The organism is Sphingomonas sp. TDK1 (assembly GCF_001650735.1).
GTDB lineage: Bacteria > Pseudomonadota > Alphaproteobacteria > Sphingomonadales > Sphingomonadaceae > Sphingomonas.
Genome location: NZ_LXVY01000013.1, coordinates 1 through 41,147 on the forward strand (window position 1 = coordinate 1; position 41,147 = coordinate 41,147).

Annotated in this window: 43 protein-coding genes and 2 pseudogenes; 17 read left to right on the plus strand and 28 right to left on the minus strand. The window is 65.8% G+C overall.

The window, feature by feature from the left end:
- Together A7X12_RS26200 and A7X12_RS09700 are read right to left on the minus strand one after the other, a co-directional pair.
- Positions 1-152 (minus strand): annotated as a pseudogene (locus A7X12_RS26200) (transposase); the annotation flags it as partial.
- 269 nt (positions 153-421) lie between these two features.
- Positions 422-1,084 (minus strand): recombinase family protein, encoded by a 663-nt coding sequence (locus A7X12_RS09700; RefSeq protein ID WP_171012613.1) that lies wholly within the window; start codon positions 1,082-1,084, stop codon positions 422-424.
- 120 nt (positions 1,085-1,204) lie between these two features.
- On the opposite strand from A7X12_RS09700, the gene A7X12_RS09705 reads away from it, so the two are divergent.
- The 6 genes from A7X12_RS09705 to A7X12_RS09735 all read left to right on the plus strand — a co-directional run bounded on the left by A7X12_RS09705 (position 1,205) and on the right by A7X12_RS09735 (position 7,125).
- Entirely contained in the window at positions 1,205-1,567 is a 363-nt protein-coding gene (locus A7X12_RS09705) for an AbrB/MazE/SpoVT family DNA-binding domain-containing protein (RefSeq protein ID WP_198161982.1), read from the plus strand.
- Complete coding sequence (locus A7X12_RS09710) at positions 1,560-1,958, plus strand: type II toxin-antitoxin system VapC family toxin (protein WP_064311482.1); 399 nt, start codon at positions 1,560-1,562, stop codon at positions 1,956-1,958. The genes A7X12_RS09705 and A7X12_RS09710 overlap by 8 nt, the downstream gene beginning before the upstream one ends.
- Before the next feature lie 295 nt (positions 1,959-2,253).
- Positions 2,254-2,499, plus strand: coding sequence for an AbrB/MazE/SpoVT family DNA-binding domain-containing protein (locus A7X12_RS09715; protein WP_064311443.1), 246 nt, complete (start codon positions 2,254-2,256; stop codon positions 2,497-2,499).
- A complete protein-coding gene (locus A7X12_RS09720) occupies positions 2,496-2,882 on the plus strand; it encodes a type II toxin-antitoxin system VapC family toxin (protein WP_064311444.1) in 387 nt (128 codons plus the stop codon). Before A7X12_RS09715 ends, A7X12_RS09720 begins: the two co-directional genes overlap by 4 nt.
- Positions 2,882-5,863: a TrlF family AAA-like ATPase gene (locus tag A7X12_RS09725; RefSeq protein ID WP_064311445.1), complete on the plus strand. Its 2,982-nt coding sequence runs from the start codon at positions 2,882-2,884 to the stop codon at positions 5,861-5,863. The genes A7X12_RS09720 and A7X12_RS09725 overlap by 1 nt, the downstream gene beginning before the upstream one ends.
- A gap of 824 nt (positions 5,864-6,687) precedes the next feature.
- Positions 6,688-7,125, plus strand: a complete 438-nt coding sequence (locus A7X12_RS09735) for a hypothetical protein (protein WP_064311447.1) — start codon at positions 6,688-6,690, stop codon at positions 7,123-7,125.
- Positions 7,126-7,487: 362 nt separating this feature from the next.
- On the opposite strand, the gene A7X12_RS09740 is transcribed toward A7X12_RS09735, so the two are convergent.
- A complete protein-coding gene (locus A7X12_RS09740) occupies positions 7,488-7,808 on the minus strand; it encodes a hypothetical protein (RefSeq protein ID WP_064311448.1) in 321 nt (106 codons plus the stop codon).
- 72 nt (positions 7,809-7,880) lie between these two features.
- Here A7X12_RS09740 and A7X12_RS09745 point away from each other — a divergent pair, with 72 nt between their 5' ends.
- Positions 7,881-8,063 carry a hypothetical protein gene (locus A7X12_RS09745; protein ID WP_064311449.1) on the plus strand — a complete coding sequence of 61 codons (183 nt, stop codon included), beginning with the start codon at positions 7,881-7,883 and terminating at the stop codon, positions 8,061-8,063.
- An 8-nt stretch (positions 8,064-8,071) separates the two neighbouring features.
- Here the strand turns inward: A7X12_RS09745 and A7X12_RS09750 are convergent, their stop codons facing one another.
- From A7X12_RS09750 to A7X12_RS09845, 21 genes are all read right to left on the minus strand, one after another.
- Entirely contained in the window at positions 8,072-10,897 is a 2,826-nt protein-coding gene (locus A7X12_RS09750; RefSeq protein ID WP_064311450.1) for a conjugal transfer protein TraG N-terminal domain-containing protein, read from the minus strand.
- A 24-nt stretch (positions 10,898-10,921) separates the two neighbouring features.
- Positions 10,922-12,322 carry a conjugal transfer protein TraH gene (locus tag A7X12_RS09755; RefSeq protein ID WP_064311483.1) on the minus strand — a complete coding sequence of 467 codons (1,401 nt, stop codon included), beginning with the start codon at positions 12,320-12,322 and terminating at the stop codon, positions 10,922-10,924.
- A gap of 65 nt (positions 12,323-12,387) precedes the next feature.
- Positions 12,388-13,212, minus strand: a complete 825-nt coding sequence (locus tag A7X12_RS09760) for a conjugal transfer protein TraF (RefSeq protein WP_064311451.1) — start codon at positions 13,210-13,212, stop codon at positions 12,388-12,390.
- 2 nt (positions 13,213-13,214) lie between these two features.
- Positions 13,215-13,457, minus strand: coding sequence for a hypothetical protein (locus tag A7X12_RS25060; RefSeq protein ID WP_084445296.1), 243 nt, complete (start codon positions 13,455-13,457; stop codon positions 13,215-13,217).
- Entirely contained in the window at positions 13,438-13,833 is a 396-nt protein-coding gene (locus tag A7X12_RS09765) for a hypothetical protein (protein ID WP_232318443.1), read from the minus strand. The genes A7X12_RS25060 and A7X12_RS09765 overlap by 20 nt, the downstream gene beginning before the upstream one ends.
- A 21-nt stretch (positions 13,834-13,854) precedes the next feature.
- Positions 13,855-15,741 carry a conjugal transfer protein TraN gene (locus A7X12_RS09770; protein ID WP_064311453.1) on the minus strand — a complete coding sequence of 629 codons (1,887 nt, stop codon included), beginning with the start codon at positions 15,739-15,741 and terminating at the stop codon, positions 13,855-13,857.
- Positions 15,738-16,484, minus strand: coding sequence for a type-F conjugative transfer system pilin assembly protein TrbC (trbC, locus tag A7X12_RS09775; protein WP_064311454.1), 747 nt, complete (start codon positions 16,482-16,484; stop codon positions 15,738-15,740). Before trbC ends, A7X12_RS09770 begins: the two co-directional genes overlap by 4 nt.
- A 10-nt stretch (positions 16,485-16,494) precedes the next feature.
- Complete coding sequence (gene traU / locus A7X12_RS09780) at positions 16,495-17,511, minus strand: conjugal transfer pilus assembly protein TraU (protein ID WP_064311455.1); 1,017 nt, start codon at positions 17,509-17,511, stop codon at positions 16,495-16,497.
- A complete protein-coding gene (locus tag A7X12_RS09785) occupies positions 17,511-17,780 on the minus strand; it encodes a hypothetical protein (protein ID WP_064311456.1) in 270 nt (89 codons plus the stop codon). Before A7X12_RS09785 ends, traU begins: the two co-directional genes overlap by 1 nt.
- Positions 17,780-18,454: a type-F conjugative transfer system protein TraW gene (gene traW / locus A7X12_RS09790; RefSeq protein WP_064311457.1), complete on the minus strand. Its 675-nt coding sequence runs from the start codon at positions 18,452-18,454 to the stop codon at positions 17,780-17,782. Before traW ends, A7X12_RS09785 begins: the two co-directional genes overlap by 1 nt.
- A complete protein-coding gene (locus A7X12_RS09795; protein ID WP_064311458.1) occupies positions 18,451-18,984 on the minus strand; it encodes a S26 family signal peptidase in 534 nt (177 codons plus the stop codon). The genes traW and A7X12_RS09795 overlap by 4 nt, the downstream gene beginning before the upstream one ends.
- Complete coding sequence (locus A7X12_RS09800; RefSeq protein ID WP_064311459.1) at positions 18,965-19,657, minus strand: type-F conjugative transfer system protein TrbI; 693 nt, start codon at positions 19,655-19,657, stop codon at positions 18,965-18,967. The genes A7X12_RS09795 and A7X12_RS09800 overlap by 20 nt, the downstream gene beginning before the upstream one ends.
- Complete coding sequence (locus tag A7X12_RS09805; RefSeq protein ID WP_064311460.1) at positions 19,650-20,009, minus strand: hypothetical protein; 360 nt, start codon at positions 20,007-20,009, stop codon at positions 19,650-19,652. Before A7X12_RS09805 ends, A7X12_RS09800 begins: the two co-directional genes overlap by 8 nt.
- A 5-nt stretch (positions 20,010-20,014) precedes the next feature.
- On the minus strand, positions 20,015-22,606 hold the full coding sequence (traC, locus tag A7X12_RS09810) for a type IV secretion system protein TraC (RefSeq protein WP_064311461.1): 2,592 nt from the start codon (positions 22,604-22,606) through the stop codon (positions 20,015-20,017).
- A 1-nt stretch (position 22,607) separates the two neighbouring features.
- Complete coding sequence (locus A7X12_RS09815; protein WP_064311462.1) at positions 22,608-23,648, minus strand: TraV family lipoprotein; 1,041 nt, start codon at positions 23,646-23,648, stop codon at positions 22,608-22,610.
- Complete coding sequence (locus A7X12_RS09820) at positions 23,645-24,523, minus strand: DsbC family protein (RefSeq protein WP_064311463.1); 879 nt, start codon at positions 24,521-24,523, stop codon at positions 23,645-23,647. Before A7X12_RS09820 ends, A7X12_RS09815 begins: the two co-directional genes overlap by 4 nt.
- Positions 24,510-25,838 carry a TraB/VirB10 family protein gene (locus A7X12_RS09825; protein WP_064311464.1) on the minus strand — a complete coding sequence of 443 codons (1,329 nt, stop codon included), beginning with the start codon at positions 25,836-25,838 and terminating at the stop codon, positions 24,510-24,512. Before A7X12_RS09825 ends, A7X12_RS09820 begins: the two co-directional genes overlap by 14 nt.
- 3 nt (positions 25,839-25,841) lie before the next feature.
- Positions 25,842-26,645, minus strand: coding sequence for a type-F conjugative transfer system secretin TraK (locus tag A7X12_RS09830; RefSeq protein ID WP_064311465.1), 804 nt, complete (start codon positions 26,643-26,645; stop codon positions 25,842-25,844).
- Positions 26,642-27,208, minus strand: a complete 567-nt coding sequence (locus tag A7X12_RS09835; RefSeq protein ID WP_064311466.1) for a type IV conjugative transfer system protein TraE — start codon at positions 27,206-27,208, stop codon at positions 26,642-26,644. Before A7X12_RS09835 ends, A7X12_RS09830 begins: the two co-directional genes overlap by 4 nt.
- 1 nt (position 27,209) lies before the next feature.
- The gene (gene traL, locus A7X12_RS09840; RefSeq protein ID WP_064311467.1) at positions 27,210-27,500 is read right to left on the minus strand and encodes a type IV conjugative transfer system protein TraL; all 291 of its coding nucleotides are present in this window, start codon (positions 27,498-27,500) and stop codon (positions 27,210-27,212) included.
- Positions 27,501-27,561: 61 nt separating this feature from the next.
- Positions 27,562-27,882, minus strand: a complete 321-nt coding sequence (locus A7X12_RS09845; RefSeq protein ID WP_064311468.1) for a TrbC/VirB2 family protein — start codon at positions 27,880-27,882, stop codon at positions 27,562-27,564.
- A gap of 361 nt (positions 27,883-28,243) precedes the next feature.
- On the opposite strand from A7X12_RS09845, the gene A7X12_RS09850 reads away from it, so the two are divergent.
- The 4 genes from A7X12_RS09850 to A7X12_RS09865 all read left to right on the plus strand — a co-directional run bounded on the left by A7X12_RS09850 (position 28,244) and on the right by A7X12_RS09865 (position 32,309).
- Positions 28,244-28,711, plus strand: coding sequence for a hypothetical protein (locus A7X12_RS09850; protein WP_064311469.1), 468 nt, complete (start codon positions 28,244-28,246; stop codon positions 28,709-28,711).
- Positions 28,712-28,833: 122 nt separating this feature from the next.
- Entirely contained in the window at positions 28,834-29,364 is a 531-nt protein-coding gene (locus A7X12_RS09855) for an XRE family transcriptional regulator (RefSeq protein WP_232318442.1), read from the plus strand.
- Positions 29,365-29,788: 424 nt separating this feature from the next.
- Complete coding sequence (gene repC / locus A7X12_RS09860; protein ID WP_084445298.1) at positions 29,789-31,060, plus strand: plasmid replication protein RepC; 1,272 nt, start codon at positions 29,789-29,791, stop codon at positions 31,058-31,060.
- Positions 31,061-31,415: 355 nt separating this feature from the next.
- Positions 31,416-32,309, plus strand: coding sequence for a replication initiator protein A (locus A7X12_RS09865; protein ID WP_064311472.1), 894 nt, complete (start codon positions 31,416-31,418; stop codon positions 32,307-32,309).
- A 1-nt stretch (position 32,310) separates the two neighbouring features.
- Here the strand turns inward: A7X12_RS09865 and A7X12_RS09870 are convergent, their stop codons facing one another.
- On the minus strand, positions 32,311-33,312 hold the full coding sequence (locus A7X12_RS09870; RefSeq protein WP_064311473.1) for a lytic transglycosylase domain-containing protein: 1,002 nt from the start codon (positions 33,310-33,312) through the stop codon (positions 32,311-32,313).
- A 109-nt stretch (positions 33,313-33,421) separates the two neighbouring features.
- Here A7X12_RS09870 and A7X12_RS09875 point away from each other — a divergent pair, with 109 nt between their 5' ends.
- The gene (locus A7X12_RS09875; RefSeq protein ID WP_064311474.1) at positions 33,422-34,717 is read left to right on the plus strand and encodes a hypothetical protein; all 1,296 of its coding nucleotides are present in this window, start codon (positions 33,422-33,424) and stop codon (positions 34,715-34,717) included.
- Between the two features lie 4 nt (positions 34,718-34,721).
- On the opposite strand, the gene A7X12_RS09880 is transcribed toward A7X12_RS09875, so the two are convergent.
- Positions 34,722-35,003: a hypothetical protein gene (locus A7X12_RS09880; protein WP_332308534.1), complete on the minus strand. Its 282-nt coding sequence runs from the start codon at positions 35,001-35,003 to the stop codon at positions 34,722-34,724.
- 218 nt (positions 35,004-35,221) lie between these two features.
- Here A7X12_RS09880 and A7X12_RS09885 point away from each other — a divergent pair, with 218 nt between their 5' ends.
- From A7X12_RS09885 to A7X12_RS09895, 3 genes are all read left to right on the plus strand, one after another.
- Positions 35,222-35,476, plus strand: coding sequence for a hypothetical protein (locus A7X12_RS09885; protein ID WP_157105552.1), 255 nt, complete (start codon positions 35,222-35,224; stop codon positions 35,474-35,476).
- Between the two features lie 64 nt (positions 35,477-35,540).
- Entirely contained in the window at positions 35,541-35,945 is a 405-nt protein-coding gene (locus A7X12_RS09890) for a hypothetical protein (RefSeq protein WP_064311476.1), read from the plus strand.
- 123 nt (positions 35,946-36,068) lie between these two features.
- Complete coding sequence (locus A7X12_RS09895; protein WP_157105553.1) at positions 36,069-36,278, plus strand: hypothetical protein; 210 nt, start codon at positions 36,069-36,071, stop codon at positions 36,276-36,278.
- Positions 36,279-36,297: 19 nt separating this feature from the next.
- Here the strand turns inward: A7X12_RS09895 and A7X12_RS09900 are convergent, their stop codons facing one another.
- Both A7X12_RS09900 and A7X12_RS09905 read right to left on the minus strand, forming a co-directional pair.
- Entirely contained in the window at positions 36,298-36,624 is a 327-nt protein-coding gene (locus tag A7X12_RS09900) for a hypothetical protein (protein ID WP_064311478.1), read from the minus strand.
- The gene (locus A7X12_RS09905; RefSeq protein WP_064311479.1) at positions 36,621-37,304 is read right to left on the minus strand and encodes a ParA family protein; all 684 of its coding nucleotides are present in this window, start codon (positions 37,302-37,304) and stop codon (positions 36,621-36,623) included. Before A7X12_RS09905 ends, A7X12_RS09900 begins: the two co-directional genes overlap by 4 nt.
- Before the next feature lie 448 nt (positions 37,305-37,752).
- Between A7X12_RS09905 and A7X12_RS09910 the strand changes: the two genes are divergently transcribed.
- The gene (locus tag A7X12_RS09910) at positions 37,753-38,619 is read left to right on the plus strand and encodes a DUF7146 domain-containing protein (RefSeq protein WP_064311480.1); all 867 of its coding nucleotides are present in this window, start codon (positions 37,753-37,755) and stop codon (positions 38,617-38,619) included.
- 34 nt (positions 38,620-38,653) lie between these two features.
- A pseudogene (locus A7X12_RS09915) lies at positions 38,654-41,109 on the plus strand (strawberry notch-like NTP hydrolase domain-containing protein).
- Positions 41,110-41,147: the final 38 nt, after the last annotated feature.

Below are 41,147 nucleotides of genomic sequence, written 5' to 3' on the forward strand. Positions count from 1 at the left end.
TAAATGCGGCCGACCAAGGCCATGCGGATGAGGAGTTCGGGATCGATCGATGGCCGTCCCCTTGCGCTGTAGTGACCGGCCAGTGCCTGTCTCAACTCGCCGATGTCGAGACATCGATCGACGCGACGCAGCAGGTGGTCTGCGGGCAACATGGCTTCTATGGTGCGGCGGGACGCCCCTTCCCGCTTACCGCGACAGGCTGGTCCCATCATAGCGACGCTCCTTTCGGCAGCCATGAAACGAAGGAGCAACCCAGCATGTCCGGCATTTTTCAACAGGCCCGGTCGGTTTTGATGCTGCAGACGCGACCACGGTTTTCTAGGGGTTTGCGTGTGTCAGAACCCCGGTTCAGAATGTCAGCTTCCAAGACCGGCAACTTGCCTCGGCTACGTTTGCCTTTGGGTCGAGAGCTGCCGTTGGACTAATTTGCCGGCGCCTCAGTCTGCCGATCAAACATAGACTTCGCCCGGTGCAGGGCCGTCACCCTCTTTACCTGCGCGATGCTGCACCCCGCGAGTTCGGCCGTTCGCGCGATGCTCATGCCCGCCTCGCGTAGACCGACGATGCGCTTATGAAGAGCCGTGTCCGGCTTCCGGCCATTGTACCGCCCTGCCCGCTTGGCGATCTCGATCCCCTCGCGCTGGCGCTCGCGCCGAGTCTCGTAGTCGTCGCGCGCGGTCTGGAGAGCGACGCGCAGCAGCATATCCTGCACCGCTTCGAGCACGATACGCGCCACACCCGCGCTGTCAGCGACGAGTTCGGATAGATCGATTATGCCAGGGATTGCCAGACGAGCGCCCTTGGCACGGATCGTCGCCACGAGCGCCTCTGCGTCGGGCAGGGGCAGACGGCTAATCCGATCAATCTTCTCGGCCAGTACCACTTCGCCCAATTGCAAATCTCCAATCATGCGGATCAGCTCCGGCCGATCGGGCCGCGCTCCCGACGCCTTCTCGCGATACACCGCCGCCACATAATAGCCTGCCGCTTGCGCGCCCGCGACGATCGCCTCCTGGCGTTCGAGGTCCTGCTCCTCGGTGCTGACACGCAAGTACACTCGCGCAGCACGAATAGGGATCGTCATAGTGGCTCCACCGGGTATACCCTTGTGAGCCAGTCATGCAGCAGTCGGCTCAGAACGGCAATTACCTGTCCTACGTAGCCTAGCTAAGCGGACCGGGTCTAAGTAGCTGCTCCATCATCGATGAACGCTATTTCGGTGATCGGCCGTGCATCGATCCCTGCCTCCACGCTGGCGTCCGACTTTGCTCTCCGGTATAAAACCGTTGGACAGGTCGGAGCAGCGGGTTTGGTGCAGATGGAAGCACAGAGGGTCAAGATCGTGGACGGTGGTAAGCTCGTGATCCCGGCGGCAATGCGCCGTGAGCTCGGGATCACCACGGGTGACACCGTTCTCGTCGATGTGGACGATGGCGAGTTGCGGGTACGTTCCGTACCTAAGGCACTTGAGCGTGCTCGCGCGATCCTGCGCAAGTATGTGCCCGAAGGCGTCGGCTTGGCTGACGAGCTGATCGCGGAGCGTCGGCGTGAGGCGGAGCGTGAGTAGCAAAGTCGTACTCGACGCCTCCGCCCTGCTCTGCCTTCTGAACGATGAACCCGGGGCGGATCGGGTAGTCGACGTCCTGACCCGCAGCATCATCGGAACAGCCAACCTCGCAGAGGTCGTCTCCAAGCTACGGGACCGGGGATTGCCGCTCGACGAGGTGCGTGAGGCGCTTGGCGGGCTGCACCTCGATGTCCGGCCGCTCTCTCCCGCCCAGGCACTTATAGTAGGCGACCTCCGGCCATCGACGAAGGCGCTTGGTCTTTCGCTTGGCGATCGAGCGTGCCTTGCCTTGGCGATCGACTTGCAAGCGGAGATGTTCACGACGGACGGCCCGCTGGCGAGCGCTGAGGTCGGCATTACCATCACCAATGTACGGCCGCTCGCGGAGTAGCCGCACATTCGTGCTTTTGGGTGCGGCAGGCTCACCCGGATAGGTGCGGCGGACCAGTGCGCCTGACGTCCACTGTGCAAGGCGCAGATCCACTCATTTCGGGTGCTGCTGTAGGACGGATTGCGTCCACCATTTCAGGGAAACCTACACTGCTCCCTCCCCAAGCTGCTGTCCAGTGTCCGATAAGGCAGTTTATCGGACAGAGGCAATCTGGCGCAGGGCCGGGCCCTTGCCTCGTCGGGCGGAACACGCCAGAGTGGGTCTTGTCCGCCATATCAAGGCAGCGGAGGTTTGCATGACATTACAGGTCACGGTGACAGCCAGTGGACGCATGAGTCTTCCGGCAGACATCCGAAAGCGCTTAGGGCTTGCCCAAGGCGGCGCGGTCTATGTCGACGAGACGGACGACGGTATTGTGCTGCGCACTGCAGCGCAGGCCGTGGCGCGCGCTCAGGCGCTCGCCAAACAATTCACCGGCGGCAACCCCGACGCTTCGGTCGATGCCTTCCTTGCCCGCCGACGCGACGAAAGCGGCGAATGAGCGTCGTCTTCGATGCGTCCGCCCTCATCGCCATGCTCAAGGGCGAGCGCGGCGCTGCGAAGGTGGCCGGTGCCATCGCCGACGCGCGGGTGAGCAGCGTCAACTACGCCGAGGTTGTGAGCCACTTCATCCATGCCGGCATGCCGGCACGCGAGGTCGACGCTATGCTCGATCCGTTGCCGATGAGCGTGGTGCCGGTCGACAAGAGTCTCGCTCAGCTTGCCGGCCGGCTTCGTGCCGTCACGGCCGAAGCGGGGCTGAGCCTGGGCGACCGGGTCTGTCTTGCGTTGGCGCAACGCGACGGTCTGCCCGCCTGGACCAGCGATCTCGACTGGAAGAAGGTCGCCGACGCTGCCGGCGTCAAGGTCGTGGCGATCCGGTGATGCCTGACCCCAACGCAGGCGCGTCATTGACGATCGGCGCGCAATGGCATCGCTGGGACCCGCACGTTCACGCGCCCGGCACCAAGCTGAACGACCAGTTCGGCGGTGCCATCTCATGGGACGACTATCTCGATCGAGTCGAGCAGGCGCAGCCGACGCTGCGCGCGATCGGCGTGACCGACTATTACAGCCTGGACTGCTATGAACGCCTTCGCGCGGATAAGAGCGCCGGGCGGCTTCCTGACTGCGCCCTGCTGTTTCCGAACATCGAGATGCGCCTCGGGATCGGCACGGTCCGAAACGCCTTCGTCAATGTGCATCTTCTGGTCAGCCCCGAAACCGACGATCATGTCAGCCAGATCAAGCGCCTGCTCACCCGCCTGACCTTCCGTGCCCATGGCGAGACGTTCGCCTGCACGCCTGAGGAGCTGGCGGCGCTGGGACGCCGCAGCGACCCCGAGATCCGGGACACGGTAGCGGCACTCGCGGAAGGGTCACGACAATTCAAGGTCTCTCTCGACCAGCTGCGCGACGCCTATGCGAACAGCGACTGGGCGCAGGAGAACGTGCTGATCGCGGTCGCCGGCGGCAGCACCGATGGCGCTTCGGGCGTGCGCGACGCAGCCGATCGGACGCTTCGCCAGGAGATCGAGGCGTTTGCGCACATCATCTTCGCAAGCACACCGTCGCAGCGGGGCTATTGGCTGGGTCACAAGTCGTCGACCGCGGACATTATCGGCCGCTACGGCGCGCTGAAGCCCTGCCTCCACGGCAGCGACGCGCACAGCCTGGAGAAGGTGGCGGCTCCCGACCTCAACCGCTACTCGTGGATAAAGGGAGCACCACACTTCGACGCTCTGCGGCAGGCACAGATCGAGCCAGCCGGCCGGGCGTGGATCGGGGACGCACCGCCTGCGACCGCAAGCTTTTCTCAAGTATTGTCGATCATCGATCTGGTTGATGCGCCATGGGCGGTGACGCCGCGAATCCCGCTGAACCCCGGACTTGTCGCCATCATCGGTGCGCGTGGCTCCGGAAAGACCGCACTTGCCGACGCGATCGCGCACGGGTGCGACGCAACCGAAAATCCACCAAATGCCATGTCATTCCTGGCGCGCGCTTCCGAGCTGCTCGCCGGCAACAGCGTTCGCCTGACCTGGGGTGACGGCACGACCGACACGCGGCCACTCGACGGCAGCTATGATCCCGACGCCTCGGATTATCCGAAAGCCCGTTACCTGTCCCAGCAATTTGTCGACGGCCTGTGCTCGGCCGACGGCATGACCGACGCTTTGCTCGCCGAGGTCGAGCGTGTCGTGTTCGATGCCCACGACGCGAACAGCCGTGATGGCGCAGTAGATTTCCAGGATCTCCTGGAAGCCCGGGTCAGCCGCCACCGTCTCGCACGAGAACGTGAGGAAGAGGCGCTGGTGTCGCTGTCCGACCGCATCGGCAGCGAGATCGAGAAGACCAAAGGCGTGGCTGCCTTGGCCAAGCAGGTCGAGGACAAACGCCAGACGGTCGCCCGGTACACCGCCGATCGTGCGCGGCTCGTGTCGAAGGGGACGGAAGAAAGAGCCGAGCGTCTGGCGGAAGTCGCAACGGCTGCGGAGAAGGCGGCGGGCAATGTGCGGTGGTTCACCAACCGCGAGGCGGCGCTGCTCGTCCTGCGCGACGAAGTGGCCGACCTGCGGACCAACCGCGCACCGGCCACGCTGCGCGCCACGAAGGAGCGTCATAAGGCCAGTCGGATCAAGGAGCCGGATTGGGCACCCTTCCTGCTGGACTATGAGGGCGACGTCGATGCTCTCATCACGGCCGAGGTGGCGAGCGCCCGTTCCGGCGCCGCGGGCTGGCGTGGAAAGCCGGTGGCCGTACCCGCGGACATGACCGTCCCGTTGATCGCCGTCGACGCCGACCTGTCGAAGCAGACGCAAGCCTTGCTCGACGCCGAAGTCGCACGGCTCACAAAGCTGGTGGCGCTCGACACCGACACCCAAAAGCGCTTCACCGCCCTGACACAGAAGATCGCGGCTGAGAACATCGAGCTCGGCAAGCTGTCTGATCGCCTGGCGGACTATCAGGCCGCCAAGGATCGTATCCCACCGCTGCTGCGCGATCGGGAAAGCGGCTATGCGCGGGTCTTCGACTTCATCCTTGCCGAAGAGCAAGTCCTGCGGGATCTCTATGCACCAATCCGGCAGAGGCTGGAGGCCGAGAAAGGCACACTCGGCAAACTGTCGTTTAGCGTGCGCCGGTCGGTCGATGTGGAACGCTGGGCCACGGCTGGGGAGAAGCTGCTCGACCTTCGCCATACCGGGAAGTTCCAGGGCCGCGGCTCCGTGGCGGAGCGAGCCGAGCGTGGCTTGGCGTCGGCGTGGCGTACCGGCGACGCGGCAGCGGTGACAGCGGCCATGGCCTCGTTCCGTGACGACAACCAGGACGAGCTGCTGGAGGCTGCGCGTGTGCCGAAGGGCAACCCCGTCGACTACCGGGCGTGGCTCAAGCGGTTCGCGCAGTGGCTCTATAGCACCGATCACATCCAGGTTCGCTACAGTGTCGATTATGACGGCACCGACATCCGGAGCCTGTCCCCCGGCACGCGCGGGATCGTGCTGCTGCTGCTCTATCTCGCGCTCGACACGGAAGACGATCGCCCGCTGATCATCGACCAACCCGAAGAGAACCTTGATCCCAAGTCCATCTTTGACGAGCTAGTCGGGCTGTTCATTGCGGCCAAGGCCAAGCGCCAGGTGATCATGGTCACGCACAATGCCAACCTCGTCGTCAACACGGACGCAGATCAGATCATCATTGCGGAAGCCGGGCCACGTGAGGCGGGCGGCCTGCCGGGGATCAGCTACATGGCGGGCGGCTTGGAGGACGCGGCCATTCGAGAACGCGTCTGCGAGATCTTGGAAGGCGGCGAGCACGCCTTCCGCGAACGAGCACGGCGGCTTCGCGTCCGCTTCCGGCGTTGACCTGACATGGCGTCGATGAAGTCACGCTTCCTGCAGCTTTTCGATCTCCCGCCGTTCCATCCCGATCATAGGTTGTCGAAAGGTGCTGAGCATCGGTTCGAACAGCTGAAGGCTGATGGAGTCAGCCATTTCGCGTCTCCGCAAGGAGGTCGTCAAGCTCGCTGAAATGACCCCAATCGGCACCCATTATTACGCGCAATCTAGCGAACCATTCGCGCGTCACGGACCGACCGTCCTGAACCTCATCCCTACAATGAGCATTGTAGATGCAACATGCGGCGTAAAGCGCCTGCTTGTCAGCCTCATAGGCGCTTGACCGTTCGCCATGGCGCTTTCGAGTGCCTATGCTCTCCACATAGGCTAAACGCGACTCCATCATCTGCCCTGCTCGCGCGAAAAGCTGGTCGAGAGTTGCCCGTGCTCCCTCGGGAAGCTGATCGAATGCAGCCAAGTGCCTATCATAGGCTCTGTCATCGCGAGGACGTAGAAGACGTCGAGGAGTGGCTTTCGTCACGGCCACCGGAGCTGCGGCCCCAGGAGGCGACGATCGTTGCAGCTCCCGACGAACATTGTCGGAATGACGTAAGGCTGGGCGATCGTGACGGAGCTTGGTCATAGCGCGTGACCATAACCGGAGCCGTCCCGTGGTTGAAGCAACCCGATGACCACCGTTCAACGCGGGCTAATCGCCAATTCGTACCCAAAAGCACGAATCGATGCGCCATGATGACGACCTGACGGGTTGAACGTCGCACGTCAGCCCCATTCTCCCTTGAGTTCGGGCGTGGTGTGATCGACCATCCTTCAAACGCCGACGACATAGGATGGAAGAGGTGTCGAGCTGCTGGTTCACGGTCGACGTCGAACCCGATGTCCATCTCGCCTGCTTCCGACTTGCCGGCACCTTCGCGGCCGAAGACGTTGAACGCCTGATTGCAGAACGTGACCGCGCATTCGGCTCCCTGACCTCGGCACAGAACCGACACGTCGCCCTCGTCGACATCAGGAAGATGACGCCCCAGGGATTGAGTGGCTTCGCAGCCTTCGGCCAGCTGCTGTTGCGGCAGGAACCGCGCGCCCTGCGCCTCGCCTTCCTGATCGTGACGAACTTAGCGAGCATGCAGGCGCAGCTCGCCGCGCACGGGCGCGGGGCGCAGTTCTTCTTCGACGAGGCACAGGCGAGGACCTGGCTGCTTGCCCACAACGCCCCGCCTCTTGCATTCCCCGTCGTCGCACCCGCGAAAGCTCGGGAGGCGGGATAAACGACGGCTCTCGCCCCACTCGTTGCAGGACCGTAGTCGATCTGAGGCGCACTCGAGCCGCAAGGCTCCCGTGGAGCTGTTGCGCGACGCCGGCTTTGGCCGATCACGGCCCGGATTGCTCGATCCTCCTTCGTCCGGCCGAGCGTATCGCCCGACTTCACGATCGGCCGAGCAACCCTGCCGCGTGTTCCGGAAATCGAAAATGGAGCGCCGCAGCCCAGCCCCACGCCGCCAGCATGAACCACAGCGCGAGCGGAAGCCGCGCGGAGTGCGCGTTCGGCGCCGTGCCCCACACGGACTCGCGATAGCCTTGCCAAGCCCGATTGACCCGGTGGCGGCCGCGACCCCCGGCCGGACCCGATCTACCCGGCTGCATAGAGCGCGATCGCCAGCGATATGCAGAAGATCGAGAGCCAGATCACGATCTGGCCGAAGATGTGGAGGACGAGCCCCATCCAGCTGTAGCGACGGCGGAGCGCGATCCCGCTCGCGACCGCGACGAAGAACGCGATGGTGACGGGCATCGAGATCGACGGAGAGCGCTTCAGGCTCGCCTCGACAATCGGCATGAGACCGACCGCCATCACCAGCATCCACGAGAACCCGAATACCGCCGTATCCGCGAGGTTCAGCTCGTCCAGCGGGCTTTTCCGATCCTCTTGCCGGGGTTGCCGCGTCGCCATTCAGCTGCTCCCTGCTCTGCTTGTGAACAAACCTCGAACCTTGTATGTTGGAAAGGTTCGGAGGTTCGTCACATGCTGGACACGCACACTCTCTTGGTCACGCAAGACCGGCCGTCGGGGCCTCTTCTGCTGATCGAAGATGCTCCGGTGGTTGCTGACACCGATGAGCCCCAGACTGTGGGAACCGTTATCGGACAAATTCTCGGCGTCGCGCTCGTCATCGCTCTTGGCGTTTACATGACGCTGGCAATCTAACACCGCGATCACTCCCGCAGCTTCGGATCGACGAAGAAGCCGCGGTTGTGATCGCGGTTCACCTCGCTCTGCACGTCAACGGAACCCTGCACGGCGCCGGTGCGCGCGGCACGAGCCGCCGCTCGGTCGCCCTCAAGCTGCTCCCCACCCCGTTCGATGATCGCCTGTGCCGCTCCGGGGTTCCCACCCCCAGGTCCACCCGGGATGCCAGCCACGCCATGCGGGCGGTACGATCCGCTTATGTCGGCCGCGCTGTCGACCCCGGGCCTGTGAACCTGGACGAGGTCTGGCTCCTGCAGCCTCCCGGCGATCTCCTCTCGGATGCCGTCCTGCTTCTCGCGCATCCAACGTGTGATCATCTCGCCACGGACCGCCCGCTGATGATCGCTAAGATCGGTCGCCCAGAGCTCCGGCGCGTCGAGGCCGGGATTGGAGACCTGCTGCGCCCGATACCACTGCGCGAGATCCTGGCTCATGTTCTCGCTCAGCTGCATGCCGTGAGTCTCGGCGTAGCTGGCATCACGCGATAGCGACTGCGACAGCTCCTCCAGCTTCCGAGCCGTTTCGGTGTACGACCGCGCTCGGGCGAGCGCCTGTTCGTGGGTCAGCGACGAGCTCGACGTGCTCGACGCGCGACTGAAGACGCCGGAACGATCATGAGTGCCATCGGACGATGTCGCGCCCGTACCGTTCGAGTGCTCATCACGAACGCCGCTGCTGGAAGTGTTTGAGCTGTCCGAGGAGCGTGCGTTGTCAGTGCTGTGACGCAGCGTGTCTTGCTGGCTCCCCGTCTTGCTAACGGACAGCCCCGCGCCGGGCAGGGCGCCGAGCACCCGACCAAGAGCGCCACCCCGGCCGCCGCTTCCACCACCGCCGCCGCGGTTCCCACCGATGCCCGCATCGAGCCGTCCGCCGACTTGGTCCACGGTCCCAGCGTTCCGATCGTGACCATCCGAGACTCTCTGGCTCTGCCCCGTCGACGACCTATCCTCGAGGCCTTGCGAGCTGCTGCCGGTCGTGCGGTCAAACTGCTCGACCGAGGTGTTCGCCGAACGGCCGCTACTCGAGTCCCAACCCGAGGACCGTTCGCTCGACGTGCCGTAGGCGCTGCGGTCCGTCTTGGTCCAGGTGAGCATCTCCTGAGCGGCGTTATCGAAGGCCTGCGACTGACGGTGCGCCTCGCTCGCCATCTGCCGCCATTCCGAGACGGTGCCCGTCGACACGGTCGGCGTGAAGCCCAGCCGGGAGATCGCGCCGCCGGTATCGAACACATCCTGCCCGTTCCCGAAGCCGTTGATGACGGCGCCGTTGTCCTGCCGCCACCCCACGCTCGCCGCCCCGCCCATGAAGCTCGGAGCAGTCGACCACTGGTCAGCCTGCCGCATGTTCGAGGTCGAATTGGCCCAGCTCACGTTCCCGTAGGAATAATTGCCGGTGGTCTGCTCGACCGCAGCCGCCTCGGCCGCATTCTGTGCGGGAGCGAGCATCGACGTCGCCTGTCCGGCGATCGACATAGCCCCGCGCGCGAGACCTGCCGCGAGGAATGGGATGCTCATCAGCATGAAGCCGGCGATCGTCGCGGTTTCCCCGTTCACCGCGCCGATCCCGGCATAGCTACCGAGCGACATGCCACCGGCCGCGACGCCGTTGGCGGCGCTCTCTGCTCGCGTCATGCAAATCATGTGGAGGATGACGTAGAGCGGTCCCCAGGACGCGAGATAGAAGAACCCCATCGCGTAGCCCTTCAAGGTACTGAGACCCGTCTGGGGCAGCAGGAAGAGCGGGAAGATCACCGGGAACATCGCGAAGAACACGACTGTCAGCACAATGTTGAGGATCGGCACCCACGCCATCGCCTGCTGGGCGATCGAATTGTACGTGTTGCGCGCCTGAATGTCGGCGCGAGTTTGCGCGAAGGTATCGATCGCGGCGGCGCCGCTGCCACCCGCCATCGAGTTGCGCGCCTGCATGAAGGCGTTGATCGCGGTGTTCTGGCGCATGACGCCGGTGAAGTCGTTCCCCGACCCGGTGAAGGCCTGGTTCACGATCGGAACGTCGTGTTTCAGCTTCGCGGCCGCGACGGCGTTGCTGAGCTTCGGATAGACCTCCTTCGCCCACGGCTCGGCGTTGGCCTCGATCATCGCCGTCCACTGCCCGTCGAGCGTCTGATAGGCCTGTCGGCAGGTGATGATATAGTTTTGGACGGAGCCGTCCCCTTGGCGCTCCAACCATTCCTGCGAGCGCGCTTCCGACCCTGGCCCAATCGCAGCCCACAAGTCCGTCGCCTTCGCAAGGTTCGTCAGCGACTTCTGATACAGCATCACGTCGCCAAAGAGGCAGTTCTTGAAGTGGTTCTCGAGGTTGGTCGAGAACTCGGCATCGCGGATGACGAAATTGCGCGTCGCGTCGAACAGGCGCGCGCCATAGACCATCCCGTTTGTGGTGTAGTTGAGCTCCCCGGGCATCACGAACACGGTCTCCGCGGTGCGCGTGAGCCAGTCCCCGATCTGCGTCGTGAAGCTCGCGAGCACGCCCAGCCCGAGCGGCACGTTCGCGACCGTCGCCGGCGCAAGGCTCGGGTTGATGCGGTCCGTGACCTTGATGTCGATGGTCGGCACCATAAGGCATAGATAGATGCCGGTCGCCTGCAGGAACCAGTTCATCCAGGCGCGGAAGTTGAGGGTGAAGGCGACGACGAGCAGCGAGTAGATGAGACCCATCACCATCACGACGCGGAGGAGCGAGCGATAGCCTCCTCCCCCGGCCCAGGCGGCGACCGCGTTGAACGTGTTGACGAGATACTCGCCCCCGCCGACGGTGAAGACTTCGAGCACGTCGCTACCCTCCCTCTAACGCGCTTAGAGCAAGCCCTGCGCGTTCAGCCCCCGCGAGAAGTTGAGCGCCGAGGACATGCCCGGCGTCATCGTGTTCTGAAGGGTGGACTCCAGCATGATGCTGCGATTGATGATCTGCATCGTCACCTGGAGCTTGTTGCTCAGCTTCACGTCGCGCTGCGCGAACTTGGCGCGTGTCGCGGCGATCTGCTGACGCCACTGCCCGGCCGTCTCCTGGTCCGCCGTCTGGTAGAAGACCTTCGCCTGTTCGACGCGATCGAGCATGTTGTCGAGCATGGCGTTGAGCAGGTCGACCGCGACGATCTCGGAGAGCGTCTGGATCTCGCCGTCGGTCAGCGCATAGTGCGCGTAGGCCTGGACCGCGAGGATCTTGTAGACCGGCACCGTCGCCATATTCAGGAGCTGCTTTTCGGCCGCGTTCAGCGCGGTGTCGCTCCGGATCTTCGAGCTCATGCTCTTGATCATCGTCGCGATGCGCGGCCGCAGCGCGGTCGCCTCGGGAACGCTCAGGGTCTGGTCCGAGACGTCAGTGCAAGGGTCGTTGTTGCACTTCAGTATCTTGACCGGCGGAGCATTGGTCGTGCCGTCGAGCAGCGCCGTGACCACCGCCTCCTCGGCCGGACCGTAGATCACCACTTTCGGCCCGCTGCTGCTGTCCGCCGGCGGCGTGGTGACGATCGTGCCGACGAGCGTCATCACATACTCGGAGAAGTCCTGGTCGAAAGCACCGAACTTCGCGGACTTCTTCAATGCCTCCCAGGTATAGTTGTGAGGATCGCCGACGATCTGATCCTTCATGTGCGGATCGGTGTTGCCGGCGAGCGTACCGTCACGCTGACCGCCGTTGTTGCAGCCCTGCCGCGAAGCCGCCCAGTCGGAGAACACGCCCTGGCTGTTGCCGACAGCTTCGCAGATCGTGGACCGCGTCGTCTCCATCTGGGGCCAAATACCGCCCACCAGCGCCTGAGCCGTCTCGCAGCTGGAGATGTTCATCTGGTTGAGGAGCTGAGCCTTCTGGCTGAACTCGTCCATCACCTTGCCGATCTCGGGCGAGACGCTGTCGATCGCCAACTTGAAGGCGAACCCGAGCGCGTTGTTGGCGGTCGCCTTCAGCATCGCGACGATCTCGCTCGCGTTGATGAAGCTGAACGACCCCGAGAAGAGGTCGATGCCACCGCAGCCTGCACGCGCGCTGGGGAGCTGGAGGTTGAAGGGCGACACGCTCTTCTGCGGGAAGCGCGTCCACACGCTCCCGAGCGAATAGTAGCCGGCCGACTGCCCCTGGAAGGCGGTCGGGCCGGTCACGTTGGCAGCGCCGCCGGCATCGTTGAAGAAGCCGTTCATCTCCGAGGCGACGTCGGCCCGAGCGACGCCGATCAGCGCGAAATGCGTCGCGGCGACCATCGTCAGGGCGGTGCCCGCGCGCCGCGCGAGCCTCCGCAGGCGGCCATGCTGGCGCGGACCGGTCATCAGTAGTCGCTCCCGACCTTGGTGTTGGTGAGCATGAAGATGCGATCCATGATCTCATCCGCGCTCAGGATGCCGTAGCCGACGGGGATCGTCCGCTTGGTGGCGGTGTCGAACAGCACGAGCGCCGGCGTCTCGTTGCCCGAGATGCCCATCCGGGCGCGCTGCCCGGAGTCGACCACGTAGTTCGGAAAGTCGCGGCTCGGACCGCCGTCCATCGAAACCGCCATCACCGCCATGCGGTGACTGTCCGCCACGGAGCGAAGGATTGGCGCGAAAACCTCGCAGGCACCGCAGCTCTGCGCGTAGAAGTAGAACAGGCCGTAGCGCTGGCTGAGGTTCGTCAGGACCTGGTCGCGGTCGGCCTTGCGGTTGTCGAGCCATGCGCGCTTCGCGACCGTGTTGACCGGCCGCTGCAGCGTGTAGTCAATGTCCGGGTTCTGCCAGAGCGCCCGCTGCCAGGTGTCGGAGAAGGTTGACGCGCGGTCGAGCTGCTCGCGCTGGAAGCGCACATAGGCGATGACGTTCTCCTCAGACGGGTCGAGGATCGCCTTGGCCTTGAGCTCGTCGAGCTGGTGCGTGATCGCCGCAAGGCGCTCGGCCGCGCTCTTCTCGGGCACCTGAGGCTGGATCTTCGCGGTCTCGGCCGGCTTCGGCCGCGTGCAATAGAACCACTGACCGAGCTTGCGCTGCCCGCAGTAGAAGTCATCCCCGCGACCCGTCGCCTCGACGCTCTCATCCCGGTCCTGCGCCTCCTGCGCGAACGACGGTGTCGCGATCGGTGCGACCGTCAGCAGGAGCATCGCCAGCTTCGCCATCCTCGACATGGTTATCGTCCTTCCTTCTGATCGGCCGCGACGTCCGACGACGATTGCGCGGGAGTGGTGGGGTTGGTGGAGGACGGTGCGCTCCACCTCGCGAGGTGAAGGCAGCAGTCGAACCCGGCAGTGGAGGCTTGGCCGGCACCGCAGGTCGGGGTGGTGGGCGGCCGTGCCGGCGGCGAGGTCGGCGCTGGGGCCGCGCCGGCGAGCAGCGCGGCGACGAGCGCGGGCTCAACGATCACGAACGCCATTGTCCAGCTCTCCTTTCGACAAGCGCAGCACCGACATCATCAGGGCGACGTCGATAAGGCGCGTTCCCTGATCGAGCAGCCGGATCATGCCGTTCATAAGCGGGCGGGCCGCTCGGCGGCCCTCTTCAGTCGCCCGAAAGCACGGGCCGTCTTCCGATACCCAGCGGTTCGCGAGCATGTTCTCGATCGGCGCTGACGCGGCGGGCGGGTCGACGGCACACTCGAACCACGACCCGATCACCTGGCAGATCTCCTCCACCCGCGGCGGACGGCTCGCTCGGAACACGCACATGAAAATGGCGAGCTCGAACACCGTCATCGACCAGTCGCAGGCTGGAGGGCCGGCGGAGACAAGGTCATTCGCCACAGCCGTCATATCGATCACTTAGCCCCCCGATCATGGCTGACCCCCGTGCAGGTCGTAGTAGTTCTGGATCTTCTGCTGGATCTCGGTCATCGTCTGGACCTCGTCCGGCAGCTTCGCGGCGTCGATGAACTCAGCGTAGACTTCGGTGAAATCCATCACGGACAGGTCCAGCCGCGCGAACTCGTCGATCGTGAAGCCCTTGCACTGCTCCTTCTTCGGGGCACCCCAAGGCTTGTTGATCTGGGGTCGGCCCTGCTCCTGAAGGATGCGGCTGAGCTTGCTCTCGAAGCAGCAATAGGCAGTCGACTTGGACGTGCAGACGCCAAGGAAGCTGTCGCTGCAGTAGGTGCCAACCCTGTGGCAGAACCCCATGCGATCCTTGATGTCGAGCTGCATTTCCTTCTGCGAGCACATGAAGACCGACAGGAAGGGCGTCGCAAGCGCGGCGATCGCCGCCGGCCCGCCGGCGAGAGCGGCGCCGCCCGCCGCGGCGGTCAGCAGGCCCGAGGTCTTGCCCGCGCAGCAGTTTACCAGCCCAAACACGGGCTTGTGACAGGTATTCCGCTGGCCGGAGAAGACCGTCAGATTGTCGGGGTCGAACTCCTTGCCGGCCTGATCGATCGAGTGAAGCGCCACGAGCGCATCCTTAAACTCGGTCGAGGCCTCGCGGACGATCGGCTCGCAATCACCGTTGATGCAGTAGACGTCGTCGCCGCAGATATACTGCTTATCGGCAGGATTTGCGCCATCCGGGATCGGGCACTTGTAGACCTTCTCCGTAACCTTGCACGCCCCGTCTCGCGGATCGTCGAGGCATTCGTCGCGCAGGTAGGTGCATTGGCGGTTGCCCTCGAGATCGCCGCAGTCGTTGCCCGCGGTGAACACATGGCATGAGAAGTGCCGCTTCCAAGCCCAGCAGGCCTGGGTGACGGACACGCCGTCGAAGACCCGCGTCTCCGGCCCCTCTGTGCAGACATCCTCGCCCGAGGTCTGGGTACACATGCTGTCGGAGGCCAGGGCGGCGCAGCCGCTCTCCTCGCGCGTGACGGTGACGGAGGACTCGCCCTCCTTTTTGTAGTATCTCGTGCCGGTCTTGTAGTTCTGGTGGGCAGGGATCTCGCCATCGGGGATCGCGGACGAGCAGGAGTAGAGCTGCGCCGGCCCCTTGTTCATCGAGGACAGCCGCTTGCAATAGCGGCGATAGCCCTCGACATCGTCGCCGCCGGCCCCCAGCTCGATCTGCGCGTCGCAGACGTGCATGGAGACGGGCTCGGCGCGGCAGATACCCTGCGCGACCTTGGCCTGCATCACCGAGTTCTTCGCGAACCCATTACCCTCGTTCGAGTCCGGCGCTCCGAAGTAGAACCAGCGCTCCGTGTTGACGATATGGGGGACCATGCGGATGCTGCAGGACCGCGGCTCCTCCGTGACCTTGGTGCCCTGGTTGCACGTCGCCTCGTAATAGCCGTTGGTCCCCGATCCCGGGGGCAGCGGCTGGCACTGGCCGCTCTCGGCGCCGATGCTCTCCCCCTGAAGATATGCCTCTGGGTCGTTCTCGACCGCGGTCGCGCGGCTGGTGGTCGCGAGGATCTCGGAGTTGCTGAACGTCGCGCGGGTGTGGCCCTGGTCCGTGGCGGTCCGGTAAGCGTCGTTGGTCGACCGCTGCGCCGTGCCGGCCGCGACGAGCGCATCCGGGTCGTCGAAATAGGTGCTCTGCGGCTGGTCAGTCCCGGTATAGCCCGGCACCGCGCTCGCCTGCGCATCGGTGGTCGGGACGAGGCTTCCGTCCTGCCGCTTGGCATTGCCGAGCGCCTTTCCCTCCTCGCGCGCCTGCTCGACCGTCATCTGCTGCGCGGCCGCGGGGCCGACGACCAGGCAGATGCCGAGCAACGTGCTGAGGAGCGGGCGGAGCGTCACTGCTGGCGGCTTCGCGCGAGATTGCCCAGCGCAACGGACGCGATCCGTGCGCCCGGCCCGTTCGCACCCGCGAAGGTGTTGAGCGCATAGTCGACGGTGACGTTGCCTTCGATCCGGTCGTAGGGCGGAACCTTGGTCTGGCAACGAAAGCCGGCGCACAGGTCGAATGTCGACGACACCGCCACATAGGTCGGCACGGCCTGCACGTTGAAGGCGCGGAACAGCCGGGGGTCGATGCCGATGTTCGGCATGTCGTCCTTCTGGACCACTTGGCCGAGGCGGTTGACGAACTCCTTGGCCGAGTTGTTCGGGAAGCCGCGGAAGACGACCACCCCCCCTGCCCGCGCCGTGTCGGCGATCAGCTGCTTGAGAGATGCCGGCGGCATGGAGAGGCTCGCAAAGACCATGAACTGCGGCGCGTCGCCGCCCGGCGTGTTGGCGTTGGAGGCCGCGCCCTGCACCAGCTCGTCGAAGTCGATCTTGCCGTCAGGCCCTTTCGGAAGGTCGGTCGCAGCGACCCGCTGCATGTTGTCCATGCCCGACTTGCGGACGACGGTCGCCTGCTCCCGGAACGCGTCGCCACGGTCCTTCACCTGGTCGACGAAGGCCTGCGCCTCCGCCTGCAGGTCCGCCGCCCGCTTCTTCACCGCCTCGACGTCGAGGCCGTCGACGGTCTGGGCGAGGATCGCGGACATCCCTGCGGTGCCGAGAAGCGCGGCGAGCCCCAATGTCAGAAAGCGCATGCTTCTCTCCTCACAACACGCAGCAGTTGCGCTTGCGCCAGACGAGGTAGCCCATGTCCTCGCCACCGGCCGGGAAGGCGCGACCTGCCTCGGGCGGCATCGTCGACGCGCCGATCGCGGAGCAGGCGAACCGACCGCTGACCGTCGGGATCGGGTTGACCATCTGGAAGCGGTATTGCTGCTTCCGCATGATCGGCATGAGGTACTTCTTGCAGAGCCCTTCCGAGCCCATCGTCCCCCACGCGAGACCCTCGCGGTGCATCTTGTAGGCGAACCGCGAGAGCGCGAGCCGCGACGACTGGACGTGGCCGATGGAGGCCGGGACGTTGCCGTTCAGCGGGTACATCGGCCCCTGACAGCCCGCGCACCAGAACAGCGAGTCCAGCGGCAGGTTGGCGGTGCCGGCGACGCAGTCGCCCGCGCACGCCGCCTGCGCGATCGGGTTGGCGAAGACGATCGCCTCCGGATTGATGATCGCGGTCAGCGAGTCATCCTGCCAGAGGGGGTCGACCTCCGTCATGTAGGCGATGTCGAACGACGCCTGCTCGAAGCAGACGAAGTCGGTCAGGATCTCCATCCAGTAGAGCAGCGGGTAGACGTACCAGTGGATGTGCCACTTGGCGGTGCTCTGGGAGCGTCCCCCGACCATCGATGGCCCGGCGAGGTAGCCTTGGCCGATGTCGAAGCCCGGGGCGATCCTCATCCCGCCCAGGTTCGAGAAACACCACGGCTTCATCGTCACGTCCGCGAGGCGCGCGGGCTCCCAGAACCCGACCGAGATGCCGATGCGAGGGAGCGGGTCGGCGCAGGCGCAGATCGGAGACGCCGGGTTCTTCGGATCGGGGCGGTTCCCCGGCCAGATCTTCGCGCCTCCGATCGAGAGCGGGAACAGGCAGCTCCAGCAGACGTCCGTTATCGGATTCACGAATTTGCCGGTGCAGGTCGGCGCCGCCTCGGCACGAGGCGTCAGCGCGACCGTCACCAGCAGCAGTCCCAGGACGCCCAACAGGGCACGAAGCCAGCGCATCAGCCCGGCTCCCCTGCCCGCTCGAGGAACGCGTTGTCGGCCGCGTTCTTCCGGCGGAGGTATAGGCAGGTGTAGAGGCCCGCGCCGACGAGCAGCGCGGCCGCCAAGCACGGAGCGGCGCGGCCGATCGCCGCGTGGATCTGCGGGAAAAAGCCGACCATCAGCGCAACCGATAGACACAGCCCCTGCCAGGTGCGGCGCATCCGGCAGAGCGCGCGCGTCTCCGGCGCAGCCATGGGCGTCCGGAGGAGGTCCAGCCACAGAGGCATCAGCTCTTCGCTCCCGGCTTGAGGACGGTTTCGGAGACGTGCAGCAGCTTGCCCGCCTGGACGACGACCGCCGGCGTGTGGCGGATGCCGAACTTGCCGGTCAGGCGACCTTCCTGGTCGAAGAAGAACCGGCGCTTGCGCGAGGTCATGGACTCGATCGGCGACCCGCTGACGAAGATGATCTTGGCGTTGAGCTCGGTGTACCGTTTCGTGGCCCAGTCGACCTGCGCGGCGTCGTCGCCGTCCACGAAAACGAGACTCTGGCGCATCGAGACGAAATCGAGCGGGTTGATCCGCTGACCCGCCGCCGCGATCAGCTGACCCTTGTGATCGCGGATCTCGCGTTCGAGCGTGATGGTCGGGTCATAGTCCCAGGTCCTCGGCTCTTCGGCCGCGGTGATGCCGCCGACGGCGGCCGGACGCCGCACCTTCGCCTCCACCCGCTTGGCGAACGTCGCATTGACGCGGTCCATCTCGCCCGACGCCTGCGCCCGCTGAAGGCGCGCCTCGATCGTGGTGAGGAGATCGGCCTCGGCGATCGGGAACGTCTGCCCGAGCTGCCCGAAGTCACGGGCTTGGCCGGGCACCGCGCCGACCAGCAGAAACGCCGCCGCAAAGAGCAGCCCACCTCCCAAGCCGGTGCCGCCGAGGTACAAGAGCGTCGCTCGCTTCATAGGATCGCCTCGCCGGTGCCGACGATCTGGCGCTGACACGCGAACCCGATGGCCGCGTACCTGGAGTCGAAACCGTCCTTGTGCGGCGTCCCGACATAGTAGCAGCCCGACGGGATCACCCCGCTCGGTCCGATCGCCAGCGGCTCACCCGCCTTGGTAAAGGGCTTGGTGTACGCGACGACCCGGTGGTTGACCGTGACCAGCCTGCCCCAGTGCCGGACCGTATCCCCGGGCATCCCGTAGACGATCTTGCCGAACATCTCCGGCTTGGAGCCGAAATGCCGGCGAACGAGGTCGCTCTTGGGAGGCAGGAAGAAGACGTACTCGCCGCGCGTCGGCACCTGGTTCTTGTGGATGACGAACGCCCAGTTCGGCAGCGAGTCCGTGGTGTTGATCAGGAGGGCGTGCTTGTCGCGCCAGTCGCCGACCGCACCGAGGATGACGCTGCCGGCGACGAACGCGCCGAACAGACCCCAGCGCAGCTTGCGGCCGCTGGCCCGGGGCGCGAGGTCACTGACCGCCGTTGCCATTGGGACCTCCGAAGGTCGAAGTCATCGCCGCGGGCACGCCCGAGGGCACGCCCTGCACAGCCGATGGCATCTGCATCGGCTGCTGCCCGCCGGCGACAGGTGGCGCCGCCGACATCGGATCGATCGTCGCGCCGGCACCGGCCATCGCGGGCGGGACGGCATAGGCGTGCGGAACCGCCGCCGCGGCCGGGGCGAGCTGCTGCTGAAGCTGCTGCATCTCCTGCGCGCTCGCCGGACGCGGCTGGTGAACGCCACTGGCATAGACCGCCCTCTTCAGGCTGTCGGTGATGTCCGGCACGTTCTCGGTGAGCACCGCCTCGCCGACGAGGACCACCTGACCGTTGGCGCTGCGCCGCTGGATCTCGTGCTTGAGCGACGACATGAAGGTCCGCATCTCGGCTTCGACCTGCGCGGGTGGCGACGCGGCGCGGGCCTGGGCCGTCACATACTCGCCGACGATGCTGGAGAGGCTCGCCTTGACGATATGTTCCTCGCGCGGCGCGACGAGCGCCTTCGTCACCCACATCGACCAGATCAGCGCGATCACGAGAGCTGCGCCCAAGACGAGCTGCGCGCGGGTGAACCCGCCGAACCCGCGCTTGGCGCGGACGACCGGCGCCGGGGCGGCGGAGGTCGCGGGGGAAGGGAGGTCGAGTTCGGGCTGGTCAGCCATTGGCCTTGCTCCGCTTGGGGTCGCGCGAGGGGAGGATGCTGTGGCGGCGGAAGAAGATGACCGCGGCCGACAGAGCCAGGTGCGCGACGATGAGGACGTGCTTGAAGGAGGCGATACGCGCCGCGTCGGCCGCGACGTACCGGCTCGCCATGTTGTTGAGCTGGTGCATCATTCCGTCGACCGAGAGACCGCCGATCGCGAGGAAGAACAGGACGAACAGCCCCCAGGTGATCAGGAGCGTGGTCGCCAGGAACCCCGCCATGTGCAGGTAGAAGTAGAGGAGGAAGCCGACGTCGACCTTTGGCCGGGAAGCCGTCGTCGCGCCGTCGAGATCTGCCGGGATCGTCGCCATGGAGATCACTCCGCCGCGATGGCGGCCGGTTCATCGGCAGGCATCGCCCATTTCTCGGGGTTGTCGGGGTAGGCAATCCGCTCGATTGCCTGGTCCATCGTGAGGCCTTGCGCCACCAGCGCCTCGATCGCCGCGAACGTGCGCGGGCTCGACGAGAACAGCGCGGCCGAGAAGGGATCGAGGACGAGCCGGCCGACCGCCAGCGTCTCCGGCCCCTTGATCATGATGTCCGAATATTCGAAGCCGTTGCGCTTGAGCGAGCGCAGCAGCGCATCCGTATAGTCGTCCATCTCGAAGCGATCGTGCTTCTTGAAATCGGCGATGGTCTCCGGCTTCTGCTGCAGGATCACGAACCAGTCGCTGTTCTCCAGCGCCGCGATGCTGCCCGCCGACTTGTAATAGTCGTTGAGCGACTGGGTGGCAGTGACGAGCGACGCGCCATACTTGCGGCAGGTACGGGCATAGGTCTCGATGAAGTCGGCCATCGCGCCGCCGCGCAGCATCTGCCACGCCTCGTCGAGGAGCAGTGCCTTGGGGATCGAGCGATCGACCTTGCGCATCATCTGCTGCGACATGAACATGATCGCCGTCAGGACGACGCTGCGCAGTTCCTCGCGCGAGGACAGGTCCGACAGCTCGAATACCGTGAGCTGCGCCTGCAGCTCGAAGGACACCTCGCCCTTGAAGAACTTGCCGTAGGTGCCCGCGCTCGAGAACGGCATCATCGCGATGGCGAGATGCGAGGCCAGCTCGTTGCCCGTCTCGTTCAGCGCGGCGATCACGTCGTCGATCGAGCCGTTCCGCCCCTTCGCTTCCCAGACCCGGTTGACCGCGCCGTCGATCAGGCCGCGCTCTGTGTCGGTAAGCCGGTCGATGTGGCGGGACATCTGGTTCACGATCGCCTTGAGCATCGCCATGCAGTCGAGGAGGTAGTCCTCGTCTTCAGCCGCCTGACGCTCGTCGATCATCGAGAACGGGTTGAGGCAGAAGCCCGAGCTCATCGTGAACTCGACAAAGGCCCCGCCCTGGAGCTTGGCCGAGTGCTCGAAGCTGCGGCCGTCGTCGATTACCACCACCTTGGAGCCGGCGCCGCACAGGGAGGCGCAAAGCTCCTGCAGGGCGACCGACTTGCCGCTGCCGCTCTTCCCGAACACGGCGACGTTGTGGTTGCCGGCGGCGTTCTCGAACGGGCTCCAGAAGAACGGTTGCCCGCGCCGGCCGATCAGCAGCAGGTGCGGCGTGTGGCCGCCCAGATACTCGCCCTGGATCGGCGCGAGGTTGGCCGCGGTCGTGCTCAGCATCGTCCGCATGCGCTTCATGCGCTCGAGGTCCTTGGAGAGCCCGTTCGCCATCGTCATCGGCATGGCGCAGAGCAGCCCCATGACCTGCAGGTAGCGATCGTCGAGGAGGTCCCAGCCCGCTGCCCGGTACACCGACTTCAGGATGCGCTCGTTCGAGTCACCCTTCCCCTTCGGCGAGAAGGAAGTGACGCTGTAGAACAAGCGCACCAGCTTGCGACCCTGCCGGATCTCGTCGTTGACGAACTTCCACTCCTGCGACTGATCGCGGAGCTGGGGCAAGAAGCGAGCGGACTTCGAATCCGCGAGGCTCGTCGTCCGCATGAACTTGTAGCTGGCCTTGTTGGTCGCGGCCTGCGGGTCGGGGAAGTCGAGGCACAGGTTCGTCGACACCGGGCACGGCATGCGCAGCTTGTCCGCGAACATATCGCCGATCAGGCGCGCGCAGTCCCAGGGCGCCCAGCGCTGAGGAAGGTTCCGAACCGAGAAGGACCGGACGTCGAAGACGTCGGGATAGATCTCGCCGATCTCCGGCGCGCCGTCGACCTCCTTGCCGGTCGGCCGGAACCGCTCGGTGCGCAGCAGGATGCGGTCGGGATCGATCTTCATCTCGATGTCGCGCCGCACCGCCTGGTCGGAGATCGGATCGAGGGGGTTGTAGCTGACCACGTCCTCGCCGGCCGCGGTGGTCGGCGACGTGATGTCGTCGATCCAGCCGATCAGCGCGACCGGATCCATCTTGCGCGCGGAGACGCCGATCGACCCGAGAACCGAGATGAGGCCTTCCATCACGGCCACGATCTCCTCGTTCGACACGCTCGAATTTTCGGGCGTCGAGTAGGAGATCGCTACGCGGTGGTTGCGAAGGCAGAACGGCGCGTCCGCCGAGAGCGAGTTCCAGACGCCGTCGGTCAGGAAGTCGACGCGGTGCTTCGCCATGCGCTCGTACACGCCGCTCGCGGAGTAGCGCGGCAAATACCACTTCGAGAGGCGCTCGCTGATACGCGGGCTCATCCAGTCGTGGAACTGCAGGCACCCCGGCGCCGGGATGCCTTCCGAGAGGAACTGCGTCAGGATCTCGCCTGTCCGCTCGTCCGCCCCGACCAGCGGCGACACCTCGATCACGAAACCGCGGGACGCCGAGTTGTAGAAGATGCCCGTCTTCGGATCGTAGCTGCGGTAGGGCAGCCAGTGCGCGAGCATGGGCACCGCCAGGTCGGGCCGCTGCGCGTCGGGACGCTTGCTGTCTCCGAAGACGCCGGAGAGCAGGTTGTCGAAGAAGCCGGGCTTTTCGCTCATCTCACTTGTCCTCCGGAACCGACGCGGGGAAGCTCGCGGCGCGGATGGTCGGGCTGGCCAGGCTCTTGAGCCCGGCCGCTGGGTCCGCGGCGCCAGCGCTGCGCGCCGTCTCCCCGACATGCTGCTGCGCGGTGCGGTACGCCTCGCTCGCCTTCACGCGCTCCACAGCCGCGGCCCCGACCGTGGTCTTGGGCGCAGCGGCGAGTGGGGCCTGCTGCCCGGTCGCCGCGGCGGCCGAGCCGCGATGGACGGTCACGCCACCCTGGCTGGCGACCTGAAATGGCTTGGGAGCAGCCTCAGCGCGGGCGGCGACCGGGGCTGGCGCGCTCGCCAGCGGCCGGACGACGGGGACCGACGACGACGTGCGCGTGCCCGACACGGGCGCCCGCCGCCTGCCCTGCTGGCCGAGACGGGTCTGGACGTCAGCCTTGATCGCCTCGACCGGGTCCGGCTTGCGCGCGCGGGCGGCCGCGACCACCGCAGGGTCGGGCAGGTTGGGATCGATCGCCGCGACGTCGAGATAGCCGGGCGCGTCACGATCGACGGCGTCGGCCAGGCTCACTTCCGTCGCGCGCGCCGCAGGGTTCCGGTCGGGGATCGGCGTCGCGTCGGCGAGCGCCTGTGCCTGCCATTCCGACTGGACGACGGTGTGGACCGCGGTCGCCTCATGCAGCCTGCCGCGATCGTCGATGTAGGGCTGGAAGACGACGCGCAGGACCTTCTCGCGGGTTCGCGACGCCGCGGCAGCGCTCCGGTCCGCCATCGGCGCCGGCGTCGTCATCGCGGTCCGCATCGCGCGGGGCTGCGGGGCGGGCGCCTGGTACGGACCCGCCGGGATCACCGTGTCGCCCGCGTCGCCCGAGATCATCGCCAGCGCGCGATCGTCGATCGTCGAGGACGGCGCGCAGATGCCGTCCGGCGCCTGGCACGAGAAGCTCCCCTTCACGTTGCCGCCGAGGGTGGCGCAGCCATTGAGGGCGGCGAGCGCAGCGAGGCTCACAGCGGCGAGGGCGACCTGACGGCCGTGGCGACGCCCGCTCACGAGCGACCCCCCTTGATCCAGCTCTGCAGGAACTCTTTGGGCCGGTAGCCCTCGAGCATTGCCCCGTCGGCCCGGACGATCACCGGCGTCCCGCTGAGCCCGTGCTTGTGCGCGAAGGCCTCGTTTGCATCGAGCCCCGAGGTGTTGCAGCTCGCGCCACCCTTGAAGGGCTCGCCGGCATAGGCCGCGTGGAGCGCCTCTTCGCGGTTCTTGGCGCAGTAGACGCGATCGGCGATGTCGCGACTGCCGAGCACCGAGATCGGCCGCTCCACCACCCGGACGTTCATGCCGCGCAGGACGTTGGTGAGCGCGCGGCAATAGCCGCACCGGAAATCCGTGAAGACGGTGACGGTCTCGCCAGCGGGGTTGCCCCACACGATCGCACCGTCCTTCGGAAGCCCGTCGAGCGAGAGGACAGCAGGTCGGGTCGGTACTGAGGTCTTCTGGACCTTGCCCGGCGTTGGCGCGATCGCGCCTTCCGCGTCCCCGCCCCCTTCGGCCGCTGCGGCGTTCGCCTTTGCCGCCCCGCCGACCAGCATGTCGGGATTGATCTCGAGGAGACGCGCCGCGGTCAGGTCCTGGCGCGTCTCCATGTCGTAGACGCGCCCGATGATAAGGTAGCGCGCGCCCGCATCGACGTAGAACAGGTTCGACCCGGCCGTGACCTCGCAGAGGCCATGCACCTTCTCGCAGTTGACCTGGCTCAGCTGCGTCTTGGGCAGACGCGTCTTGAGAAGGTTCGTGACTTGAACGCTGCTCGGGCTGGCGATCTGGCCGGCGACGGCCATGCTCGCGGCGCCGATCACCGGCACGGCGACGAGCAACGCCGCCACCTTGGTCGGCAGGCGCCGACGGAGTCGATCAATTCCGAACATAGACACCCTCCAGGAAGACAATTTCCACGTCGATTCCGGTCGGCATCTCGATGACCGGCTGGTACTGCTCGGCGCGCTCGATCAAGTATTTCGAGACCATGTCGCCGCTCTGGGAGACGCCTTCGCCGAACCCGCCCTGGGCGATGTCGCCGAGACCGAGCTGCTCGCGCCGGCCGTTCACGGTGACGTTCGGCTGCGTCAGCAGGGAGTTCGCATTGGCCGAGAAGCCGCGGCCGAAGCCGCCGACCAGACCGGCGATGAAGGCCTGGCTCACCAGCCCGCCCTCGCGGGACACGACCCGACCGCGCACGCCCGTCTTGCCGCCGAACGCGATGAAGCCCTTGACCTCGGAGACGGCGTAGCGGCCGCCCGGCTGCGGGCACGTCATCTTCTGCAGCTTGACGTAGACCTTCTCCGAGCTGAGCTCCCCGCGGGCGGCACCGTTGATCAGGCAACCCTGGATCTTGGTGGTCAGCAGCTTGCCGTTCTGGAGCACCGACCGCGCCGGCCCGGTGACGCGAAGCACGACCGGCAGCGGATCGGTCTGGCTGTTGACGCCCGCCGCGGCGTCGACGCCGACGATCACCTTTGCCGACGCAAAGCTGTTGGGCGGCAGGTAGTTCGGGCTGTCGGTATAGACGGTGTTGCCCTTGGCGACCTTCGACGCGGTGCCGGTGTCGGTGGTCGAGAAGCTGACCATCTTCACCTCGGCGGGTCGGCCGACCGGCACCGCGCCGTCGCCCCCGGCCCCCGCCCCGTCCGGCCGCTGATAGGCCTGCGGACCCCGGGGGCCGTACATCGCGGCAGGCCCGGGGGCAGGCGCCACGGCCGCGGGACGATCATTGATCTGCTTACGGAGCTGCTCGTTCTCCGCCTGGTAGGCCGAAAGGACGCGCTGCCCGTCCGCCTGCATCGCCTGGTTCTGGCCCTTCAGCGCCTCGATCTGCGCGGCGAGGTTGTCCACGCGCGCCGTCTGGCCGTTGACCGACTTCAGCTGGTTTTCCGTCGACTGGAAGCGGTTCTCGGAGAGCGCCATCCACTCCTGCTGCGACAGGTTGCGGTTGACCATGTCCTTGGTCGAGACCTCGACTTTCTCCGCGCCGTCGGTGTCGGCGACCTTCTTTCCGTCGTCGCCGCTGAAGATCCACATGGAGGAGACGACCAGCCCAACGCCGGCCACGCCGGCGAGGAGCATGCGCTGCTTGCGCCGCACCGCCTCGTTGCCGGCGAGCTCGCCGCCAACCGGGGAGACCCCCTCGCCTTCCGCCTCGTCGAGAGGCTTGCGGGAGCGCTTGAAGATGTCGGCGAAGGCCATGGCTTACCTCACATTCTGGGAGACGAGGTAGGCCGTCGTGACCTTCCCCGGGGCGAGCTTGGGCTCGGCGATGGAGACGGCGAGCGCGCTGGCGGGAGCCACCGTGCGCTCGGTGAGCTCGGTCGGAGCGTCGCCCGTATTCTCGATGCGCAGCACCTTCCCGGTCAGGTCCTGGCCGCGATACTCGGCAATCATCTGGACCTTGAGCTTGCCGACATAGACCGGCTTGAGCGCGCGCTGGCGCATCTCGTAACCGTCAGCGACGCTGTTCGAATACATCGCCTGTACGAGTTCGACCGCCGCGTCCTGCGGCCCGGCGGCGACCTGCTGCGGAGCGGCTTCCGCGGCCTTCTCCTTGGCGATCGCGGGGTTCGACACGAACACCTGCGCGGCCGCGTCGCCCGAGATCCGGCACATGAACTTGTAGACGTAGCCCCGCTTGGTCGTGCCGAAGAACGACAGCGCCTGCCGGCCGTAGCCCTCGGGGACGCTCAGGTAGATGTCGCCGCGCACCGGCTCGTTGACGACCGAGAAGTCGTCCTGCGGGTTGCCGGTCGAGATCTTCGACACGCTCGCGAATTCGTCCTCGACGAGGCTGATGCGCGTCAGGTCCTTCGCGGACGCTTGGCAGTCGACCTGTGCGTTATCGGCCGCCATGATCGTCTGATCGGCCCAGGCGGGCTGCGCGAAGAAGAGGATCGCGAGCGTGAACAGGCAGGCGCCGATCATCCTGCTCAGGATGCAGCTGAGCCGGGACATCAAGACGGTGCCTACCGCCGCGCTACCGACGGCGTAGATAGCGGTCATTGGTCTAGCTCCTTGCCCTTGCGGACCATTCCGAAGCCGACGAGACGGAGGGACAGACCCTCGTACTCCCAGTCGTACCGGAAGGTGCGGCGCTCGTTCGAGATCACCTTGTTGCCGACGATGGTGTGCAACTCGCCCGTCACCTCGGAGCGAAGGTTCTTGGGGTCGATCTCCATCGACTGGATCGTGAAGAACTGCGCGATGGACGACCCGCGCTGCTCGTTGACGATCTTCAGCAGGTCGCCCTTGATCTTGCCTTGCGCGCGGGGCGAGGTGATCGCGAGGACCTGGTTCATCCAGTATTCAAGGTTCTGCGGGCTGCGATCGAGCGTCAGGATGACGACGTCGCGCGTGATCATCTCGAGATACTGGCGCGAGACACCCGCGCTGCTGACCGTCACCGGCGACTGCAACACTGGTTGCAGCACGACCTCGCGGTCGCGCGAGATGCCGAGGGTAAGGAGGAGCGCCGCCAGCCCGGCGAGCGCGGCCGCGACAACCACCAGGAGGTTGCGCTGCTTGAGGACGCGCTGGTTCTGCGCGTGGCTGTACGAGAGATCCATGTTACCCCGCCATCAATCGAAGGTATGAGGGCGGCGTGGCTCTCAGGCCGGTGAAACCGGCCGGCAGATGCCAATAGGCCAGGTGAAGCAGCCAAGACGCGGCACGACCAGCTTTCGCTTTCTTTAATCCCCACCAGCCCGCGAACGCCGCGATGATGCCGATGACGATATGCTGGGTCATGATCCCCCAGACGAATGGCAGAACCATCGCCAGGAACTCATCCAACGTCCACAGCCCGATCAGCTCAGGGTCGTCGAGATGAGATGGGATCGCGTACTTGTCTGCAGCCATTGCGCCACCCTCCCCGCGAGCGCGGCCGGAGCTGCCACCCCGACCGGCCCGAACGGTTGCGTCAGATCGTCGCCGTCACCGTCGAGGTGACGATCGGGATGCCGGTGCCGGCGCCGACGCCGACGCCGACCGGGATCGCGATCTGGCCCATGGAGAAGCGGCCCGAGGCCAGCGCCACGATGCCGCCCGCAAGCGACAGCACGGTGATGATCTTGCCGCCCGAGCCCTCGAGGAAGTCCGTGAACTTCGTCAGAGCGGTGTCGAACGTCGTGTCGGCGCCGGCGAAGGCCGGACCGGCGAAATAGAAGAGCGCGAACGCCAGCACGGCGAGGGCGAAGACCGCCATCTCCGTGTGGCCGCTCTTTTTCAGCACGGACTGCATAGTGAGTTCCCTTCGATGGAGACGCGGCTCGCCCGCGCCCAAGGAAAGGTGAGCCGAGATGGATTCGGCGGACAATCGGGCGACGGCGGAACAACCGACGCCGACAAACATTTTTTTAAGTTCCGGCGTTTTACGCTGCGGAAGCGTCCGTCACGGCGGACCGGCGTCCGTATTCCCGGACGGGCGTCCGCCACGGCGGACAGGCGTCCGCCGCCGTGGACAGCTGTCCCGATTGGCGGACAGGTTTCAAGAGTGTAGAATCGACTAGCGACCTCTGAGTCGTATAGGGCGCGTTCATCACATCCTAGCGATGTTCGGCTTGGCCGGGGGGAAGCAGGATCGAGGCTAGGGACGTGCAGGAATGAGTGGGGATACTCGCGGATATTCGCTCGACGTATCGGAGTACCTGTTCCGCCTGACCACGGAGAGCCTGCGGCTCCTGTCCAACGAGACCAAGCGCTACCACAGCCTGACCAGCATGGTGAACCAGCTCGCCGGTCCCGGGGCCGCGGACGCGATCGCGCAGCACGACGTCGAGACCCTGCGCCAGCACCTCAGCAAGATCCCCACCAAGGGTCCGATTCGCATCCACCTCCACATCACGAAGACGAGCGCCGACAACCTGATCGAAGCCAAAAAGCGGCTCGCCAAGGAGCTCGGGTCCAGCCTGACAGTGGGTGATGCGATCTCGATGCTGCTGTTCGATTTCGTCGTGGATCAGAGCGCCGCCAAGCTCCTCTCGAAGCTCGGTGTCGATGAGGGGAGCCAGGGTTGCGACAAGCCGAGCGACAGCCGGGAGAAAACCGATAACGTCGTGCGTCTCAAGTAGTTAGACGGCTGAGTTGCCGGTAGGCCCGGCTGCAACAAAGGGTTGCCAATCTCCTAAGAGTTTGGTTTTCTGGCTGAGTCCGAACTGGTCTTCGGGGGCCTAAAGCCGTGCAGTCCGTAGCTGTGATTGAACCGGAGTCGCTTGCGATCGCCACCCAGCGCGAGAGGGCTTTCGCGTCACCCGGCGAACCGGACTACGTGCCGCTCATCATGCGGGCCATGGAGACTCAGGATCTCGGCATCCGTCAGATGGCCCTCAAGGTGAACATCAAGAAGAGCCGCCTAGGTACGATCCTCCACCGCGATCCTACAAAGCGCTCGGCCATGACGCTTCCCGAGTTCCAGTCGATTCTCCGCGCGCTCAACATCGACGTCATGCACGCGATCATCAGCGTCGAGATGGCCCGCGACCTCGAGCTGATGGGCGATGAACGCTTCGTGACCCTCGTCTCGATGCTCAGCACCCTGTTCAATGGCCTGCCCCATCGCATCGTCGAAGCTCTCCGGGAATTGGAGGGAATGGACGGCACCGAGGTCCACAAAGAATGGGGCACCTACTTCCAGTCGGCGGTGATCAAGAAGATGGTTGCCGAGATCAGCATGGTCCTGCAGCGACGATCAGACTTGGAGTCGGGCAAGGTCTCGATGTTCTGACGGCCTAGCGGCTTTTTTTTGACCTGCACTGCACCTAAAAGCACTAATGTGCGGCCCTAAAAGCACTGGAAATAGTTCGTGGCTTTCGAGGAAACGTCCTCAAAAGCACTAATAATCGCGCTCGCCCAGTATGTTCCGACCGTTAACACTGGTCCCACGGCCCCGACGGATTCGACGATAGCGGCGAATCCGTCGGGGTGAGCTTCGACGCGCCCGCACCGCGCCGATCGCTCAGGGACCAACGTGCGGAACGGAGATGTCGTGAGGACAAGAAAAACCCGGCGCTAGGCCGGGCTTTTCGGGTGGTCGCTAAACCTGTCTGGAAACCCGGTTCTAGCTGACCTCCCTTGAACAGACAAGGCCGAAGCGCGATTCGCGCCACGCCTTTGCTCGTCCGAACGGCACTCCACCCAGGGAGTGACGAATGGGAGGTTTTGCGCCGAAGCGGTCGGGCGGTATGCGCCGCTACAACCAGTTCAATGCCGTCGTCGATCGGCTCGCCAAGGGCTATGCCGGGCAGGAGAAAGTCTCTCCGGCCCGCCTGCTCGGGAAGCTCAAATGCGCCGCTCCATACATCGGGATTTCCCCGGCTGTGCTGGCGCTCATGGACGCCCTTATCCCCCACTCCAAGCCGCAGGACTGGTTGCCCGGCCGGGTGCCGCTCGTCTGGCCCCGCAACGAGACGCTTTCGCGCAAGCTCGGCGTCTCTATCCGGCAGGTGCAGAAGACGATCCGGGCGGCGATCGAGTTCGGCCTAATGGTCCCGCACGACAGCCCCAACGGGCATCGGGGCGGCAAACGCAACGCCGCCGGCGACATCCTGTGGGGCTACGGCTTCGACCTGCGGCCGCTCGGCACGCGCGCGGCCGAGTTCGATGCGATCGCCGCGAAGGGCTATGCGGAAGATCGCGAGATCGAGCGGTTGAAACGCGCGCTGTCGGCAGCTCGGCGCCGCACCCGCACGCTCGCCAACGCGGTGCTGGATGCCGACATTGACGACGTAGATGCGGCGCGAGAGGTCGAGCTCGTTCGCATGGCGCTGGACCATGTGAAGGGCAGCCGCGATCTCGATGCCCTGATCCGCTGCCTTGCCCAGGTGACGTCGCGCGTCGACGCCTTTCAGGCGAAGGTTGATGCAGCGCTCGAGGCGCTAAGCCCCAGTTCCGACGTTGAAAGTGCTGCTGATTGTCCTGTTGATAGTTCACCCAAGGGCGAACGCCAGTTCGTCCACTCTACAACTACAACCCAACTTGAAACTGCTCACGCAGTTACGGGTAGAGGCTTTGCGAAGAAGAGTAGTGAGGGTTGGGACATCGCCCTTCTCGCCCCGCAGAGCAACGTCGAAGCCGATCTCGAGCGCCACGGTGTCGACGCTAAGTTTGTCGCCAAGGCCGCGCCCGAGCTGATCTGGGACCTTGATCCAGGACCGCGGGCATGGGGTCGGCTAGTGAGCATCGCCGAGGGTCTGACCGGTCAGTACGCGATTGGGCCGCACGCCTGGCGCGAGGCTTGCCGGTTGATGGGTCAGCGCGGCGCCGCGGCGGCCGTGATCGCGACCGTCGCCAAGTCGGTCAGCGGCGAGGTCCGCTCCCCCGGTGCCTATCTGCGCGGCATGACCGCCAAGGCGGCAGCTGGAGAACTCAACCTCGGCAAGACGTTCCACGGCATGCGCGAAGCGCGGACCGCCGACTGCTGAGCCGCCCGGTCGATGCACCCAAAAGCACGATGCGGACGCCGCGCTCAGTCGCTCAGGGGCGGAACGCACCTAAAAGCACGAGCAACCGCACCCAAAAGCACGATGAAATTGCGGTTCAAGGGCGAGGTGCCGGGCTTACGCACCCAAAAGCACGATGTTTTTTAGCGGAAGGGCGAGATTTCGGGTGCGATCGGCCAGCGCCACACCTAGCTCACGCCGGATTTCGGGTGCGGTTGCCAGCTTGAGGCGCATCCATCGACGATTCCTAGTGCTTTTGGGTGCGAAGCGGCTCTGCCCGGTGGCCTGCCATCGTCCGACGCGTTAACATGGATGCGAGTCATGGAGACCCTGCGCAATGGCGAGAAAGCGGACCAATACCGAGGTGCAAGGCCTGCTGGCGCTGGACTGCCCGCTGCGGGGGGACATTCACGGCGACCGGAGCGTCATGGACTTCCCGTTCTTCGCGCTGGAGAAGAAGCCCCAGACCGGGATCATCGAACACAAGATCGGCAACGTGTCGATCACGATCCGCGCCGGCGAGGGCGGCATCGCGACGATGTACGACAAGGAGATCATCCTCTACGTCGCCTCGATCATCTTCGAGCAGAAAGCGCGGGGAATGGCGCTCTCGCAGGAGATCACCTTCACGGCGCATGACTTCTTCCGCGCAACCGGCACGCCCAACCCGGGCAAGCGAGACTATGCGCGCTTCACGGACGCCATGTCCCGCCTCCAGGGCACCCAGATCCAGACCAACCTCAAGACGGGCGGCGCCGGCCATCGCGGATGGTTCTCCTGGGTGGAGAATGCCCAGGTCATCTACAACGACATGCCCGAAGGGTATGAGCGGCTGCAGGCGGTGAAGATCCGCCTCTGCGATTTCCTGTTCCGCGCGATCGAGCGCGACGTGTCGATGTATTCGTACCACCACGAATACTTCAAGCTCGGCCTGATTGAGCGGCGGCTGTACGAGATCGCCCGCTCGCACTGCGACGAGGGTCCGTTCGAAGTCGACCTGGAGTCGCTCCTCAAGACGGTCGGCAGCAGGAGCGCGCTGCGCCGCTTTAAGCAGCACATCAGCGACATCCAGCACTCGGATAGCCTGCCCCACTACAGCATCGCCATGCGCGACGAGATCGACGGGAACCGAGTCCGCGCGCGTGCCAACGAGACGATCGTCACCTTCTCCGAACGGCCCCCGACAGCCGAATGCCCCTACGTCCAGCAGACCCTCGAAGCGATCGCCTGACCTAGAAGGACGACACCATCGCCGCGCGCGCGAAGGTGGGCGGCACCGGCGCCGCACTCCCGGGAGACTGGATCGTCACCACACGCGAGAGCCCGGTCAGCCGCGACCAGTTCAGCAGGATGTTCGAGACATAGTCCTGCGTTTCGACGATGCGCGGCACACGGCCGTTCTTTACCCGCCCTGGCCCCGCATTGTAAGCGGCGAGCGCGAGGTGATACTGGCCGAACTTGTCGAGCTGCTGGCGCAGGTAGCGTGCCCCACCCGTGAGGTTCTGCTCCACGTCGTAGCGGTTGACCCCGAGACCAGCAGCCGTGTCGGGCATGAGCTGCGTCAAGCCGAACGCGTTCTTGGGGGAGTAGATCGAGGCGTTATAGCGGCTTTCCCGGATGATCATCGCGTCGAAAAGACCGACCGGAAGGCCGTACTGACAGGCGATGTTCGACATCATGGCGAAATAGCCGCGGCGCCGGAGCTCGCCATCTGGGCGCAGTAGGCCGCTCGGCCGGTAGTCGGCCGGCACGCATCCCGGCACATAGGAATCGGCCGCTGCGGCGAAGACCTGGCCGCCACGCATCCACAAGGGCACCGAGATGCCTGAGACGGGCGCAACGCTTACCGCGGAGGCGTAGGCCGGGACGTTAGGCTGGGCCACCCCGACCGGAGCAAAGGGATCTTCGCTCCCGATCGCGCCCGCCCCTGCCCCTCCAAGCGCCGGTTGCGGCGCGAGGCTGTTCGCCATCTGGTAGGCGACCCACTGCCGGCTGAGGTCGTGGACCCGGAAGGCCTCGGGGAGCGCCGCGGCCTCGACCGGCGAGGCTGCGGAGGCAGCCGCCGGGGCCGGTCCGGACGGTCCCTCCGAGGCCTCCTCCGGTGCCGGCGAGGGCGCGCTCGTCATGCTGATCAGCTGGACAGTCCGGATGGATCGGGCGGGCTGCGCCCCCGCCGCCGCGACGGTCGCCACCATCGAGATCAGTGCCGCTCCGGCAAGAAAACACGCTCGCATCTGGTCCTCCCGACCCCGTTCCTCATGAGTGAGATCGACGGATTCGCGGTTGTCAATCCCCCCGACCTGGGTGAGACTGGCCTCAAACCGAGCCGTTGGACCGATCGAAATGTGGCTCATCGACCGCGACACGAACGGCGTCGGAGGACGTCGCATCCCCCTCCCCCCACCCCTGCGGGAGGCTTTGGTGCGGTGGTACGTCGGCGAAGGATCCCGCGGTGACGAGGAAGCCGGTATCACCCTCGTCCAGAACGCGCGCATCGGTGCGAAATGGATCGCATGCGACTGCCTGTCGGCCGAGGATGCCCCGCCGATCCTGACGCCGGCTTTCCTATCGGAGGCAGAAACCTACTATCTACGGCGCCTCACCAGTAGCAAGCGGCCGGAACATCGCGAGAAGTGCCCCTTCTTCCGCGACCAGGTGACGCACCGCATCACCGAGATCCGCTCCCGCGAAACCCCGGCCGACCCTCCGGCCGGCTTCTTCGAGGTGTTGCGCCCTGCCCCGGAGAAGCTCGCCCAGAGGCCCGAGGAGGACGCCAGCGACGATCGAACCCGCCATGCGTCGGTTCCGCGTCTGGCGCGGCTCCTATGGCGCCTGATCGATGCTGCCGGCACCAACCGGGTACCGCCCGAGCAGCAGGAACCCGAGCCGGCCTCCATCAAACGCGAGTTCGAGGTTCTCTGCCGAGCCGCTGCCAAGATCGAGATCGCCCCCGGCATCCAACTCGGCCGAGCATTCTGGACACACGCCAACGCCCTGCACAGCCGGCGCGCGTATGCCATGCTGCGCCAGCTCGCGAAGAGCTGGCCGAGCGGCCACACACCGCAGGGGTTCATGGCCCTGTTCTCACCGCACGTCCGCGGCCACGTCGTCGACGTTCCCGGAGCTGAGCCCATCCACGTCGCGAACCGGGTCCAGTCTCCCTCCGTGCGCGGCAATCTTATCAAGGGGCCGTTCCTGGTGATGATCGTCGCCGGCGAATATCCCGAGGCTCACGGCTACGCGCCGCTCCGCGCGTACGCCCAGCCGATCTTGTCCGGGCAGCGCTTCATCCCAGTCGACTCCGAGTTCGAGCGATCGGTGCTGCGCGAGCTCTTCAAGGCGCGACGCCAACTGGACAGGGCCGGCGTCGACCTCGCGATTGAGAAGCCCGTGTTCGACCGGCTCACGACCCAGGGCGCCTGCAGGCCGGACTTCCTCCTCGAGGCGCGCTCGCGCGCCACGGGAGAGATCAAGCAGCTCGTCGTGGAGGCCATGGGGTTCAGCGACGAGGACTATCTCGCCTCCAAGGCTACGACACACCCCCGGATGGGCCTGCTCGGTCCCCTGCTGACGATCCAGGCGAGCGACATCGAGGGCGAGTGCGTCTGCGACCAGATCGCCGGCGCGCTCGACATCTGACGGGTCAGTTCCAAGTCAGGCTCATTCCGAACGAGACGACGATCGCCAGCGTCACCGGCGTCGACAGGAGGTAGAGCTTCTGCCAGCGCCACCAGGTCTTCGGCAGGAAGAGGACAGCGCTGCGTAGGGTGCGGACCTCCTGCCACGACTGCTCGCGGTAGAGGCGGACGCCGGCGACTGACACCGACAGGACCATTGCGATGGTACAGCACAGGCCGGTCGCCGTGTAGAGCGCGATCCAGTTAATCAACTCGACTTGGGTCAGGTGCGCCATGATCAGCCTCATAACCGCCCCGGTGCAATGATGTCGCCGACCCTTGGCCGGTCCAGGACGGACCCCATCCGTTTACAACAGCCTGGTGAGGATTCCTTTAACCCTCCCCCGCAACGAAAGTGACGCAAGTTCCCGCCACACCCTACGCCAATGATTGCTAGCCGACCCCGCATGTCTAGCCATTCGGGGTTGCGGTTGACCCGACAGGTCCAGGCACCGGGCACGGGCTGGTGATGCACCCCGGCGTCGTCGTGCTGGTCATCATCTACGAGGGCGCCTGCAAGGTCACGCTCCACGCCACGCAAGCGCAGGCATGGCGGCAGCTGATGGAGTTCGTCGACCGACGCTGGGAAGCGCGGTTTGGCCGCACCCCCTCCCCGATCGAGCCGGAGGCGCGCGCCGACCAGTTCTTCCGCAACGACGCGGACGATCTCTACGCGATTATCGACGCCGACGTCTCCGAGCTGCGAAACGCCTTGGGTTGATCTCCGATCTTCCCTTTCCCTGCTATATCCAGACGTCGTAAGGTCCCGTGAGCGGGAGCCAGCAATGTTCGAGTGCCTCATCCTGGGGGACAGTACCGGCCTGGGCGCGGCCCAGGCGATCAACCATCGCTCCGCGCAGCAATGCGACGTGCAAGCCGTGGAACGTGCGACAGCGGCGCAGATCCTCGCATGGCGCGAGACCGGCAAGGATTACGGGACCTGCATCTTCGCGATGGGTTCCAACGATGCGGCCGGCCCGGCTCTCGCCGGCAAGCTGGCGAAGATTCGATCCACCTTCTGCTTCCGCCGGGTCATCTGGCTTCTGCCCTACGCCCGGCCACAGGCCTATACTGTCAGTTCTGTCGCCGCGCGCTTCGGCGACGAGACGCTTGACTTGGTTCGGTTCGAGACACGGGACCGGATACATCCTCGAAACTATTCGCAAGTCGCGGCGGTTCTCCTGCGCTGAGCGCGGAACAATCCGACAAGGTGAGAAGGGTCGGGAAAGGCGGGCAATCGGGATCTACGTCCCGCGGCCCCTGCCCTTCCCCTGCCGGGACTCCAGTCCAGGCGCAGCTCGCAGGAGCTCGCTATGCCGCTTCACCTCTTGATGGTCAGCCTTCACGGCGAACCCGACGAGCTGTCGGCGCACCCAGATCACGATACCTCATGGGCCGCGCTCCTCCGTTACATCGACGAGCGATGGTCGACCCGCATCGACGCGGAGCCTCCGGCCGACGACAACGCCCGCGTCGAGGCATTCTTCCTGCTGCCGACTCGTTCTACCTCATCGGCGAGGTAGGTGCGACGATCCCGGGAGCTTAGCCCCCTCCCCTTTCGGCCTGGTCCATCAGCTTTTCGATGGCCTGCCAGTAAGGCAGTCGCTCACGGTCGCAGTAATCGATGAAGCGCCCCATGACGCTCAACGGCCCCTTCACGCTGACCTGGTGGAGCTGCTCGCCCGCATAGGCCGACTTCTGCCGCCGAGGCGGTCCGGCAGGCGCGGCGGGCTTGGTGAACCCATGCTCGCGACCGACATCGTCAATCGCGGCAACCTCCCGGCGCTGTTCCGAACGACTGCGCTCGGGCCGTGCGGTAGGCTTGATGTCAGAGAGATCATCGAGACCTAGTTTGATCCCACTGCTCATGCCGTCTGCTCCACGGTTTGCTGCCGCCTGATCTCGGTTACGACCTCCTTAACGAAGGCAGACGCGTTCGCTCGGGCCTTCTCCAGCCCGGCCGCCTGTGCCTCACCGAGTTTCCACAGCGACGTGTAGTGCGTGAACATCGCGCGGAATCCGGCACGGTCATTGAGCGCCGTCTCGAATGTCGGAATACCCGCTTCCTTGAACTGCGACCTGATCTCCTTCTCGTCCCGCGTCGCGATCGCCGGGTTCACCCGGGTAAAGAGCATCCGGTAGGGTATCTCACGCCGCATCGCCCTGCCCTCGCCGACCACCAGCTTGATGGCCTTGCTCGCCTGACGGGCATCTACGGGCGATGCCTGCAGCGGGATGATCACAAGGTCCGTGCGCGAGATCGCGTGAGACATGGCGCGGTTCGCAGTTCCTTCAAGATCGACGATGACGAATTGGCTTGCCGCGGCCGCTTCCTCTATCTCGTCGATCACCACGTCGTCCGTGGGCAGCGTTCGGCACGCGAAGCCGGGCTCGCTGGTTTCCCGCGCCCACGTCTCCAGCGTTCGATTTGGGTCGCCGTCTATCACCGTCACGGACGCGCCAGCGACGCTCAGCCCGCTAGCAAGAACCAGCGCCGAGGTGCTTTTCCCCACTCCGCCCTTGGGGCTCGCGAAGGTGATCACTGGCATTCCGCAGCCTTCCTAACCATTGCAGCGGACCGCTGAAAACTACACCGCCCCGCACCGCAAGACTGGCGGACCAACCGCCCGCCACCGCCACTCTCTGCCAGACACCGCCCGCATTGACAACGCCTGTGTAGCGCAGGGGGGCAATGCCCGCGCCACCATACGCCCTGACGCGCCCTGCTACGCCACGCCCGACATGGCACCGCCGCGTACCGCCACGCATTACCATGCAGTGAAGGGCATTGCTACGCCCGGCACCGCCACGCGTGACAACGCAGGCGTATGGTAGCAATCGCCCGAGTACGCGGGCAGTGCCTAGGAAGGCGACGCCATTCCGGGCGGTTTTCCGGAGTGTCTCGAACATGCCCCAGAATGGCCATGGTACCAAACGCTACCATGATCTTGACGAGAACAAGGGGAGGGGGTGCAGTCTTGCGAAGGAGCTGACGGGATGCCCTATACAGCGTTGAAACCTAGCCAGAAACTCGTCGACATCGTCGGCGCGCTCGGTGGATCATGGCACGGGTATGTCGCCTCGTGCCGATGTCCCGCGCATTGCGACAAGACGCCGAGCCTGTCACTCCGACAGGGAAACCGGGGCATCCTCGTGACGTGCTTCGCCGGCTGTGACGCGGAAGACGTGCTACGCGAACTCCGGCGCGTGCCCGTCGCGCGAAGGTTCGAGCCGCCGAAGGCGGACCTTCGCCGCGGCACTGGAAACGTCGAACGACTCTGGGATCAAGCGGGATCAGTGGAGGGTACGCTTGCCGAGCGCTACCTTATCGGTCGTCATATCGACCTGGGTCCGGCCGGCCTCCGCTTCCACCCGCGCTGCCCGCTCGGCCCCAAGCCGCACACCGTCTTCCGGCCGGCGCTGCTGGTCGGCGTCCGCGAGGTCAGACGCCTTGTCGCCCTCCAGCGGATCTTCATCGACCCCGCTACCGGCCGCTACGACTGCAAGGTGATGCTCGGCCAGCCGGGGCAGGGGGCTTGGCAGGGGCGCCCGCTGTCCGGCAACATCATGGCGATCGCCGAGGGCTTCGAGACCGCGGCGGCTTTCACCATTATTCATGGCGTACCCTGTTGGGCGAGCCTGGGCGCGCGACGGCTCGACCAGCTCCGCTTGCCGCCCGGCGTGTCGACCCTCCTGATCGCCGAGGACAACGATCCCGAGGGCTCGAGTGCGGCCGATCGTGCCGAGGCGCATTATGCACGTCCTGACCTTACCATCCGGCGTGCGCCACCACCCGGGCGCATCAAGGACTGGGCGGTCGTTCTCGATGGCGAACGGGAAAGGGGAGGGGGGTCGAGTGGGTGATGCTGCCGATTGGCGGCCGATCCAGGAGACCCCCATGACCGACCTTTTCTCGACGGCAGCAACCGCCGACCGATGCGCCGCGCTCCTGCTGCAGGATCGTATCCGGTCGGGTGAGACGATCACCCGCGCCGTTCTCAACGCCGCGATGACGGAGGCCTATGGCGGCAGCGACGCGCAGGGCCGCTGGACCCAGCGCGAGAGCTTTGAGATTTTGGAGCACGCCCTCGCGCTCCACCTGCGGACGCGGCCCTATGAACTCCAGGCGTTCGCCGACGTCGTCGCTCCGATCCGGCTGATGGCGAGCCTGCCGACCCAGACGGTCAGAAGCGAGGAACAGCTCGAATGGCAGCAGTTCTCGACGCCGGCAGACATCGCCGCGCTCGCCGTCCTCCTCGCCAATGCACAGCCCGGCGACGTCGTGCTGGAACCCAGCGCCGGCAACGGCCTCCTCGTGGCCCAGCTGCGCCAGGACGTTACCCTACAACTGAACGAGCTCGACCCCGCCCGACGCGCCCGCCTTGCGCACAGCTTCCCCGGTGCCCAGATTTCGGGGCACGACGGCGCGGCGATCACTTCGCTGATGGCGGCATCCGAACGCCCGACACTGGTGCTGATGAACCCGCCGTTCTCCCGATCGCTCGGCCGCGGAGCCGACGATCTCGCGGCCGTGCGCCATCTTCAGGCGGCGTTGCGCCGGCTCCGGACAGGCGGTCGCCTCGTGGCGATCATGCCCGACTGGTTCGGCCCGAGCGCTCGCCTCCGCGATCTCTACGAGACGACGCTGCGCGACGTGGCAGTGCGGACCTCTCTCCGCCTCGAGAAGTGCTACGCCAAGCACGGCACGTCGATCGCCGTGCGCCTCTACGTCATCGACAAGACGCCCGGGACCAGTGTGCCATCCACGATCCAGAGATCCTCCGTCGCGGAGTTCTGGACGTCCTCACGATCGTCGACCGGCTGAAGCCAAAGATGGACGTGCCGGCGCCGCCTGTCCGCAAAACCGGGACCACGACCTTGTTCCGGGCCGTGAAGAGCACCCGCCCGGCTGAGCCCCGCGCGTTCCACGCCCCGACCCGCAACGAGGTCCTGCCCGTCGAGTTCACGCCGCTGGACCCCCCCGCGCCGATCCTCGAGCAGACCGGCGTCTATCTCCCGTACCGTCCGAGCCGCCTCGTGTTCACGACCGCCGGAGAGCATCCGACGGCGCTGGTCGAGTCCGTCGCGATGGGATCGATCCCGGCGCCGGTCCCCCACCATGTCCCGCGCTTGCCCGAGCGCACCGTCGCCGATCGACTTCTGTCTGCCTCGCAGCTCGAAACCGTCGTCTACGCCGGTGACGCCTGGACCCAGATGCTGCCGGGCAAATTCCGCCCCAGCAAGGAAGGCGTCGGGCTCGAGCTTGCCGACGACGGCCGCGAGTACCGGAAGGGCTTCTTCCTGGGTGACGGCACGGGCGCGGGCAAGGGGCGGCAGATCGCCGCCTGCATCCTCGACAACTGGCTCCAGGGCCGGCGCCGGCACATCTGGATCACCAAGAACGAGCCGCTGCTGGAGGACGCGCGGCGCGACTGGACCGCATTGGGCGGCATGTCGGCCGACATCCAGCCCCTCACCAACTGGAAGATCGACGAGGTGGTCAAGCTCGACCAGGGCGTCATCTTCGTGACCTATCCGGCGCTCCGATCGGCGAGGAGCGACCACACCCGCCTGAAGCAGCTCATCGACTGGGCCCGCGAGGACTTCGACGGCGTGATCGCGTTTGACGAGGCGCACGAGATGGGCGGCGTCGCCGGCGGGGAGGGCGCGCTGGGGGCCAAGAAGGGGTCGCAGCAGGGGATCTGCGGAGTGCTCCTCCAGAACCACCTGCCTCGCGCCCGCGTGCTCTACGCATCGGCGACCGGGGCCAGCGACGTGAACAATCTCGCCTACGCCGTGCGGCTCGGGCTCTGGGGGCCGGAGACCGCCTTCGCCGACCGCGAGCAGTTCATCAGCGGCATCCGCAAGGGCGGGATCGCGGCGATGGAGCTCGTCGCGCGCGACCTCAAGGCGACCGGCCTCTACATGGCGCGCGCGCTCAGCTTCGCCGGTGTCGAGTACGACATCCTGAAGCACGCGCTCACCCCCGACCAGATCAAGATCTACGACACCTATGCCGATGCGTGGGGGATCATCCACCGCAACATGGAGCAGGCGCTCGAGCTCACCGGCGTCGTCGACGTGCTCGAGAACGCGACGCTCAACAGCGGGGCGAAGGCGTCGGCACGCTCGCGGTTCGAGTCGACCAAGCAGCGCTTCTTCGGCCAGGTACTTCTCAGCCTGAAGCTGCCCACCGTCATCGCCGCGGTCGAGGAACACCTAACCGATGGCAAGTCGGTCGTGCTCCAGCTCGTCACCACTGCGGAATCGATCCTCAACCGGCGTCTCGGCGAACTCAGCCCCGACGAGCGCGCGGACCTGGAGATCGACCTCTCGCCGCGGGAATTCCTGTAATGTTGAGCTCAACATTACACGGCTTCTCTGCAGTCGCA

Bases quoted from the DNA above. Each gene is read 5' to 3' on its own strand.
- A7X12_RS09800 (WP_064311459.1), bottom strand. From the start codon at position 19,657: ATGGCTGACCAGCCCGAACTCGACCTCCCTTCCCCCGCGACCTCCGCC.
- traW (WP_064311457.1), bottom strand. From the start codon at position 18,454: ATGAAGCGAGCGACGCTCTTGTACCTCGGCGGCACCGGCTTGGGAGGT.
- A7X12_RS09820 (WP_064311463.1), bottom strand. From the start codon at position 24,523: ATGTTCGGAATTGATCGACTCCGTCGGCGCCTGCCGACCAAGGTGGCG.
- A7X12_RS09700 (WP_171012613.1), bottom strand. From the start codon at position 1,084: ATGACGATCCCTATTCGTGCTGCGCGAGTGTACTTGCGTGTCAGCACC.
- A7X12_RS09825 (WP_064311464.1), bottom strand. From the start codon at position 25,838: ATGGCCTTCGCCGACATCTTCAAGCGCTCCCGCAAGCCTCTCGACGAG.
- A7X12_RS09830 (WP_064311465.1), bottom strand. From the start codon at position 26,645: ATGACCGCTATCTACGCCGTCGGTAGCGCGGCGGTAGGCACCGTCTTG.
- A7X12_RS09745 (WP_064311449.1), top strand. From the start codon at position 7,881: ATGCTGGACACGCACACTCTCTTGGTCACGCAAGACCGGCCGTCGGGG.
- A7X12_RS25060 (WP_084445296.1), bottom strand. From the start codon at position 13,457: ATGGCGTTCGTGATCGTTGAGCCCGCGCTCGTCGCCGCGCTGCTCGCC.
- A7X12_RS09720 (WP_064311444.1), top strand. From the start codon at position 2,496: ATGAGCGTCGTCTTCGATGCGTCCGCCCTCATCGCCATGCTCAAGGGC.
- A7X12_RS09765 (WP_232318443.1), bottom strand. From the start codon at position 13,833: ATGACGGCTGTGGCGAATGACCTTGTCTCCGCCGGCCCTCCAGCCTGC.
- A7X12_RS09890 (WP_064311476.1), top strand. From the start codon at position 35,541: ATGTTCGAGTGCCTCATCCTGGGGGACAGTACCGGCCTGGGCGCGGCC.
- A7X12_RS09905 (WP_064311479.1), bottom strand. From the start codon at position 37,304: ATGCCAGTGATCACCTTCGCGAGCCCCAAGGGCGGAGTGGGGAAAAGC.
- A7X12_RS09870 (WP_064311473.1), bottom strand. From the start codon at position 33,312: ATGCGAGCGTGTTTTCTTGCCGGAGCGGCACTGATCTCGATGGTGGCG.
- A7X12_RS09880 (WP_332308534.1), bottom strand. From the start codon at position 35,003: ATGAGGCTGATCATGGCGCACCTGACCCAAGTCGAGTTGATTAACTGG.
- A7X12_RS09850 (WP_064311469.1), top strand. From the start codon at position 28,244: ATGAGTGGGGATACTCGCGGATATTCGCTCGACGTATCGGAGTACCTG.
- A7X12_RS09740 (WP_064311448.1), bottom strand. From the start codon at position 7,808: ATGGCGACGCGGCAACCCCGGCAAGAGGATCGGAAAAGCCCGCTGGAC.
- A7X12_RS09715 (WP_064311443.1), top strand. From the start codon at position 2,254: ATGACATTACAGGTCACGGTGACAGCCAGTGGACGCATGAGTCTTCCG.
- repC (WP_084445298.1), top strand. From the start codon at position 29,789: ATGGGAGGTTTTGCGCCGAAGCGGTCGGGCGGTATGCGCCGCTACAAC.
- A7X12_RS09865 (WP_064311472.1), top strand. From the start codon at position 31,416: ATGGCGAGAAAGCGGACCAATACCGAGGTGCAAGGCCTGCTGGCGCTG.
- A7X12_RS09725 (WP_064311445.1), top strand. From the start codon at position 2,882: ATGCCTGACCCCAACGCAGGCGCGTCATTGACGATCGGCGCGCAATGG.
- A7X12_RS09895 (WP_157105553.1), top strand. From the start codon at position 36,069: ATGCCGCTTCACCTCTTGATGGTCAGCCTTCACGGCGAACCCGACGAG.
- A7X12_RS09785 (WP_064311456.1), bottom strand. From the start codon at position 17,780: ATGCCTCTGTGGCTGGACCTCCTCCGGACGCCCATGGCTGCGCCGGAG.
- traU (WP_064311455.1), bottom strand. From the start codon at position 17,511: ATGCGCTGGCTTCGTGCCCTGTTGGGCGTCCTGGGACTGCTGCTGGTG.
- A7X12_RS09705 (WP_198161982.1), top strand. From the start codon at position 1,205: ATGAACGCTATTTCGGTGATCGGCCGTGCATCGATCCCTGCCTCCACG.
- traL (WP_064311467.1), bottom strand. From the start codon at position 27,500: ATGGCTGCAGACAAGTACGCGATCCCATCTCATCTCGACGACCCTGAG.
- traC (WP_064311461.1), bottom strand. From the start codon at position 22,606: ATGAGCGAAAAGCCCGGCTTCTTCGACAACCTGCTCTCCGGCGTCTTC.
- A7X12_RS09805 (WP_064311460.1), bottom strand. From the start codon at position 20,009: ATGGCGACGATCCCGGCAGATCTCGACGGCGCGACGACGGCTTCCCGG.
- A7X12_RS09735 (WP_064311447.1), top strand. From the start codon at position 6,688: ATGGAAGAGGTGTCGAGCTGCTGGTTCACGGTCGACGTCGAACCCGAT.
- A7X12_RS09835 (WP_064311466.1), bottom strand. From the start codon at position 27,208: ATGGATCTCTCGTACAGCCACGCGCAGAACCAGCGCGTCCTCAAGCAG.
- trbC (WP_064311454.1), bottom strand. From the start codon at position 16,484: ATGCGCTTTCTGACATTGGGGCTCGCCGCGCTTCTCGGCACCGCAGGG.
- A7X12_RS09910 (WP_064311480.1), top strand. From the start codon at position 37,753: ATGCCCTATACAGCGTTGAAACCTAGCCAGAAACTCGTCGACATCGTC.
- A7X12_RS09900 (WP_064311478.1), bottom strand. From the start codon at position 36,624: ATGAGCAGTGGGATCAAACTAGGTCTCGATGATCTCTCTGACATCAAG.
- A7X12_RS09755 (WP_064311483.1), bottom strand. From the start codon at position 12,322: ATGGTCGCCGCGACGCATTTCGCGCTGATCGGCGTCGCTCGGGCCGAC.
- A7X12_RS09760 (WP_064311451.1), bottom strand. From the start codon at position 13,212: ATGTCGAGGATGGCGAAGCTGGCGATGCTCCTGCTGACGGTCGCACCG.
- A7X12_RS09845 (WP_064311468.1), bottom strand. From the start codon at position 27,882: ATGCAGTCCGTGCTGAAAAAGAGCGGCCACACGGAGATGGCGGTCTTC.
- A7X12_RS09875 (WP_064311474.1), top strand. From the start codon at position 33,422: ATGTGGCTCATCGACCGCGACACGAACGGCGTCGGAGGACGTCGCATC.
- A7X12_RS09795 (WP_064311458.1), bottom strand. From the start codon at position 18,984: ATGGCAACGGCGGTCAGTGACCTCGCGCCCCGGGCCAGCGGCCGCAAG.